55 protein-coding genes (2 of these 55 cut by a window edge) are annotated in these 56,035 nt (G+C 62.0%); 17 read left to right on the top strand and 38 right to left on the bottom strand.

Annotated elements, in window-relative coordinates:
• The 3 genes from KJQ12_RS03290 to KJQ12_RS03280 form a co-directional block, all read right to left on the bottom strand.
• Positions 1-58, bottom strand: partial view of a heavy metal translocating P-type ATPase gene (locus KJQ12_RS03290; protein WP_213483469.1) — the start only. The gene continues 2,105 nt to the left of window position 1, outside the view; the window shows 58 of its 2,163 coding nt (coding positions 1-58); the start codon lies at positions 56-58; its stop codon lies beyond the left edge, outside the window.
• 120 nt (positions 59-178) lie between these two features.
• Positions 179-1,411 (bottom strand): GNAT family N-acetyltransferase, encoded by a 1,233-nt coding sequence (locus tag KJQ12_RS03285; RefSeq protein WP_213483468.1) that lies wholly within the window; start codon positions 1,409-1,411, stop codon positions 179-181.
• A gap of 90 nt (positions 1,412-1,501) precedes the next feature.
• Positions 1,502-1,897, bottom strand: a complete 396-nt coding sequence (locus KJQ12_RS03280) for a winged helix-turn-helix transcriptional regulator (protein WP_213483467.1) — start codon at positions 1,895-1,897, stop codon at positions 1,502-1,504.
• 124 nt (positions 1,898-2,021) lie between these two features.
• Between KJQ12_RS03280 and KJQ12_RS03275 the strand changes: the two genes are divergently transcribed.
• Complete coding sequence (locus KJQ12_RS03275) at positions 2,022-3,032, top strand: zinc-dependent alcohol dehydrogenase family protein (protein WP_213483466.1); 1,011 nt, start codon at positions 2,022-2,024, stop codon at positions 3,030-3,032.
• 91 nt (positions 3,033-3,123) lie between these two features.
• On the opposite strand, the gene KJQ12_RS03270 is transcribed toward KJQ12_RS03275, so the two are convergent.
• The 6 genes from KJQ12_RS03270 to KJQ12_RS03245 all read right to left on the bottom strand — a co-directional run bounded on the left by KJQ12_RS03270 (position 3,124) and on the right by KJQ12_RS03245 (position 10,777).
• The gene (locus tag KJQ12_RS03270) at positions 3,124-4,170 is read right to left on the bottom strand and encodes a glycoside hydrolase family 88/105 protein (protein WP_041854312.1); all 1,047 of its coding nucleotides are present in this window, start codon (positions 4,168-4,170) and stop codon (positions 3,124-3,126) included.
• A 39-nt stretch (positions 4,171-4,209) separates the two neighbouring features.
• Entirely contained in the window at positions 4,210-5,049 is an 840-nt protein-coding gene (locus KJQ12_RS03265; protein ID WP_015254537.1) for a carbohydrate ABC transporter permease, read from the bottom strand.
• Between the two features lie 4 nt (positions 5,050-5,053).
• Complete coding sequence (locus KJQ12_RS03260; protein ID WP_015254538.1) at positions 5,054-5,956, bottom strand: carbohydrate ABC transporter permease; 903 nt, start codon at positions 5,954-5,956, stop codon at positions 5,054-5,056.
• Entirely contained in the window at positions 5,956-7,329 is a 1,374-nt protein-coding gene (locus KJQ12_RS03255; protein WP_213483465.1) for an ABC transporter substrate-binding protein, read from the bottom strand. Before KJQ12_RS03255 ends, KJQ12_RS03260 begins: the two co-directional genes overlap by 1 nt.
• 135 nt (positions 7,330-7,464) lie before the next feature.
• A complete protein-coding gene (locus tag KJQ12_RS19730) occupies positions 7,465-9,015 on the bottom strand; it encodes a response regulator transcription factor (protein ID WP_213483464.1) in 1,551 nt (516 codons plus the stop codon).
• On the bottom strand, positions 8,990-10,777 hold the full coding sequence (locus KJQ12_RS03245; protein WP_213483463.1) for a cache domain-containing sensor histidine kinase: 1,788 nt from the start codon (positions 10,775-10,777) through the stop codon (positions 8,990-8,992). Before KJQ12_RS03245 ends, KJQ12_RS19730 begins: the two co-directional genes overlap by 26 nt.
• Before the next feature lie 155 nt (positions 10,778-10,932).
• On the opposite strand from KJQ12_RS03245, the gene KJQ12_RS03240 reads away from it, so the two are divergent.
• From KJQ12_RS03240 to KJQ12_RS03225, 4 genes are read left to right on the top strand one after another with little or no spacing between them, the layout of a single operon-like run.
• Positions 10,933-12,438, top strand: coding sequence for a spore germination protein (locus tag KJQ12_RS03240; protein ID WP_244860392.1), 1,506 nt, complete (start codon positions 10,933-10,935; stop codon positions 12,436-12,438).
• Entirely contained in the window at positions 12,435-13,532 is a 1,098-nt protein-coding gene (locus KJQ12_RS03235) for a GerAB/ArcD/ProY family transporter (protein ID WP_213483461.1), read from the top strand. The genes KJQ12_RS03240 and KJQ12_RS03235 overlap by 4 nt, the downstream gene beginning before the upstream one ends.
• On the top strand, positions 13,519-14,748 hold the full coding sequence (locus KJQ12_RS03230) for a Ger(x)C family spore germination protein (RefSeq protein WP_213483460.1): 1,230 nt from the start codon (positions 13,519-13,521) through the stop codon (positions 14,746-14,748). The genes KJQ12_RS03235 and KJQ12_RS03230 overlap by 14 nt, the downstream gene beginning before the upstream one ends.
• A 13-nt stretch (positions 14,749-14,761) precedes the next feature.
• Positions 14,762-14,911 (top strand): hypothetical protein, encoded by a 150-nt coding sequence (locus tag KJQ12_RS03225; RefSeq protein ID WP_213483459.1) that lies wholly within the window; start codon positions 14,762-14,764, stop codon positions 14,909-14,911.
• On the opposite strand, the gene KJQ12_RS03220 is transcribed toward KJQ12_RS03225, so the two are convergent.
• From KJQ12_RS03220 to KJQ12_RS03210, 3 genes are read right to left on the bottom strand one after another with little or no spacing between them, the layout of a single operon-like run.
• The gene (locus tag KJQ12_RS03220; RefSeq protein WP_213483458.1) at positions 14,890-16,041 is read right to left on the bottom strand and encodes a glycosyl transferase; all 1,152 of its coding nucleotides are present in this window, start codon (positions 16,039-16,041) and stop codon (positions 14,890-14,892) included. The genes KJQ12_RS03225 and KJQ12_RS03220 overlap by 22 nt on opposite strands.
• 3 nt (positions 16,042-16,044) lie before the next feature.
• A complete protein-coding gene (locus tag KJQ12_RS03215) occupies positions 16,045-17,223 on the bottom strand; it encodes a glycosyltransferase family 4 protein (RefSeq protein ID WP_015254547.1) in 1,179 nt (392 codons plus the stop codon).
• Positions 17,220-18,263 (bottom strand): nucleotidyltransferase family protein, encoded by a 1,044-nt coding sequence (locus KJQ12_RS03210; protein WP_213483457.1) that lies wholly within the window; start codon positions 18,261-18,263, stop codon positions 17,220-17,222. Before KJQ12_RS03210 ends, KJQ12_RS03215 begins: the two co-directional genes overlap by 4 nt.
• Positions 18,264-18,678: 415 nt before the next feature.
• Between KJQ12_RS03210 and uraA the strand changes: the two genes are divergently transcribed.
• Complete coding sequence (uraA, locus tag KJQ12_RS03205) at positions 18,679-19,968, top strand: uracil permease (protein WP_213483456.1); 1,290 nt, start codon at positions 18,679-18,681, stop codon at positions 19,966-19,968.
• A gap of 51 nt (positions 19,969-20,019) precedes the next feature.
• Here the strand turns inward: uraA and KJQ12_RS03200 are convergent, their stop codons facing one another.
• From KJQ12_RS03200 to KJQ12_RS03150, 11 genes are all read right to left on the bottom strand, one after another.
• Positions 20,020-20,970, bottom strand: a complete 951-nt coding sequence (locus KJQ12_RS03200) for an aldo/keto reductase family protein (RefSeq protein ID WP_213483455.1) — start codon at positions 20,968-20,970, stop codon at positions 20,020-20,022.
• A 120-nt stretch (positions 20,971-21,090) separates the two neighbouring features.
• Positions 21,091-21,822, bottom strand: a complete 732-nt coding sequence (locus KJQ12_RS03195) for a glucosaminidase domain-containing protein (RefSeq protein WP_213483454.1) — start codon at positions 21,820-21,822, stop codon at positions 21,091-21,093.
• A 714-nt stretch (positions 21,823-22,536) separates the two neighbouring features.
• The gene (locus KJQ12_RS03190) at positions 22,537-23,346 is read right to left on the bottom strand and encodes a carbohydrate ABC transporter permease (protein WP_041854316.1); all 810 of its coding nucleotides are present in this window, start codon (positions 23,344-23,346) and stop codon (positions 22,537-22,539) included.
• Positions 23,347-23,464: 118 nt separating this feature from the next.
• Complete coding sequence (locus KJQ12_RS03185) at positions 23,465-24,340, bottom strand: carbohydrate ABC transporter permease (protein WP_015254553.1); 876 nt, start codon at positions 24,338-24,340, stop codon at positions 23,465-23,467.
• Positions 24,341-24,344: 4 nt separating this feature from the next.
• Complete coding sequence (locus tag KJQ12_RS03180; RefSeq protein WP_015254554.1) at positions 24,345-25,421, bottom strand: ABC transporter ATP-binding protein; 1,077 nt, start codon at positions 25,419-25,421, stop codon at positions 24,345-24,347.
• 13 nt (positions 25,422-25,434) lie between these two features.
• Positions 25,435-26,772: an ABC transporter substrate-binding protein gene (locus tag KJQ12_RS03175; RefSeq protein ID WP_213483453.1), complete on the bottom strand. Its 1,338-nt coding sequence runs from the start codon at positions 26,770-26,772 to the stop codon at positions 25,435-25,437.
• A gap of 38 nt (positions 26,773-26,810) precedes the next feature.
• Positions 26,811-27,650, bottom strand: a complete 840-nt coding sequence (locus KJQ12_RS03170; protein ID WP_213483452.1) for a metallophosphoesterase family protein — start codon at positions 27,648-27,650, stop codon at positions 26,811-26,813.
• Between the two features lie 168 nt (positions 27,651-27,818).
• A complete protein-coding gene (locus KJQ12_RS03165) occupies positions 27,819-28,463 on the bottom strand; it encodes a CAP domain-containing protein (protein WP_213483451.1) in 645 nt (214 codons plus the stop codon).
• A 109-nt stretch (positions 28,464-28,572) separates the two neighbouring features.
• Positions 28,573-29,745, bottom strand: coding sequence for a DUF418 domain-containing protein (locus tag KJQ12_RS03160; protein ID WP_213483450.1), 1,173 nt, complete (start codon positions 29,743-29,745; stop codon positions 28,573-28,575).
• A gap of 49 nt (positions 29,746-29,794) precedes the next feature.
• Positions 29,795-30,799 (bottom strand): LLM class flavin-dependent oxidoreductase, encoded by a 1,005-nt coding sequence (locus KJQ12_RS03155; protein WP_213483449.1) that lies wholly within the window; start codon positions 30,797-30,799, stop codon positions 29,795-29,797.
• Positions 30,800-30,910: 111 nt separating this feature from the next.
• Complete coding sequence (locus KJQ12_RS03150) at positions 30,911-31,996, bottom strand: branched-chain amino acid aminotransferase (protein WP_213483448.1); 1,086 nt, start codon at positions 31,994-31,996, stop codon at positions 30,911-30,913.
• Positions 31,997-32,158: 162 nt separating this feature from the next.
• Here KJQ12_RS03150 and KJQ12_RS03145 point away from each other — a divergent pair, with 162 nt between their 5' ends.
• The gene (locus tag KJQ12_RS03145) at positions 32,159-33,055 is read left to right on the top strand and encodes a LysR family transcriptional regulator (RefSeq protein WP_213483447.1); all 897 of its coding nucleotides are present in this window, start codon (positions 32,159-32,161) and stop codon (positions 33,053-33,055) included.
• Positions 33,056-33,058: 3 nt separating this feature from the next.
• On the opposite strand, the gene KJQ12_RS03140 is transcribed toward KJQ12_RS03145, so the two are convergent.
• Both KJQ12_RS03140 and KJQ12_RS03135 read right to left on the bottom strand, forming a co-directional pair.
• Positions 33,059-34,558: an alpha-L-arabinofuranosidase C-terminal domain-containing protein gene (locus KJQ12_RS03140; RefSeq protein WP_213483446.1), complete on the bottom strand. Its 1,500-nt coding sequence runs from the start codon at positions 34,556-34,558 to the stop codon at positions 33,059-33,061.
• Positions 34,559-34,667: 109 nt separating this feature from the next.
• Positions 34,668-35,105 (bottom strand): Hsp20/alpha crystallin family protein, encoded by a 438-nt coding sequence (locus KJQ12_RS03135; protein ID WP_213483445.1) that lies wholly within the window; start codon positions 35,103-35,105, stop codon positions 34,668-34,670.
• Positions 35,106-35,256: 151 nt separating this feature from the next.
• On the opposite strand from KJQ12_RS03135, the gene KJQ12_RS03130 reads away from it, so the two are divergent.
• Positions 35,257-36,156 carry a manganese catalase family protein gene (locus KJQ12_RS03130; RefSeq protein ID WP_213483444.1) on the top strand — a complete coding sequence of 300 codons (900 nt, stop codon included), beginning with the start codon at positions 35,257-35,259 and terminating at the stop codon, positions 36,154-36,156.
• 12 nt (positions 36,157-36,168) lie between these two features.
• On the opposite strand, the gene KJQ12_RS03125 is transcribed toward KJQ12_RS03130, so the two are convergent.
• Both KJQ12_RS03125 and KJQ12_RS03120 read right to left on the bottom strand, forming a co-directional pair.
• Complete coding sequence (locus KJQ12_RS03125; RefSeq protein WP_213483443.1) at positions 36,169-36,363, bottom strand: hypothetical protein; 195 nt, start codon at positions 36,361-36,363, stop codon at positions 36,169-36,171.
• Positions 36,364-36,482: 119 nt separating this feature from the next.
• Positions 36,483-37,415, bottom strand: a complete 933-nt coding sequence (locus tag KJQ12_RS03120) for a manganese-dependent inorganic pyrophosphatase (RefSeq protein ID WP_213483442.1) — start codon at positions 37,413-37,415, stop codon at positions 36,483-36,485.
• A 136-nt stretch (positions 37,416-37,551) separates the two neighbouring features.
• Between KJQ12_RS03120 and KJQ12_RS03115 the strand changes: the two genes are divergently transcribed.
• The 3 genes from KJQ12_RS03115 to KJQ12_RS03105 all read left to right on the top strand — a co-directional run bounded on the left by KJQ12_RS03115 (position 37,552) and on the right by KJQ12_RS03105 (position 39,935).
• Positions 37,552-37,815 (top strand): YkgJ family cysteine cluster protein, encoded by a 264-nt coding sequence (locus tag KJQ12_RS03115; RefSeq protein ID WP_213483441.1) that lies wholly within the window; start codon positions 37,552-37,554, stop codon positions 37,813-37,815.
• Positions 37,816-37,863: 48 nt separating this feature from the next.
• The gene (locus KJQ12_RS03110; RefSeq protein WP_213483440.1) at positions 37,864-38,874 is read left to right on the top strand and encodes an LLM class flavin-dependent oxidoreductase; all 1,011 of its coding nucleotides are present in this window, start codon (positions 37,864-37,866) and stop codon (positions 38,872-38,874) included.
• 98 nt (positions 38,875-38,972) lie between these two features.
• Positions 38,973-39,935 carry a diacylglycerol/lipid kinase family protein gene (locus KJQ12_RS03105; protein WP_213483439.1) on the top strand — a complete coding sequence of 321 codons (963 nt, stop codon included), beginning with the start codon at positions 38,973-38,975 and terminating at the stop codon, positions 39,933-39,935.
• A gap of 80 nt (positions 39,936-40,015) precedes the next feature.
• On the opposite strand, the gene KJQ12_RS03100 is transcribed toward KJQ12_RS03105, so the two are convergent.
• Complete coding sequence (locus KJQ12_RS03100; protein ID WP_015254569.1) at positions 40,016-41,035, bottom strand: Gfo/Idh/MocA family protein; 1,020 nt, start codon at positions 41,033-41,035, stop codon at positions 40,016-40,018.
• Between the two features lie 429 nt (positions 41,036-41,464).
• Between KJQ12_RS03100 and KJQ12_RS03095 the strand changes: the two genes are divergently transcribed.
• From KJQ12_RS03095 to KJQ12_RS03085, 3 genes are all read left to right on the top strand, one after another.
• Complete coding sequence (locus tag KJQ12_RS03095) at positions 41,465-42,250, top strand: SDR family NAD(P)-dependent oxidoreductase (RefSeq protein WP_213483438.1); 786 nt, start codon at positions 41,465-41,467, stop codon at positions 42,248-42,250.
• Positions 42,251-42,301: 51 nt separating this feature from the next.
• Positions 42,302-43,696: a mandelate racemase/muconate lactonizing enzyme family protein gene (locus tag KJQ12_RS03090; RefSeq protein WP_213483437.1), complete on the top strand. Its 1,395-nt coding sequence runs from the start codon at positions 42,302-42,304 to the stop codon at positions 43,694-43,696.
• Positions 43,697-43,818: 122 nt separating this feature from the next.
• Positions 43,819-44,724, top strand: a complete 906-nt coding sequence (locus KJQ12_RS03085; protein ID WP_015254572.1) for an RraA family protein — start codon at positions 43,819-43,821, stop codon at positions 44,722-44,724.
• A gap of 78 nt (positions 44,725-44,802) precedes the next feature.
• On the opposite strand, the gene KJQ12_RS03080 is transcribed toward KJQ12_RS03085, so the two are convergent.
• Positions 44,803-45,777 (bottom strand): aldo/keto reductase, encoded by a 975-nt coding sequence (locus tag KJQ12_RS03080; protein ID WP_015254573.1) that lies wholly within the window; start codon positions 45,775-45,777, stop codon positions 44,803-44,805.
• Positions 45,778-45,946: 169 nt separating this feature from the next.
• Here KJQ12_RS03080 and KJQ12_RS03075 point away from each other — a divergent pair, with 169 nt between their 5' ends.
• Complete coding sequence (locus tag KJQ12_RS03075; protein WP_213483436.1) at positions 45,947-46,534, top strand: P-loop nucleotide/nucleoside kinase family protein; 588 nt, start codon at positions 45,947-45,949, stop codon at positions 46,532-46,534.
• 213 nt (positions 46,535-46,747) lie between these two features.
• Positions 46,748-47,230, top strand: coding sequence for a C40 family peptidase (locus KJQ12_RS03070; RefSeq protein WP_213483435.1), 483 nt, complete (start codon positions 46,748-46,750; stop codon positions 47,228-47,230).
• An 8-nt stretch (positions 47,231-47,238) separates the two neighbouring features.
• Here KJQ12_RS03070 and KJQ12_RS03065 read toward each other — a convergent pair whose 3' ends face one another.
• From KJQ12_RS03065 to KJQ12_RS03035, 7 genes are all read right to left on the bottom strand, one after another.
• Positions 47,239-48,027, bottom strand: coding sequence for an alpha/beta hydrolase (locus KJQ12_RS03065; RefSeq protein ID WP_213483434.1), 789 nt, complete (start codon positions 48,025-48,027; stop codon positions 47,239-47,241).
• 14 nt (positions 48,028-48,041) lie between these two features.
• Entirely contained in the window at positions 48,042-49,193 is a 1,152-nt protein-coding gene (locus tag KJQ12_RS03060; RefSeq protein WP_213483433.1) for a glycerate kinase, read from the bottom strand.
• Between the two features lie 68 nt (positions 49,194-49,261).
• Entirely contained in the window at positions 49,262-50,275 is a 1,014-nt protein-coding gene (locus KJQ12_RS03055; RefSeq protein WP_213483432.1) for an SDR family oxidoreductase, read from the bottom strand.
• A gap of 37 nt (positions 50,276-50,312) precedes the next feature.
• On the bottom strand, positions 50,313-51,281 hold the full coding sequence (locus KJQ12_RS03050) for an aldo/keto reductase (protein WP_213483431.1): 969 nt from the start codon (positions 51,279-51,281) through the stop codon (positions 50,313-50,315).
• A 37-nt stretch (positions 51,282-51,318) separates the two neighbouring features.
• Entirely contained in the window at positions 51,319-52,236 is a 918-nt protein-coding gene (locus tag KJQ12_RS03045; protein ID WP_015254579.1) for an aldo/keto reductase, read from the bottom strand.
• A gap of 131 nt (positions 52,237-52,367) precedes the next feature.
• Positions 52,368-53,039 (bottom strand): SOS response-associated peptidase family protein, encoded by a 672-nt coding sequence (locus KJQ12_RS03040; RefSeq protein WP_213483430.1) that lies wholly within the window; start codon positions 53,037-53,039, stop codon positions 52,368-52,370.
• A 150-nt stretch (positions 53,040-53,189) separates the two neighbouring features.
• A complete protein-coding gene (locus KJQ12_RS03035; RefSeq protein WP_015254581.1) occupies positions 53,190-53,720 on the bottom strand; it encodes a hypothetical protein in 531 nt (176 codons plus the stop codon).
• A 187-nt stretch (positions 53,721-53,907) separates the two neighbouring features.
• Here KJQ12_RS03035 and KJQ12_RS03030 point away from each other — a divergent pair, with 187 nt between their 5' ends.
• On the top strand, positions 53,908-54,921 hold the full coding sequence (locus tag KJQ12_RS03030) for a YpdA family putative bacillithiol disulfide reductase (RefSeq protein WP_213483429.1): 1,014 nt from the start codon (positions 53,908-53,910) through the stop codon (positions 54,919-54,921).
• A gap of 23 nt (positions 54,922-54,944) precedes the next feature.
• Here the strand turns inward: KJQ12_RS03030 and KJQ12_RS03025 are convergent, their stop codons facing one another.
• The gene (locus KJQ12_RS03025; protein WP_213483428.1) at positions 54,945-55,910 is read right to left on the bottom strand and encodes an acetylxylan esterase; all 966 of its coding nucleotides are present in this window, start codon (positions 55,908-55,910) and stop codon (positions 54,945-54,947) included.
• 1 nt (position 55,911) lies between these two features.
• Positions 55,912-56,035 carry the 3' end of a hypothetical protein gene (locus tag KJQ12_RS03020; protein ID WP_015254584.1) on the bottom strand. Its footprint extends 407 nt past the window's final position, so the window shows 124 of its 531 coding nt (coding positions 408-531); its start codon lies off the right edge, out of view; its stop codon occupies positions 55,912-55,914.

Raw genomic sequence — 56,035 nt, 5'->3', positions numbered from 1 at the left:
ACCCTTCCACGCGGTAAACCTTCGTGATGCCGGACTCCGGCGCAGCATGTCGTGCCATGGCTATCCTCCGTGATATATGAACAAACTTTCATGTATAGGGTATGCATTAAATACTAAATCAGTTTCACACGTTCGTCCAATAAAAAAACCTCCACCCGAAGCGGAGGCATGAGTTAATCTAATCCAGCGTCTTCTCGAATATAAAAATGACTTCGGCGGCACCGTGTTTCCGGCGAAGTTCTTCCTTCCGTTCCGCCGCCTGTTCCGCAGCCTCCGCCCGGATATCCACCCGTTCCAGCTCCCGGCCTTCCGCATCTTTCGCAACCAGCTCGACCGGCCGGTAACCGTTCGCCTGATAGAACGACTCGACCCGCGGATCGTCGGCCGAGCCGACGCCGATCCGCCGGAATCCCCGCTCCGCGCAGACCCGCTCGAACGCGCGGAGCAGCCGAGATCCGATGCCCCGGCGCGCGTACGGCTTCCGGTGGTCGAGATTGACCGCGATGCCCTGCAGGTCGGCGGCATCCTCCCGCCGGCGGGACGGTTGCCCGTAGCAGACGCCCGCCAGGTCTTCGTCCGCGAAAGCGGCGAGATACATGCCCGGGACATCGGCCAGCCGGCGCTTCCAGTCTTCGGCGCTCTCCCGGTGCAGATAATCGCACTGGAACGGATGCACGATCGGCAGATCCGAAATCGCCGCCGGACGGATTTGGACCGTCAAATGAACCGGCGGATCGAACCGCAGCGGCTTGGCCTGCAGCCGGTCGAGCAGCAGCCGGAACGCATCCATCGGAATCCAGGCGTGCATCATGATCACTTCATTCGAGCCCGGCGCATCGTTCAGCCCCTTGCCCTGCTCCGGCGCATGCTCATCCATCCGTGCCAGCAGCTCCGGCAGCATCTCCCCGCCTTCCTGAAGCCGCCAGTCCCATGTATCGTAGGTGCATCCGACGTCGATCCGCTCAGGCCGGCCTTCTTGCTTCCACCATGGATAGGTCACACCCGGAAATCCCGGCTGCTCGAAGCCCATTCCGCACAGCAGCGATTGCAGTTCATCGCGTTTTATGTCTCCGCCGTCGTCCAGATACGGGAACCGGAACAGCTTCACCGGACGCGGCACGCCGGCTCGCGCGTAAATCCCGTCCAGCAACCGCTCCGTCCGCGCGATCTGTTCCCGCGCTTCCTCAAGCGACAGCTTCGAAAACGCCGGATGATCGTAGCTGTGATTGCCGAGAATATGGCCGTTTCGGACCGCATGGACCGCTTCTTCCGGATACCGTTCCAGCCGTTCGCCGAGGCAGAACCAGACCGCCCGGATGCCCCGCGCGTTCAGCTCGTCGACGCGCTGCCTGAAATCTTCGGTCGGCGCATCATCGATGGTCAGCCATGCCCGTTTCGCCGCGTCCGCCATATCGTTTCCGCCCCCGTCCGTCCAAAAATGAAACGCGCCGCAATTTCAACGCCAGTATACAACGGTCCGCCGAAACGGACAACGGCATGTTCACTCGGCGGCATCCCGCTGCCCGTACTTCCGGTCGTATTCCGCCCGCGCCGCTACCACCTCGGCGAAGTGCTCCGCGGCCCAGGTCCGGAACCCGCGGATATGCGGCATCAGCGAGCGTCCGAGATCCGTCAGCTCGTACTCGACGGCGGGCGGCACGGTCGGATGGACGATCCGCCGGATGAGTCCGTCCCGTTCCAGCCGGCGCAGCGTCTGCGTCAGCATTTTCTGCGTGATGTCCTGAATGCGCGCCTCGATCTGCCGATAGCGCTGCCTGCCGCCGTCGAGCGCGTGAAGCACCAACACGGTCCACTTGCTCTCCAGCAGCTCGAGCACCCGCCGGTACAGACATTCGCCCAGCGAAATGTCGCCGCCGGCCGCATCCGGTTTCTTCATGGATCCTCCACTCCCTTCCGCAGCGCACCTGAAGGTGCGCAACACACTTTAAAGTGCCTTCTTCCCAAAGAATAGAAGATCGGCTACGTTATGTCTATCCCGGTTGGAAGGAGTGGTGATCAACATGAAAGCTTATGAATTGCAAGGCTTCGGGCTGGACAACCTGCGCCTCGTCGAGCGCCCCGTTCCCGTCCCGGGACCGGGCGAAGCGCTCATCCGGATGCGGGCCGTCACGCTCAATCCGCGCGATCTCGGGGTGATTGACGGATTTTACTTTCCGGATCTCAAGTTTCCGGTCATTCCGGTGTCCGACGGCGTCGGAGAGATCGTCGAGCTCGGGCCGGGGGTTCAGCGGTTCCGCGTCGGCGACCGGGTCGCCGGCACGTTCGCCCAGGGCTGGATCCACGGCGATCCGCCGATCGGCTGGCATACCCGGAGCCTCGGCGCTCCGCTGGACGGCGTGCTCGCGGAGTACGTCGTCCTGCCGGAATCCGGCATCGTCCGCGTGCCCCCGCATCTGACGGACGCGGAGGCCGCCGCCCTGCCGATCGCCGGGCTGACCGCCTGGCAGGCGATCGCCGAAGTCGGGCGCGTGCGGGCCGGCGACGCGGTCGTCGTGCAGGGAACGGGCGGCGTCTCCGTCTTCGCCCTGCAATTCGCCAAGCTGCACGGCGCGCGCGTCTTCGTCGTCTCCGGCAGCCAGGCGAAGCTTGAACGAGCGCTTCAGCTCGGCGCCGACGCCGGCGTTCTCTACACGGAAGAGCCGGACTGGGACCGGAACGTCATCGAATGGACGGACGGCCGGGGCGCGGACCTCGTCGTCGACATCGGCGGAGCGGCGACGCTGAATCGGTCGGTGGCGGCCATCCGCCCGGGCGGCGCCGTCTGCCTGATCGGCATCATGTCCGGTTCCGCCGCGGAGGGGCTGCAGCTGGTGCCGACGTTCCTCAAGCGCGCGCGGCTGCAGGGCATCAACGTCGGCAGCCGGGAAATGTTCGAAGCGATGAATCGCGCCATCGCGGCGAACGGACTCCGGCCGGTCATCGACAGCGTTTATTCATTCGACCAGGCGATCGCTGCGTTTGCCAAGCTCGGCGAAGGCCGGCACTTCGGCAAGATCGCAATCGCATTCTGATTGCCGCGGCGTCAAACAAATAAAGGAAGCCCCGGACCTTGCCGGGAGCTTCCCCTGCGATGCCGCGGGACCGGATGCGGTCCCGCCGCGTTCACGCGAACACGCGCGACTTCGAACGGAGAAGGTCGGCGAGGAACACGAGCGCCAGTCCCTGGCCCCAGCCTTGTACCCGCTTGTGCGACACGCCTTTGTACCCTTCGGCGTCGAACATGACGGCCGTACCGGCGGAGACGCCGCGCACCGAGCCGTCCGGCGCGATCCGGCCGAGGATGCCTTCGATGGCCCGGTTGACCGCCTTGTTGTACAGCGATCCGCGCGACAAGAGCGCGGCGGCGATGCCCGCCGAACCCGACGTCTCCGTATAGGAGGTCGGATCGGTGAGCACCGTGTGCCACAGCCCGTCCTCACCCTGCAGCCGCACGAGCGCGCTGAGCAGATCGCGCAGCGAGCCGTCGATAATCATGTAGGCCGGGTCCGCCACATGGATGAGCGGCAGCGCCTTCGCCATCGTGAGCGCCGCCCATGCGTTGCCGCGGGCCCAGTAGACGCCGGACATATGGTTCCGGTTGATGTTGTCCCAGCCGTGATAGTACAGGTTCGTCGTCTCGTCCTGCAGCACGTCCTCATGGCCGTGGTACTGCCGGATCCCGTCGCGGAAATACGGCGCCCCTTCCCCTTCCGCGCCGATCAGGTGCCCGAAGCGGACGAGGAACAGCCCGGCCATCATCATCGTGTCGACCCACGCCTGCTCCGGGAACTGATACTCGACCGAATTGACCGTATGCTGGATGATGCCGTCTCCGAAGCGCGGCGCTTCATTCGCCAGATAGTCCGCAAGCTTGCGCGCCGCATCCAGATAGCGGCCGTCTTCCGTATATTGATAGAGCGAGATGAGCGCATGGCCGATCGACACGCCGTTCACGGACAGTTTCGGCAGTCCGTCTTCCAGCTGCTCGTCGACCCAGCTTTTCACCCGTTCGATATATTCGCTATTCCCCGTTGCTTCATACGCTTCGCAGACGCCGTAGAACGCGACGCCTCCCGGCCAATCCCAGTTGAAATCCATCCGGAACGTGCGGTCGACGACCCGGTCGATCGCTTCGCGAACCGCATCCTCGTCAAAAACAAGCGGCGGCATATCCTCCACTCCTTCCGTCATTGAAACGCAAAACGCCTCCTATCCTTTCAGTCCGCTCGTGCTGATCCCTTCGACGATCTGCCGCTGGAACAGGAAAAACACGATCAGCACCGGAATCAGGCTGACGACCGACATGGCGAACATGGCGCCCCAGTTCGAGATCGTCTCGGCATCGAGATACATCTTGAGCGCCATCGACACCGGATAACTGCTCGGCCGGTTCAGATAGAGCAGCGGCCCGAGCAGATCTTCCCACCGCCAATAGAACGAGAAGATGGCGGCCGTCGCCATCGCCGGCATGATGAGCGGCACGATGATCTGCCAGAACAGCCGGAATTTGCCGCAGCCATCGATCGTCGCCGCTTCGTCAAGCTCGGACGGGATCGACCGGATGAACTGGATCATCAGGAAGATGAAGAACGGCGCCCCGAAATAGGCCGGCACGACGATCGGCTTGATCGAATTGAGCCAGCCGAGCTTGGCGAACAGAATGTACTGCGGCACGAGAGCGACTTCGAACGGCAGCATGAGCGTCATCATCATGACGGCGAACCAGAACTTGTTGCCCTTGAATTTCAGCCGCGCGAAGCCGAAGGCGACCAGCGCCGACGACAGCACCGCGCCGATCGTCGCCAGCACGACAAGCACGAGCGAGTTCTTGATGAAAATGCCGAAATGCAGTCCGCCGATCCCTTTCCATCCGGTCACGTAATTGTCCCAGATCCACGGGTCGGGAATGAGCTTTCCCGCCGTTACGAAGATCAGCTCGCTCGGTTTGAACGAACTCATGAACAGCCAGATGACCGGGTACACCATGAGGAACGCGCCGCCCGCGGCCAGGAAATGGTAAGCGGCCCGCCTGAGTCTTTTACCGGTCATGGCTTCAGTCCTCCTTCGTCTCGTAGAACACCCAGTATTTCGACGTCGCGAACACCAAAGCCGTGAGCAGCGCGACGATGAGCAGCAGAATCCACGCCATCGCCGACGCATATCCCATGTCATAGAAGACGAACGCCTGGCGGAACAGGTAGAGCGAATAAAGCAGCGTGCCGTCGAGCGGACCGCCTTCCCCTTTCGAGATGATGTACGCCGGGATGAACGTCATGAACGCCGCGATCGTCTGCATGATCGTGTTGAACAGGATGACCGGCGTCAGCAGCGGCATCGTGATGCGGAAGAAGCGCTGCAGCGGATTCGCGCCGTCGACGGAAGCCGCTTCGTACAGGCTGGGCGGAATGTTCTTCAGCCCGGCCAGGAAGATCAGCATCGACGAACCGAACTGCCAGACCGACAGCGTGATGAGCATCCAGAGCGCGGCGGCCGGATCGGCGAACCAGCGGACGCTCTCCAGACCGATCAGATTGAGCGCCAGATTGATGATGCCTTCGTCGCCGTACAGGTTCCGCCACATGATCGAGACGGCGACGCTGCCCCCGATGATCGAGGGCAGATAGTACACCGTCCGGTACAGACCGACCGCCCGTGAAGCGCGGTTCAGCAGCAAGGCGATCAGGAGCGCGAACGTCAGCCTGAGCGGCACGCCGACGAAGACGTACAGGAATGTCACCCGGAGCGACCGCCAGAACTTCGGATCGCCCGCAAACATTCGCTCATATTGCTCAAAACCGACCCACGACGGCGCCGTGAACAGATCATAATCCGTGAACGACAGGTACAGCGATGCTGCGATCGGAAATGCGGTGAAGATCAGGAAGCCGAGCAGGAACGGGCTGATGAACGCGTACCCGGTCAGTTGATTTTTCCAGGCTGCGAACCGCATGGGCATCACTTGTTGCGGGCCAGGATGGCGTTCGCTTCTTCGCGGAACCGTTTGGCCGCGTCTTCAGGCGACAGCTTGCCGAAATCCATCGCTTCGGTGATCTCCTTGAACAGCGCGATGATTTCCGCCGCACCGTTCGGATCCGGCGGATCCATCGGCGAGCTGTTCTCCTGCGCCCAGGCCACGTAGTCGAATACTTTGATCAGCGCCGGATCGAGCGTCGGCTTCACCGCTTCGATCACCTGGCTGTTCACCGGCACGCCGCGGTCGCCCTTGATCAGCTTGTTCGCCTCGATGTCGTTCACCCAGAAATCGATGAACTTCGCCGCTTCTTCCTTATGCTTCGAGTTCTTCGAAATGGAGAAATACATCGACGGCTTCAGATACAGCCCCTGCTCGCGGTTCGGACCCGGCATGTGCGCCATTTCGAGCGGCCGGTTCGCCACCTGCTGCAGGCCGACGAACTGGTTCGTCCACTGCCAGACGCCGACCTGCTGCCCCTTGACGAGCAGATCGTCTTCAAGCCCCTTGATCTGCGCCTTCACGTCGGGCGTCGGCGTATCGCCGTCCGCGACGAGCTTCGCCAGCGGCGCGAAGAAATCGATGAAGAGCTGGTCGTCGTCGTAGCCGAGCGACGTGCCGTCCGGGCTGTACAGATGCTGGCCCTTCGTCCGCAGATAGTAGCCGAAGAACACTTCCGGACGGAAACCGCTGTCAAAATAGAGCCCGGCTTCTTTCGCCTTGCCCGCCAGCGCGTAGTAGTCATCCCAGGTCCAGTTCTCGTCCGGCTTCTCGATGCCCAGCTTCTTGAGCAGCTCGGGATCGTACTGGAACTGGATCGTGTTGACCCCGATGTTGAAGCCGTACAGCTGATCGCCCAGCTTGCCGCCGGAGATGGCGTTCTCGCTGATGTGGTCGGTGTTGATGATCGTGCCGAGGTACGGCGTCAGATCTTCGAGCTGCCCCTTGCCGCCGTATTGCGACAGATACGAGATGTCCATCTGGATGATGTCCGGAAGATCGTTTGCCGCAGCTTGCGGAGCCAGCTTCTTCCAGTAGTCGTCGAAGTTTGCGTATTCCGGCTCGATTTTCACATGCGGATATTTCTGTTGATACATCTCGATGACTTGCAGCGTATAGTCGTGGCGCGGCTGCGAACCCCACCAGGCCATCCGGAGCGTGACCGGTTCCGGATCTTTCGCGCCGCTGTCCGACTTGCCGGCCGAATTTCCCGGCGCATTGCCGGACGATCCGCCTTCCGAAGATTGCGCGTTGCCTCCGTTTCCGCCGCTTCCCCCGTCATTTCCGCCGCCCCCGCCGCATGCGGCGAGCGCCAGCGTGAGCAGGACGGTGAGCAGCAACATCCATCCGCGTCTCATGTTCTTTGCATCCCCTCTCGACTCGGTTATGGTGACTGCATTTTCATTATGGGATAAGGATGAACGGGCCCGGAATGCAAATTTCCGTGTGGAATGTTCAAAAATCAGAGACGCGGACAACCGCCCTCATGCCGTTCATACCGAACGCTTGTATTCGGAAGGCGTGAAGCCGGTATGGCGCTTGAACACCTGGCTGAAATATTGCGGATTGTCCCCGAATCCGATCCGGTCGGCGATTTCGTACACTTTCACGTCGTCCGCTTCCTTGATCATCTCGATCGCCTTCTCGATGCGGAGGCGGGTGACATACTGGGAGAACTTCTCCCCCGTCGCCTGGCGGAATAATTTGCCGAGATAGTCGGGATTCATGAACAGCACTTCGCGGGCCGCCCAGTGCAGCGACAGCTGCGGATTGCCGAGATGTTCGCGCACGCAGGCTTCCAGCTTCGCGACGATCTCGGAGTGGCGGGTGCGGTGCCGCTCGTAATTCGCCTCGCACACTTCACGGACCGCCTGTGCGATATGGTCGGTCATGCCCTGCAGCGTATCGAGCCGGTCGAACGCTTCGATCGCCTTCATGCGGCGGTCGAGCTCAGCGGGATCGCCCTGCCGCATGCAGCCGATGTAGAGCGGGATGAGGAGCGACTTCGCCACCGCGGCGGCGGGCCGCATCTTCGCCAGCGCTTCGAAGAAATCGCCGAGCATCCGCCGAGCCTCTTCCCAATGGCCGGACTTCACCAGCAGCCACAGCCGCTCCTCGTCGATCGCCGGCGGTTCGACTTCCGGCCCGGACGCCGCCAGCTCTTGCTTCGTGATGAGGCCGCCTTCGCCCAGATAGAACCGGTACGCGAGACACTCCTGCGCCTCGCGATACAGGCGGCGCGCCTCGGCCGCTTCGCCGGGCTCGCTGAGCGCGGCCGTCGCTTCCCGCCGGTAGAAACGCGCGAAGGTCTTGAGCACGGTGTCGACGCCGGCGGCCAGAAGGTCCGGCTCCGCCTCGCCGCTGACGAGCAGGATCACCTGCCGGCCGTCCGCCGTGCCGAGCAGCACGAGACTGCCCAGCAGCTCTTCCGCCATGTTCTTCAGCGCGAACAGCAGCTCGAATTCGGGCCCGCCTTCCGGCTCGAAGACGAGCAGCCGCACCCGGCCGCCGCCTTCCGGCAGCCCGGCCAGCCGCACGATGCGCTCCCAGTCGGATCGGCCGTACGTTTTGTTCGTGACCAGCTCCTGCAGCATCCGCTCGCGCGCGTGCGGCAGCACCTGCGCGAGCCGCTCCTCGGTCTGGCGGATGAACGCCTCCCGGCTGAGCCGTCTGTCAAGCTCGGCCACGGTCGACTTCAGCGCCTCTTCGATCGCCCGCTCGTTGCACGGCTTCGTCAGATAGTGCTTCACGCCGTAACGCATCGCCGTGCGCGCGTATTCGAAGTCGCCGAAGCCGGACAGCATGATGAACTCGATGTCCGGCTGCGTCTCCTTCACCGCCTCGACCAGCTGCAGCCCGTCCATGCCGGGCATCCGGATGTCGGTGATGATGATGTCCGGCTTCTCCCGCTCCGCCAGCGCCTTCGCGTCCAGCCCGTTGCGGGCCGTTCCGATCAGCCTCGCGCCGCAGGCTTCCCAGTCCATGATGGCGGAGATCCCTTCGAGAATAATGCGTTCGTCATCGACCAGCAGCACGCGGTACATGTTGGTTTCCGCCTCCTTCCCTTATCGGCAGACGCAGTCTGACCCGCGTCCCTTCCCCGCGCCGGCTCGCGATGTCGAGGCCGTACCCCTCGCCGAACAGGAGCCGGATCCGTTCGTCGATGTTGCGAAGCCCGACGCCCGAACCCTTCGGCTTGACCTCGCCCGACTTGAGGCGCATCAGAATCGACTCGTCCATGCCCGGCCCGTTGTCGCTCACCGTAAGCTCGATCAGGCCGTCCTTCTCTTCCGCCGTAATCGCGATGACGCAGGTGTCCGTCATTTTCTCGAGCGCGTAATTGACGGCGTTTTCGACGAGCGGCTGCAGCGACAGCTTCGGGATGAGCACCGGCATGAGCACATCCGGCACATCCAGCCGGAAATCCAGCCGCTCCTCGAATCGGATGCGCTGGATGTTGATGTAGTGCAGCACGATCCCCAGCTCCTGCGACAGCGGAATGAGCGGCTCCTTCAGGCTGATCGAGCTGCGCAGCAGGAAGCCGAGCGACTCCACCATGCTGGAGATATGCGGCTGGCGGGCCATTTTCGCCGACCAGTTGATCGTCTCCAGCGTGTTGTAGAGGAAGTGCGGATTGATCTGCGCCTGCAGCGCCTTGAATTCGGATTCCTTCACGGCAAGCTGCCTCGCGTAGCCTTCGCGGACAAGCTCGTCGATCCGCTGCAGCATGATGCGGAAGTTGCGGTGGAGCTGCCCGGTCTCGTCCATCGGCATGTCCCGCTGGTCCTCGTCGTCTTCGTAGGCGAAATTGCCCATCTGCACCCGCTTCATCTTCGCGCTCAGTTTCTCGATCGGACCGGTGATGCCGCGGGCGAACCGGAAGGCGAAGAAGACGGTGAGCAGGAACAGCAGCAAGTAGGCCAGCAGCGTCCAGTTCTTCACGTCGGCCAGCCGATGGAAAATGTCGTCGTACGGAATCAGCGTCACGTATGTCCATTCGGTGTAGGCGGAAGGCAGCTGGGTCAGAAAATAGCGGCGGCCGCCGAGCTCGATAATGTCATAGCCGTTCGACGCCGCGGCGGCGTATGCGCGCAGCAGCCGCTCTTCGCCTTCAAAACCCGCCGGTCCGAAGATCATCCGCTCCTTGCCGTAGATGAGGAGCGCCGCCTTGGCCGGCAGCGAGGCGCCCGCCACATCGGCGGTCAGCCGGTGCATGTCGATCCGGATCGCCAGAACGCCGAGACTTTCCAGGCTGAGCTGCTCGTACGAGCGGATGAGCCGGGCGGCGGCCAGCGCGCCGTCTTCCTCATCCGGTTCAATCCACGTGTTGCCGCCCTGTGTGAGCGAGGTTTCCCTCTCCAGCAGCCGGATCCGGCCGGCCGTATAGGATACGGGCGCCTTGCCCACCGAATATTCCCCGCCGTGCGCGTCGATCAGCTGCACCGAGCGGACGTGGTTGTCCAGCCCGCCCAGCAGGACGATCCGCTCCCGGATCTGGTACGACGCCAGGTAGCGGTCGTAATCGCTGCCGGCATCCTTGATCTTCCTGAGCTGTTCCTGGATGACTTCGTCGATCGCCATCCGGTACGACTGCTGCTGCACCTTGCGCAGCTCGTTCTCGATCGCCGCCGCCGTCTGGTTCAATGCGGCGGAGGACTGCTCGTAGATCTCGCGGTCGTAAACCTCGAACGCGTACTGCTGGACGACGACGATCAGAATGCCGAACGTCGCGATGACCGCGGAGATGAGCACAAGCAGCTTGTATTTGATGCGCAGGTTGCGGTAAAGCGTTTTCAAATCCGCCAATGCCATGCCGCCTCCTTGGGTCCGGGCGCGTTTGCCGTCATTGTAGCAGAAACCATTGTAACAGAAAAAAGCAAGATCACACAGCAATTACATATTTGCTCCATCGAAAGGCCAACACTAAAGTGACAGGCATCGCGGGAACTGGAGGGAATGGCATGACGACGCAGACGGATGGGAAGACGGAACTCTCGACCCGGCTTTCGGCCAATCTGGACCGGATCAAGCGGGACTTCGCCTACCCGTCCAACGAGGCGCTCATCATCCGCAATCTGGTTGTCGCGTCGTTGAAATGCGATGCCGCCGTGCTGTATCTGGAAGGCACGGCGGATGTCAACGAGATCGAAAAACGGATCATCGAGCCGCTCATCGAACGGACGAACACCTCCTTCAAGAACGGCAATCCGCTCGACGCCGTGCGGCTGGAGATCGTCACGCACCGCACCGGCAAGACGGCATGCACCTTCGATGCGATCAACGAAGGATTGCTGAACGGATGGACGATCGTCCTGGTCGAAGGCGTAAACCAGGCCCTGAAGTTCGAAACGCGCGGTTTCGAAACGCGCCAGGTGTCGGAGCCGATCGTCGAACACGTCATCCGCGGGCCGAAAGAAGCGTTCACCGAATCGGCGGCCATCAACCGTTCGCTCGTCCGCAAATATTTGCGGGACCGCCATCTGGTTGCGGAGACGCTCACCGTCGGCGACCGTTCGGTGAGCGAAGTGACGATCATGTATGTGAAGGATCTGGCGGACCCGAACATCGTGGATTCCATCAAACAGCGTATCCGGGCGGTCCGGACGGACGCCGTCCTGACCCTGCCGATGCTTGAACAATATCTCGACGATCATCCGTATTCGCTCGTGCCGAGTTCGCTCAACACGGAGCGTCCGGACCGGGCGTCCGCTTTCCTGCTTGAAGGCCATGTCATTCTGCTCATGGAGAACTCGCCGGCGGCCCTGGTTTTGCCGATCACAATCTGGTCCTTGTTGCACTCGGCGGAAGATCATTACATGCGCTGGGCGTACAGCAACTTCATGCGCATCATCCGGCTTTTGGCCCTGTTCGTCGCCGTCATGACGCCGTCCGTGTATATCGCGGTCGCGACGTTCCATGAAGAAATGATTCCGACCGACCTGCTCCTCGCCATCGCGGCGACAAGAGAAAAAGTCCCGTTCCCCGCCCTGCTCGAAGTGCTGCTGATGGAATTCGCGTTCGAACTGGTGCGGGAAGCGGCGATTCGCGTGCCGACCGTCATCGGTCCGACGATCGGCATCGTCGGCGCTCTCATTCTCGGCCAAGCCGCCGTCGAGGCGAACATCATCAGCCCGATTCTTGTCGTCATCGTGGCGATGACCGGCATTTCATCGTTCACCATACCGGAGCCCAGCCTGAACTTCGCTGTCCGGATCACGCGTTTCATTCTGCTCTTCGTGGGCTCGTTTCTGGGCTTTTTCGGCATTGCGCTCGTCATCGCCTGTTTGCTGGCCTATCTGACCACGTACTCCAGCTATGGCGTGCCGTTTCTGTCGCCGCTGACGCCGCATTACCGTTCGTCGGCCGACATGATTCTGCGGATGCCGGTGCACAAGGAGCGGATGCGCCCGCTTAATCTCAATCCGCAGGATTCCGTGCGGAGACCGGAGAGGATCAAGAAACGATGAACACATCCATGCAAGAGAAAGTCGGCGGCCGCGAATTTACGTCCATCTTCCTGATCGCGGTCGGGATGAAGCTGTCGGACATCACGACGACGATTCTGTTCGAATCGGGACAGACGGCCGGATGGATGATTCCGCTGCTCTCCCTTGCTTTCATGCTGGTCGCATACGTCGTGCTCATGTCCGTGCTGAAACGCCGGGCCGGACAAGGCCTGCCGGAGATCGTGTTCACCGTCGGCGGCAAGTTCGGCGGGGGGCTGATCTGTCTCCTGCTGTTCGCCGCCGCCCTGCTCATGACGGCGGTGACCAGCCGGGGATATGTTGACATCATCAATGTCATGGTCTACCAACAGTCACCGCTCTACGCGCTGTACCTCATGCTGATGGCGGCGGCATTCTACGTTGCATCCCGCGGGTTCGCGGCGATCGCGAGAATCTCCTGGGTGCTGATTTTCCTGATTGAAGGGGCGATCTTCCTGCTGATCGCCATCATGTGGCAGGACATTGACTGGATGCGCCTTTATCCGTGGGCGGGACCGGGCGTGTTGGCAATCGTGCGAACCGGATTCATGCACAGCGCGATGTTCGGCGAGATCATTCTGGCCACCGCGCTTGTGCCGCAGGTCACGACGTTCAAGGCGTTCCGGATCGGATCGGCCGTCGGGTTCATCGTCTCCAGCTTGAAAATCTCATTCCTGATGGCCGTCTACCTCTCCGTGTTCGATTATCCGGAGATCATCCATATCGCCTATCCATTCCAGCAGCTCACGAAGAACACGTCGTTCGGCAGGGTGTTCACGCACGCGGAATCCCTCTTTATCGGCTTCTGGCTCGTCATTTCCGTGATCTATTTCGCGTTCTATATTTACCTGCTCGCCTATCTTTTCGGCCATGCGCTGCGCATGAACCGGTTTCAGAATCTGCAGTTGCCGATGGCCGGGCTGGTCGTCTTCATCGGACTCATTCCCGGCAATACCGAGCAAGTCCGGAGCTACTGGGAACTGCTCATCAGTTACAGCACGGTTCTGTACGGCGCGCTGCCTTTCGTCATCTGGCTGCTGGACTGGAACTGGAGGAGACGCCATGCGAAAACTTAAGCTTGCGCTGATTCTGCCATTGTTTCTCGTCGCCGGATGCTGGGATCATCTCGAACTCGAAGAGCAAGCGTTCGTCGTCGTCGTCGGGCTCGACAAAGGGCCGGGGAACACGGTCGAGGTGACGTTCCAGATCGCGAACCCGCAGATCGGTTCCAGCGATATCGGCACGGCGGAAGGCGAGCCGCCCAGCGACACGGTCCGCTTCACGTCGCCGGACATCCTGTCCGCGAAGGAACTGGCCAATTCCGTCGTCACCCGGACGATCAACTTCGCGCATCTGAAGACGATGATCGTTCACGAGGCGCTTGCGCGAGACGAGGCGTTCCCCCACATTGCGGGCGCCGCGATCCGCGATCCGGAGCTGCGGCGCGAAGTGGCGCTGATCGTGAGCCGGGAGAAGGCGTACGACTTCATCCAGAAGAACCGCCCGCGCCTCGAGACGCGGCCGCACAAATATTTCGAACTGATGCAGCAGCGCTGGCAGGAGACGGGATTTGTGCCGTTCTCGACATTCAACCAATATTTGCAGCAGCAGGTCGTCGACTCGATGTTTCTCGCCATCTATGCGACGGCCGATCCGAAAAATTACCGCGTCTCGCGCAAAGACGACTATCTGGCCGGCGAGGTGCCGAAACATTCGGGCGATCCGGTCCAGATGATGGGGGCGGCCGTCTTTCGGAACGGCCGCATGATCGGCACGCTGACCGGGCAGCAGATGCGCTGGGCGCAAATGCTGCGCCACAAGTCGAACATCGACGCGTTCATTACGTCGTTCCCCGACCCGCTGGATGAACGGGCGATGGTCACCGTGCGGCTGTTCAAGAACGGCGGGACGAAGGTCCGGCTGAATCTCGCCAAAGAAAGACCGGACATCCACGTGACGATTCCGCTGCGCGCCCAGATTCTCTCGTTCACCAGTCTGCAGCCGTACGCGACGGATACGGAGAAGCAGATACTGCTTGAACGGCATTTGAAGGAAGAGATCGAGCAAGAGGCGCTTGACGTCATCCGGCTGTCCCAGCGCAAATTCCAGGGGGATCTGTTCGAGTGGGAATTGATCGCGCGAAAGCAATTCATGACCATGCCGGCCTATCAGGCCTACGGTTGGGCCAGACATTACAGGAAGGCGAATGTGAAGGTCAAGGTTGATCTGCGGATCGAAAACTTCGGCAAACAGCGGACGCCGTACAGTGAAACGGTCAAAGGGGGTGACTGAACTGGGGGGCTTGATGTTCCTCATCGCGCTCGGCCTGACCGGCTATTCGCTCGCGCAGGCCTGGCGGAGCTGGCGCGGCGGCAATGCGGCAGCCGGACTCGGCATCGCGCTGCTGTCCGGCTGCTTCCTGCCGCTCGCCATCTATCTGATGCTTCGCGACTGAACCGCGCTGCCGCATTGCCCGTTCTCCGCGCCGCCCAACCGCCGGACGACCGCTTCCGTGAGCAGATACGCGATGGTGGATTCGGCGCCGCGGTTCGCGTTCGGCCCGTCGGGCGTGAGCCCGTCGCAGCAAGAGCCGTCCGCGGGGTCGGCGATCGCCGCGCCGCAGTCGTTCCGGCCGTGGAACCACGCCCGGCATGCGAGCGCGGTCTCCCGGTACTCCCGTTCCCCCGTCACCCGGTATCCGGCTTCGGCGGCCAGCGCGAGCTTGAACGCTTCAATCGGCTGTTGATCCCATCGGGCCGTGCCTTCCCTCGTTCCCCATCCCCGGTTGCCGATCGGACGGATCGCCCCTGACGGCGCCGCCATCCGCTCGGCCAGGAAGCGGAACGTGTCGCGGGCGGCGGCCAGCGCGTCGCCCCAGCCGAATGCGGCATGGGCTTCGAACAGCGCCCAGGGCAGCAGTCCGTTGCTGTACGTCATGACCGGCTCGAACCAGTGCCATCCCGGTCCCGCCTCGCGGCGGTATTTGTCCAGAAGCCGGCTCTTCAGTTCGGCGGCCAGCGACCGCACCCGCTCTCCGGCGAACGGCAGAGGCGCATCGTCCCGCCGCTCGGATGCGCCGCCGCTGCGCTCCAGCAAGGCGCAGGCCGCAAGCGCATAGGCCCAGCCGCGCGGCATGGTCATCGTACGGGCCGCGGGAAACGCATGCGCCAGCAGATCGGGCACCGCCGGCGCGAGCCGCTTGCCGAACGGAACGGAGATCGTCCGGGCGAGCGCCCAGATCGTCCGTCCGAGGCAATCGTCCGATGGATATTCCGATTCGGGCCGGCGCTCGTAATCATAATTGTTGTGGAACCGGCCGTCCGGCTTGCGGGCCCAGTACAGGAAACCGGCGTATCGTTCCGCCAGTTCCGGCAGCCCCTCCGCTTCGGCCAGTCCGGCATCCAGATCGATCCACTCGATGCACGCCCACAGCGCCCGCGCGTTGTCGTCCGTCGTATAGCCTTCCGCACGCCGCGGAATTCGCCCGATGGCATGTTCGAGGAGACCGGTGTCGTCGGTCAGCCGCCTCAGATGCCGGAATCGGATCTGCTGTGTCGGCTTCTCCATCGTCAGATTCGCCGTCATGGGTCAACCCTCCGCCGTCGAGGCCGTCACGTCCGCGACGCGGCTCTCGCGCCGGAACAGCTCCAGATGCGCGCGTCCGACGACCGGCCAGTGCATTTCCGCGCCGATCCGGGCGATCCGCCGTTCGATCCGTTCGAGCGTTTCGGCCGAACCGAGCAGCTCCGCCAGCGCTTCGGCCCAGGCGTCGGCATCGGAAGCCGGCACGAGGAGCTCCGGGCAATCCGCCAGCAGATCCCGCGCATAGACATACGGCGTGCTCAGCACCGGCCGGCCGAGTCCGACGGCGTAAGCCAGCGTGCCGGATGTGATCTGCTGCATGCCCGGATACGGGGTGACGTACACGTCGCAGGCAGTCAGAATTTCGGCCAGTTCGTTCTCATCCATGTAACGGTCGATCATGAGCAGATGGCGTTCGACGCCGAGTTCGGCGGCAAGGGCGCGCAGCTCGCCGCGATAGGATTCGCCTTCAAGTTTCAGCACTTCCGGGTGCGTCTGCCCGACGATGGCATACAGCACGTCGGGCGCGCGGCCGGCGAGCTTCGGCAGCGCCCGGATGACGGTTTCGAGCCCCTTGCCTCTGCCCAGGAGGCCGAAGCTCATGACGACTTTGCGGTCGTTCCAGCCGAGCCGTTCCCTGAGCTTGCGGCGGGCGTCCCGAGGAGGCTGCGGCGTGCCGTGCGGAATATATGTTATGCGTTCGCGGGGCACGCCGAACGCTTCGGCGACGTAGCGGACGGCCGTTCGGGTCATGACGATGATCCGGTCGCTCAATTCCGCGATGCGCTGTTGCACGGCGCGGTACGGTTCTTCAGGCCGTTCGAACACGGTGTGGAACGTCGTGACGACCGGGATGTCCATTCGCTTCAGCGATTCCAGCAAGTCCAGCACGTACTCGCCGGCTTCGCCGCCGAAGATCCCGAATTCATGCTGAAGCGAGACGAGATCGGCGCCGAACGCTCTGATCCGCTCCGCCGCCCGGCGGTATTCGGACCGTTCGTCTTTCGGCAGCGGGTGGACGCCTCTCCCGTATGTATGCTCATCCGGGATGTTCGTGAGGGCGATCACGAGGTCGCTTCCCTTCCCTCCGGAAGCCGCGTTCACGGCTTGCCGGAGATGATGGGTGTAGGTCGCAATGCCGCATCGTCTCGGTACATAGGTGCCAATATAAGCGATCCTCGTCATATCGTCTCGGCCTCCGGAATGACGTTTACGACGGCTTCATGCAGCAGGTGCCGCGGGTCGATCTTGAGCCCGCTGCCGACAATGCAGCGGTTCAGCTGCGCCGCTTCGGCCGCCGTGCAGCGGTCCCACAGGATGGAATGGGTAACCCGTGCGCCGCGTCCGATGACGCAGTCGTCGCCGATCACGGCATAGGGTCCGACGACGGCGCGCTCGCCGATCGTCACCCGGCTGCCGACGAGCACTGGCGGCACGAGCATCGCGCCCTGTGCGATTTCGGTATCTTCGCCGATCCGGATGCCGCGCCCGAGCTCTCTGCCCGGAAGTTCGAGCTCAAGCTTTCCGTCGAGCAGATCCCAGTGGATGCGGCGGTACCGATCGCTGGTGCCCATGTCCATCCAGTATCCGCTGACATCGGCTCCCTGCACGCGATGCCCGGCCGCGATGAGCGACGGGAACGTTTCACGCTCGATCGACACTTCACGCCCCGCGGGGATAGCTTGCAGGACATCGCGCTCCATGATGTAGATGCCGGCATTGATACGGTTCGACGGCGCCTCGCCCCGCGGAGGCTTCTCCACGAAGCGGACGATCCGCCCGTCTGCCGACTGTTCGACGACGCCGAACTGCGACGGGTCCGCCACTTCGACCAGGCCGATCGTCACCATCGCGCCGCTTCGCTCATGCGTTTCGACCAGCGCGCGGATGTCCGCGCGGTGCACGATGTCGGCATTGATGACGACGAAGCGGCTGCCGAGCAGCGCTTCGGCATTTTTCACGGCGCCGGCCGTTCCGAGCGGCACCGGTTCGTGCGTATAGCGGATGTCGACGCCAAGCTTTCGGCCGTCGCCGAAATAATCGATGATCCGTTCCGGATAATGCTTGACGGCGATCACAATTTCGCGGATTCCCTGTTCCTTGAGTCCGGCAATCAGATGTTCGAGCCAGGGCCGATTGCCGACCGGTGCCATCGGTTTCGGAAGCCGCTCGGTGAGCGGTCTCATGCGTGTACCGAAACCTCCAGCGAGCAACAATGCCTTCATGCTTCCAATCCCTCCCGACACGCTTGGTATTTTTGGGAAAAAAGAAGAACGCCCGCTGATCCAAATGTTTTCCCGCGGCTGACAGCCCGACGATACGAGCGTCCCGGGAAGAAACGGTTCAGATTAGGGAACGTTCATGGAGATGAGTGTTGTTAGCACTCGATTGCATTGACTGCTAATATCAGGGTAAAACGGCTGTTGCAATCCGATCAAGCGGGATATGCGCCCGGTATGGCGATTTCTGGCTGCTGACGGGGGTTGTATCTCCTTTTTTCTTCCATTTTCTCAAGAAAGGACCGCTGTCCTCCCGGCATTCAGAAGCCGTTTTCATTTTACGTCTGGCATGTGCTAATGGCGGATGGTATAATGAGTCGGTTTGGTTTTTCGACAAATTCTTCAAGACTGGAGGACACCCATGCAACCTGCCTTGCAAGTCCATGAACGGCCCGGCTTCGGTCCGGGTGTGCTGCTCAGCCTGCAGCATCTGTTCGCCATGTTCGGCTCCACCGTGCTCGTGCCGATCATCTTCGGCGTCGACCCCGCGACGGTGCTGCTGATGAACGGGATCGGCACGCTGCTCTACCTGCTGATCTGCAAGGGGCGGATACCGGCCTACCTCGGGTCCAGCTTCGCCTTCATTTCGCCCGTAACGTTCCTCTTGCTCGAGCGGGGCGCCGGCTACTCCGAGGTGCTCGGCGGGTTTGTCGTCGTCGGCGCGATCTTCACGGCGGTGGCGCTGCTGATCGGACGCATCGGCACGAAATGGCTTGATGTCGTGTTTCCCCCGGCCGCCATGGGCGCGATCGTCGCGGTCATCGGACTTGAATTGATTCCGGTCGCCGCGCGCATGGCCGAATGGATCGCGCCGGACGGAGCGGATGCGTCATGGTCGCCCGATCCGAAGAAGATGCTCGTCTCCGTCGTCACGCTGCTTGTCATTCTGCTCGGATCCGTGCTGTTCAAAGGTTTCCTGCGGATCATCCCGATTCTTGTCGGCTTCATCGTCGGCTATCTGGTCGCCTGGTCACAGGGACTTGTCGAATTTGACACCGTCAGCCAGGCGTCGGCGTTCGCCATCCCCGAGTTCACGACGCCGCGCTTCGAATGGTCGGTCATCCTGATCATCGCGCCCGCGGCGCTGGTCGTCATCGCCGAGCATATCGGCCACCTCATCGTGACGGGCAACATGGTCGGCAAGGATCTGTCCCGGGATCCGGGTCTGCACCGCTCGCTGCTCGGCAACGGCTTGTCGACGATGCTGTCCGGCTTCGTCGGATCGACGCCGAACACGACCTACGGCGAGAACATCGGCGTCATGGCGATCACGCGCGTCTATTCCGTCTGGGTGATCGGCGGCGCGGCCGTCATCGCCATCGTCATGTCGTTCTTCGGCAAGCTGTCGGCGCTGATCGCCTCGATTCCCGAAGCCGTCATCGGCGGCGCTTCCCTCATGCTGTTCGGCGTCATCGCGTCCGCCGGCATCCGGATGCTGGTGGAGACGAAAGTCAACTACGCCAAGCCGTCGAACATCGTGCTGACGACCGTCGTCCTCGTCCTCGGCATCAGCGGCGCGACGTTCAAATGGGGCCATCTCGAGCTGAAGGGCATGGCGCTCGCGACGGTCGCCGCCATTCTGCTGTCGCTCCTGTTCAAGGCGTTCGAATTGATCGGCTGGCTCAAGGAAGACAAGGCGGATTCCCATTAAAAAATGAAACAGGCATGCGGCCGTTGGAAACGGCTGCGTGCCTGTCCTTTTTTATTCGCTGAGGATGGCCTCGATCCGGTCGAGCGCTTCCTGCGGGAGCACGACGCCCGACGCCTTCGCGTTCTCTTCGAGCTGCGACGGCTTCGTCGCGCCGACCAGCGCGCTGGCGACGATGTCCTGGCGCAGCACCCAGGCGAGCGCAAGCGTGCCGAGCGACAGGCCGAGCTCCTTCGCCACCGCGTCAAGCTGGTCGACCTTCCGCAGATGCGCTTCCGTCAGGAAGTTTTTGATCCACATGTTCGTCTTCGGATCGGCGGCGCGGCTGTCCTTCGGCAGTTCGCTGCCGAGCCGGTATTTGCCCGTCAGCACGCCTTGCGCAAGCGGCGAATAGACGACCTGCGCCACGCCGTACTTCCCGCTGACCGGAATGACCTCCGCCTCGATTTTCCGGTAGAACATGTTGTATTGCGGCTGGTTGACGACGATCCGGTCAAGCAGATACTTGTCCGCGATCCGCATCGCTTCCTCGATCTGCGCCGCCGACCATTCGCTGACGCCGGCATAGAGCACTTTGCCCTGGCGGATCAGGTCGTCGATCGTGCGCAGCGTCTCTTCGACCGGCGTTTCCGGATCGTAGCGGTGGCAGTACAGGATGTCGACGTAATCCTGTTTCAGCCGCTTCAGGCTGGCGTGCACCTGCTCGAACACATGCTTGCGGGACAGCCCGCGGTCATTCGGCCCGTCGCCCATCGGGAAGAACGCCTTCGTCGCAAGCACGTACGATTCGCGCGGGTACCGCGGCAGAATGTTGCCCAGGAGCTTCTCCGCTTCGCCCCGTTCGTAGACGTTCGCCGTGTCGATGAAGTTGATGCCGAGCTCGAACGCTTTTTCAATCAGCTGTTCGCCGATGTTGCCGTCGACCGTATGGCCGTATGTCATCCAGCTGCCGAAGCTGATTTCGCTCACCTTCAGCCCCGATCTGCCCAATTTCCGGTATTTCATCTTGCCGCACCCCTCTGCTCTGCCATGAATTCATGTAAACACGCGTTCATATTACCACATCCCGATAAAGCTGTCCAACTTCCCCCGTCATTGCGGAAATCCGGCATTACCGCCTGTCGGTCACACCGCTTTGCTCAATTTGCGATGATCGCGCTTCATGATCGACACGACGAGGGACGCCCATTTCGGGTTGGCGGGACAATATTTCTTCCCCACTTTCTCGATCGTCGAATAGCCTTTGGCGATGTAGCTTTTCGCGATGAGCGATCCGAATTTGTAGACGCTGTCGCTCTTCGTTTCGAAGCTGTACGCTTTCTTGCTGCTTCCGCCGGTCGCGTTCAGCCCGAACAGGTTGTTCTTCTCGCGCGCCAGCTTGCTCTTCCCGTTGCCGCTTTCCAGCTTCATGACGGCGATCGTGAACAGGGCGTTGATGCCGTGTTCGATTTCGATTTCAAGGATCGCTTTTTCCAGTCCGTGCCCTTCAAGCGCCGTTCCTTCCAGCAGTTTCGCGATGTCTTGCTCCGTCATGCCGGAGGAAGACTTCACTTTTTTGGTCAGCGGCGCGGGACCGGCGCTGTCGTCGGACGGTTCGGGCTTGTAGATCGCATGCTCGGCGCGGACGGACGGCGATGCCGACGCGATGGCCACTTCGCGGGCGGCGTTCTTCACCTGCTCGGGCTCCGGGTCGGCAGGCTCCGCATACGCGCCGTGGATGTAGGTGCCGTCTTCGAGCGCCAGCCAGCCGTTCTCCGTCTTGCCGACGACCTTCACCCGATCGCCTTGTTTGAGCAGATCCCGGATCGGCGAATGTTTGTCGGGCTCGGCGCGCACGTTCAAATAATACGCGGTCACGACGTACGAAACCGGCTGATCTTGCGGGGGTTCGGACGGCTGCGGGATTTGCGGCGATGGCGCGGACTCCGGCTCCGTGAAAGATTCCGGCGTCCGGCCGGAATCCGTTTCTGCCGCGATCTCCGGTTGGGGCGAAGGTTTCGGATCGTGTGAAGCTGCCGTATCATGAAGGGCTGTGGTTTCATTATCGCGCACGGCGGAAGAAGGTGCCGGGGCGACGGCTTGTGGCGAAGCGTCAAGCCATCCATATTGCACAACCGGTTCGCTGACCGGCGGTACGGGCAACGTTTCATGCACGGCGCCCTGGAGTTCCCGGGCAAACGCCCGCGATTGGTACGCGGCGCCGTTATCCGCACCGGGAGCGTCGGGCCAGGCGGCGGTCACGCCCAATGCGGCGACAAGCGCTATCCATACGATTCGGAACAAACGGCCGGCTGCGGCTGACATTCCCATCACCTCTCGGTCCGAATTGCGGCCGCTTCGGCGGATGGCCGGGCGGCCGTCAGGCCTTGACCATGATGTTCGATGTCCAAATGCACTTCCCATTGTATCCGTTGTCCGCCGAGAAGCTTGTCATAACGCCGCGCGCCGTTTCGGTGAACCTTTGTCGAAATGAAATGGACCGCCGCGCATGGGCGGCGGTCCCGCTTTCCGGTCTGTCTAACCTTGGCCGACCGTCGTGCCGAATGAAGCGGTATTCATGTGAAACGCCGTTCATTTGACGCCGCTGTATACGAACGCCCGGATGATCTGGCGCTGCGCCGCGAAGAACGCGAGCAGCACCGGAACGGCCAGCATGACGTTGGCGGCCATCAGCACGTTCCAGGTCGCCGTCCCTTCCGTCTCGCGGATCTTCGCGATGCCGAGCGGCAGCGTGCGCGCCGATTCGTTCGTCGTCATGACGAGCGGCCAGAAATAATCGTTCCAGTGCGTAATGAAGCTGAACAGCGCGAAGGTGACGAGCACGGGTCTGGCGAGCGGCGCCATGATGCGCAGCATGATCTTCCATTCCGGCGCGTTGTCCAGACGGGCCGCCTCGATCAGTTCCTCGGCCGTCTGCATGAACGATTGGCGCAGCAGGAAAATGCCGAAGGCGCTGGAGGCGAAAGGCAGAATGAGCGCCAGATGCGTATTGAGCAGCTTCCAGTCGCTCAGCATCAGGTACACCGGCAGGAAGATGAGCTGCGCCGGGATCATGAGCGTCGCCATGACGAGCCCGAACAGCAGCCCCTTGCCCGGGAACCGGAACCGGGCGAAGGCGTAGGCGGCCGGAATGATCGTCAGCATCTGCAGGATCAGGATGCCGACGGAGACGATGAAGCTGTTCAACAGATAAGTGAGAAACGGGCCCGAGTTCCATGCAACGGCGTAGTTGCTCCAGACCGGCTCGGCCGGAATCCATTCCGGAGGGAAAATCATCGTCTCGGGCAGCGTCTTCAGCGAAGTCGAGAGCATCCAGGCGAACGGCAGCGCGAAGGCGCAGACGAGCAGCAGCATGCAGGCCCGGTTCGCCGCGAACAGCATCGCTTCCAGGACGGCGCGGATGCGGCGTACGGCGAGCGGCCGCCGCACGCCGGCCGCCTGGCCGATGGCCGATCTTCTTCCGGCGTCATTCATGGACATGCGGATTCCCCTCCCGGCGTTAGCGGTAATGGACGCGGCGCGACAGCAAACGGAAATAGATCAACGTCAGCGTGCCGACGATGATGAGCAGGATGACGCCCGCCGCCGAAGCGTATCCGATCTTGAAGAACCGGAATCCGTATTCGTAAATGTAGTAAACCAGCGTGTTCGTCGAATTGATCGGTCCTCCCTGCGTCATGATCGCGATCGTCTCGAACACCTGAAACGAGCCGATCAGGTTGATGATGACGAGGAAAAACAGCGTCGGCGACAGCATCGGCAGGATGAGACGCCGGAACGTCGTCCAAGGCTTCGACCGGTCGAGCGCCGCCGCTTCGAGCAGCTCCGGCGGGATGCTCTGCAGGCCGGCGATGAAGACGAGCGTATTGTAACCGAGGCTCTTCCATACCGCGACGATGACGAGCGACACCAGCGCCGTGCCGGGATCGTTCAGCCACTTGAGCGGACTGATGCCGAACAGGTGGAGCAGGCCGTTCAGCAACCCGTATTCGGGGTCCATCAGCCAGCTCCACAGGAGCGAGATCGAGACGAGCGAGATAATGTGCGGCGAGAAGATCGCGCCCTGCACGAAGGCGTGAAACGCGCTTTTCCGGTTCAACCAGATCGCGAGCGGCAGCGCGGTGCCGGTCGCCAGCAGCACCGTCATGACCGTGTAGAGCGCCGAATTCCGCAGCACCTGGAGGAAGGTGTCGTCCGCCAGCATCTCCCGGTAATTGTTCAGCCCGACGTAGGTTTTCACCGGACTGATGAAGTTCCACTCATGAAAGCTGAGATGGATCATGTATCCGATCGGATACAGATAGAACAGGGAGAACACGACGAGCGCGGGCGCGACCATCGCATAGGGGCGCAGCCGGTTCAGGATGGACGGCATGCCGTCACACCCCCGCCGCCGCTAGCTGCGGCCGGACCGCTCGCAGCCTGCGCAGCCGGTTGCCGTCCCGGTCGAAGAAGTACAACCGCTCGAAAGGCACGACGGCCAGGGCGAAGTCGCCGCCGACATACGGGTTCAGAAACGACTTCACGAAGAACGATCCGGCTTCGCAGCGCAGCTTGTACACCTGCTCGGCGCCGAGGCTTTCCCGGGTTGCGATTTGGCCTGCGATCACCAGGCCTTCCCGCGTAAGTTCCGCCGTCTCGGGCGAGAGCAAGGCGTGTTCGGGGCGAAAGCCCACGAATTCGGCGTGCCCCTCCCCTTCCGTCCGGAGGCCCGGCAGGCGGGACGCAGGCAGCACGTTCATCGGCGGCGTACCGATGAACTGGGCGGTGAACAGGTTGTCCGGATCTTCGTAGAGCACCATCGGCGGGGCCGCTTGCATCACCTCGCCCTTGTTCATCACGACGATCCGGTCGCCCATCGACATCGCTTCCACCTGGTCGTGCGTGACGTAGACGAAGGTGGTGCCCAGCCGCTTGTGCAGCTCGATCAGCTCGGTGCGCATCTGGCCGCGCAGCTTCGCGTCCAGATTCGAGAGCGGCTCGTCGAGAATGAACACCTTCGGATTTTTCACCATCGCGCGTGCGAGGGCGACGCGCTGCCGCTGTCCGCCGGACAGGCTCTGCGGCTTCTTGTCGAGGTACGGCGTCAGGCCGGCGATCTCGCAGATGTCGCGTATGAGCCGTTCGCGCTCCCGCTTGGGCACCCCGCGGTTCTTCAGGCCGAATTCAATGTTGCCGCGGACGGTCATGTTCGGATAGAGCGCGTAATTCTGGAACACCATCGCCACGTCGCGCTTGCCGGGTTCCGTGTCATTGACGAGCTCTCCGTCAATCCGGATGTCGCCGGACGTCTGCCGCTCGAGTCCGGCGATCATGCGCAGCGTCGTCGATTTGCCGCAGCCCGACGGGCCGACCAGCACCGTGAACGAGCCTTCGCGGATCGTCAGATTCAGATTCGGAATGACGGTCTCCCCTTTGAATCGCTTCACGACGTCGATCAGTTCGATGCGGGCCATGGTCTCCTCCTTGTCATTTCGCGAGCAGTTTGTCCGCTTTCGCGGCTGCTTCGTCCATCGCTTCCTGCGGCGACACTTTCGGATTGAGAATCGCTTTCTCGATGGCGTTCTTGATGAGCATCACGATCTCCGGATACGCGTTCTCCATCGGCCGCGGATTGGCGTACGCGAGCTGATCGACCGCGACTTTGTATTGCGGATATTCGGCGAAATGCGCCTTCAGCTCGTCGGTTTCGAGCGCCGACAGCCGGGTCGGCAGATAGCCGACATGCTTGTGCTGGTAGATCGTGCTTTCCGTCGTCGTCATGAATTTGATGAATTCCCACGCCGCTTCCTTCTCTTCGTCCGTCAGCTTCGACGTGATGACGAGCTGGCAGCCGCCCGTCGGGACGCCGTAGTCGCGGTTCGCCGGCATGAAGGACGTCGACATCTCGAAGCCGTTGCCTTCCGCGATCTCGATGGCGGCCGACACGCCAGCCGTCGAAGCGAAGCGCAGGGCCGAGATCTGGTTCGCCCAGTCTTTGTCCGCCGCGGCGCCCGCATCGTCGCCGACCGGAATCTTGATCAGGCCTTCTTCGGCGAGACGCTTCCAGAACGCGACCGGTTCGACGCCTTCGGGCGAGTTGAACAGCGCCTTCTTGCCGTCTTCGGACAGAATCCGGCCGCCGCTCTGGAAGACGAGCGCTTCATAGAACCAGATATCGACCGGCACGGTCATGGCGTACTTGCCTTTCTCCTTCAGCACGCGGGCATATTGCTCCAATTCCTCCCAGTTGCGCGGTCCTTCGGGATCGAGCCCGGCTTCCTTCAGCATCGTCACGTTCTTGTACATGATCGGCGTGCTGCGCATGAACGGCAGGCCGTACAGTTTGGCGTCGACATAAGCGTTGCCCATCAGCCCCGGATTGAAATCGTCGAGCTTGAGCGCTTCCGCGTCCCTCTCCGCGTACGGGGTCAGTTCAAGCAGCATGCCGGAACGGGCGAACATTCCGGTCGACGCGATCTCGAGGTCGGTGACCGCGGGCGCGTTGCCCGCCGCGAACGCCGCCTGCACCTTGGCGTGCAGGTCATCGTAGTTGCCCTGATGTTCGGCGATCACTTCGATCCGGTCCTGCGACTCGTTGAACCTGCGAACCAGCTCCTGCTTCGCTTCCTCGATCTTGTCGCCGAACGCGTACCAATAGCGGATGACGATCTTGTCCTTGTCGTTATCCGCGGCGCCTCCTTGGCTTTTCGCTCCGGAAGCCTGCGTACCGCCGGCGCTGCCTTCTCCGCTTCCGCCGCCGCCGCAGGCCGCGAGCACAACCGTCAACGAAACCGCCAGCAAGACGGCCATCCATCTCCGGTTCATTTCTCCACCCTCCCATCCGGGTCATCATGTCCTTCCGCTCAAAGGCTCGGAGCCGGCGCGATCCCGACGCGGGCCGTCCGGTCCGCCTCACCGCCGCGGGCGTCTTCGCGGGGCGCGAAATGCGGCATGTACCGATGCAGAAACCGCGCATCCGCGATGAGCGAATCGTCATCGAGATCGACCGCGTCGATGCGGATCTCGTCCGCTTCCACCGTGACAAGCCGGAACGAAGGCACATCGAGACAGGCGGCGAGCTGCACGAACGTCCAGTTGTCTTCCCGGACGATCGACTCGGCGTGCGTATGCCCGTTGAAATAGACACCGACGCCGCGCTTCATGCCGAGGATGGCGCGGATGTCGATCTCGGGCACAATGGAGCCTTTCGGTTCCGTCGACCTCGCCGTCGTATTGTAAACCGGGTGATGCGCGAACACGAGCAGCGGCCTTGTGCCGGACGCCCGGACGACCGATTCCAGCCACGCGAGCTGCGCTTCATCAACATGGCCGCTCCAGTCCCGCCGATCCTGTTCCCGCGCCGTATCGAGGAACGCGAGCACGGCCTCGCCGGTCTCGACCGCGTGGTAGCGCTGACCGCCGTTTGCGCGCAATACGAAATCGCGCGGCATGGCGTACAGGTCGTGATTGCCGAGCACATGGACGAACCGCCTGTCCCTCCGGCGAATCAGGCTGAACACGCCTTCCAGCTCGGCCGGCGTGCCGAAATTCGTCAGGTCGCCGAGCGAGATGTGCCAGTCGGCTTCGATGTCCAGAAACTTCCCGAGCAGCGAACCGTAGAACCGGTCCCGCGCGTCGCGCCAGCCGGGGATCGACCCGTCGACGTTGTGATAATGCAGATCGCCCATCAGCACCAGTCGCATGTTTTCCTCTCCTCCCGCTTGGTTGGTCATATCCGGATATGCCCTATCGTAACGGGGAAATGTCGCCGCAGCGTCAACGGGATGAGAAGATTTTGTAAAGGCGAAAAAAAAAACGGCCGATCGGAAGGAATCCCGATCAGCCGTCGTGTGTGTCCAGCCGTTTTCGGTTCAACGCGGCTTGATGAACATCTGGGTCCAGTAGTGGCCGTAGCTGCCGCCCGACGCGTAGCCAACGCCGATCTCGGTGTAGCTTGCGCTCAGAATGTTGCTGCGGTGACCCGGGCTGTTCATCCAGCTGTTCATGACCGCCTGTGCGGTTTTCTGGCCCGCTGCGATATTCTCGGCGGCGGCGCTGTAGCGGATGCCGAACGCCTTCATCATATCGAACGGACTGCCGTAAGTCGGCGAGTTGTGGGAGAAATATCTTCTGTCCCGCATGTCCTCGCTCTTGTAACGGGCGACGCGCGACAGTTCCCAGTTCAGCTTGAGCGGCTTCAGCCCGTTCTTGGCCCGCTGCTGGTTGACGAGCTCGACGACCTGCGCCTCAATCGACTTGACGCCGCTCAGAAGCGGCACGGTCACCTTGTCCCCGGGGTAGATCCAGTGCGGATCCTTGATCTGCGGGTTTGCGGCGATGATTTCGCTCAGGCCGACCTGATATTTCAGCGAGATGATCCACAGGGTGTCTCCCGGCTTGACCGTGTAAACGTCGGTGTCCGCGGGCTGTGCATGGACGGCGGCCGGCGCGGCGGCCAAGGCGCCAAGCGCGGTCAGGACGATGGACAGCACCGATGCGATCAGTCTTTTCATCATGGAAAAACGCTCCTTGCAGTCGCAGTTTTTCCATATGGTGCCGCAGATCGGTGCGAATTATGCTTCAAAGACGAAGGCCGCTCCCCCACGGGAACGGCCCGATTGCACGTTATATGGCGGTTCCGGTTGTTCCGGCGCCGGCCGACCGCGCAGGCTGCCGGCGCAGGGCGGGAACGCGCAGCCAGGTGCAGATGCGCCACACCCATTCAAACGGCCCCATCCGGTACCGCTTCAGCCACCAGACGCTCCAGACCGTCTGCAGGGCGAGCAGCACCGCAGACCAGAGGAGCGTGGCCCAAAGCGGCAATTCGCCCGCCTCGATCCGCAGCGCCTGCACCAGCGCCGCTGTGAGGATCGTCTGGGTCAGGTAGTTGGTGAACGCCATCCGGCCGACGGCGGCCAGCGGCCGGAACCGTTCGGCGCGTTCCCCGCCCGTAAGACGCATCAGCGTCGCGACATAGAAGACGGCCAGCGCCTTGCCGCTAAGGAACACATACAAGTAGTGCTTATCAAATTGATACACCGGATCATGCGCATAGTCCCATGCCATCGGCGCGGCGGCCAGCAGTCCGACGGCCAGAGCCGTCCATTGGACGCTGGCGATCCTGCGGGCGCTTGCGGCGCCGGGCCGGAACCAGCCGCGCCTGCCGGCATACAAGCCGAGCAGGAACAGGCCCAGCACTTCCAGACCGTAGATCGGCAGGTTCATCGCGTTTTCCGTGTACAAAAATCTGAGCCGTTCGGCCATGTCCGGCAAACCGGCTGCGAATGTCGGATCGAGGCTCCGGTCGGCGGGGATGGCCAGCATCGTCAATCCGAGCAGCACGTGAACGAAGACGGCGACGCCGAGCAGCGACCACGCCCAACCCGCCACCGTCGTGTCCGTCCTGCGGATGAACGGAAGCAGGAAGAAGCCGAGCAGCGCGTAAGTCAGCAGGATATCGCCGAACCAGAGCAGGATCGCATGCGCGGCGCCGAACAACAGGAGCGCGCCGAAGCGCCGGGCGGCCGCCGGTCCGGGCGCAAGCCCGCGGCGCTGCGCCGATTGCAGAAACAGATGGAACGATACGCCGAACAGAAAAGCGAAAATCGTGTAAAATTTCGACTGCACGAACATGTCGTACAGCACCCGGATCAGCGCGTCGCTTCCTTCGAAGCCGGAGCGGAAATAGACGCCGTTGCCAGCCATTTCGGGCACGTTGACGAGACAGATGCCGAATACGGCAAAACCGCGGATGATGTCAATGAGTTCGATTCGTTCGGATGAATGGCGTTCGTTCAACGACCGGTACTCCTTCCATTGCAGCGATTTTTCGGTTGCCATATCGACATCATACATTTATTCCCATCGTTTCCGCAAGCAGTTCGTACGATCTCAGGCGGGCGTCAAAATCATGCAGCATCGTCAGCACGATCAGCTCGTCCGCCCCGTATTCCCGGCAAAACCGTTCGATATCGCGTCTCACTTTGTCCGGTCCGCCCACGATCATGCGCGTCCGGTTGGCCCGTATGCGCTCCCGGTCTTCCTCGCTGTACGGATAGGCATCCGCCTCCTCGGGCGTCAAATACGGCCGCGCGAATTCGCCTTTGTCGATGAGCAGCATGCGCAGATCGACCGGCGCAGCCAGCCGCTCCGCCTCCTCGTCCGTCTCGGCGCAGATCACGACCGTGCAGACGGCGGTCCTTGGCTTGTCGCCGAGCGGGCCCGGGCGGAAGCGGTCGCGGTAGTTCCGGATGGCGTCATGGCCGGGAATGCCTTTGAAGAAATGGGCGTATGCGAACGATGCGCCGAGCTGCGATGCCAGCTCCGCGCTCTGCGTTCCCGAACCGAGCAGCCAGATTTCCGGTACGGTCGGTATCGACGGGCGCGCCCGGACGCCGGCATACGGATGATCCGCGGGCAGATCGTCCCGCAGAAAACCGGCCAGGTCGAGCAGCCGCCGCTCGAACGACGCATCGCTGCCGGCGCCGTATTGAAGCGCGGCCGCGGAGGGCGGCTTGCCGCCGGACGAGCGTCCGATGCCGAGGTCGACCCTGCCGGGAAACATCGCCTCCAGCACGCGGAATTGTTCCGCAATTTTGTATGGACTGTAATGCTGCAGCAGCACCGCCGCCGATCCGACGCGGATGCGCCGGGTTCGCGCCAGCACGGCGGCCATCACGATTTCCGGCGCGCTTCCGGCCAGCCCGTCCGTATCGTGATGTTCCGACACCCAGAACCGGGCATAACCGAGCCTGTCCGCCGCCTCCGCCAATGCGAGGGTATTCCGCATCGCTTCGTAAGGCGTCATGCCGGAGACGAGGGCCGATTGGTCGAAAACGCTGAGGGTTACCATAGCATCGTCATCTCCCCGTTTGTGTAAACACGCGTTCATCTTATAAGCGGAAGAAGCAGGCTGTCAACCGGCGAATTTCATCCGCCTGCCCCGCCTGCCTCATCCAATCCGTTATTGAAGGACATCCATCATCCAGCCGAACGGATCTTCAATGCGCCCGTACTGGATGCCGGTGAGCGTCTCGTACAGCTTCGACGCGAGCGGTCCGATCTCCCCGCCGTTCACCGCAAGCTTACGGCCGCCCAGGACCAGTTCGCCGATCGGCGAGATGACCGCCGCGGTCCCCGTGCCGAACGCCTCCTCAAGCCGTCCGTCCCGATGCGCTTCCTCGATCTCGTCGATCGAGATGCGGCGTTCCTCCGCTTTCACGCCCCATTGCTGCAGCAGCCGAAGCACCGAATTCCGCGTGATGCCGTCGAGGATGCTGCCGCCGAGCTCCGGTGTGACGACGGTGCCGTCAATCTTGAAGAAAACATTCATGCTGCCGACTTCCTCGACATACCGCCGGTGGACGCCGTCGAGCCACAGCACCTGGGAGCTGCCGTACTTTTTGGCCTCTTGCTGCGCCCGGAGGCTGGCGGCGTAGTTGCCGCCGGTCTTCGCATCGCCGACGCCGCCGGGCACGGCGCGGACGTCACGCGTTTCGACCATGATGCTGACGGGCTTCAGGCCTTCCGCATAATAGGCGCCGACCGGCGACATGATGATCAGGAACAGATATGTGGACGACGGCGCAACCCCGACATGCGGTTCCGTGGCAATGATGAACGGCCGGATGTAGAGCGATGTGCCCGCCTCGCCCGGCACCCAGCCGCTGTCTGTCTCGACCAGCTTCCGGATTGCTTCCAGCGCGAGTTGTTCGTCGACGGGCGGAATGCTGAGGCGGACGCACGAACGGTTCAGCCGCTTGATGTTCATCTCCGGCCGGAACAGCCGGATGCGCCCGTCCGCCGAACGGAACGCTTTCAGACCTTCGAACACGGTCTGGGCGTAGTGCAACACCATCGCCGACGGATCGAGGGCAATCGGCTGGTACGGCACGATGCGCGGACTGTGCCAGCCGCGTCCTTCCTCGTAATCCATAACGAACATGTGGTCCGTGAAATGTCTGCCGAAGCCGAGCCGGTCGGCCGGCGGTTTCGGCTTCGCCTCACGCGCCGGGATCAGCTCGATGACGGGCATGGTGCCGCTTCTCATCTTTCCATCCGCTCCTTTGAGGGGGCAAACGCTTACAATGCCTGCATGCCGGCTCTGCCCCGCAATTCTTATTGTCATCTTATCAACGATTCGACTATATTGAAAATATCGGTTTTGTCGATTTTGCATACCGATTAGGTATGGTTAATGGAGAGGATCCGGATGGATATTCGCCAGCTTCGCTATTTCCTGGCCGTCGCGGAAGAAGGCCAAGTCACGCGTGCCGCAAGGAAACTGAACATGGAACAGCCGCCGCTCAGCCGGCAGCTCCGCATGATGGAGGAAGAGCTCGGCGTCGACCTGTTCGACCGTTCCGGCAGGCGGATGACGCTGACGCCGGCCGGCGAACGGCTGCGCAGCCGGGCTGAACAGCTGCTGCGCTTGTTCGGGGAAATCGTGACGGAAGTGAAGGAACTTCACGAAGGCATTACCGGCACGCTTTCGATCGGCGCCGTCGTATCCTGCGTCTCCCTGCTGCCGCCGCGCATCAAGCAATTCCGGGAAACTTACCCCGGCGTCACCTTCAAAATAACGGAAGGCGATCACGAACTGCTCGGCGACCGCCTGTCCAGGCGCGCCGTCGAACTCGTCGTCGCCCGCCTCCCCTTCGAAGCGCCGGATGTGGATCACGGCTACGAAATTTTTCCCCTTCCTTCCGAACCGTTCGAAGCCGTCATTCCGGAAGACTGGCTGCCCCATCCCGCCCCCGGCGGGATCCGGATGCGCGAACTTGCCGAATGGCCGTTCCTGACGCTGCGCACCGACCGGACGAAAGCGATGCACGAGCGCATTGTCTCCGAATGCCGGAGGCACGGATTCGAACCGCGTATCATCGCCGAATGTTCGAGCGTTGCCGTCATTTCCTCGCTGCTGTCGGCCGGTCTCGGCGTCGCGCTGCTGCCGCGGTCCGTGCTTGCGGCCTTTCCGCCGGCGGGTACGAAGACGATCCGGCTTGCCGATTCGTCGCTTTCGTCCGAGGTCGGCATTCTCTGGCTGAAAGACCGCTACCTCTCCCGCAGCGCCCGCCTGTTCATCGACAGCTTCCGCGAAGGGGGTTAAGGCTCAATCCCGGATCGCCGATCGGTGTTTGAGCAGCGTGATCGAACGAGGCGGAAAAACATACCCGCCGTCCGCGTCATGCCGCGCATCCGTCTTCACCGTACATGTTACCTGATCATCCAGGCCGAATCCGTTCACCGTCTCCCACGAGGGGCAGGTCAATTCAATCGCCTCGGCGATTTCCGGAACATCCGCTCCGGTGAACGATACGACCGCCTTTGCGGGCCGCGACGGATCGCGGTTGACGACGGCAAGCACGATCTCTTCCCGACCGTCGTGATACGTTGCGGACACGTCCAGACACGGAACGGCGGACGGCTTTCCTTCCCCGTCCGTCAACATCGCGGAATCCGTTTCGCAAGACAGCTTCCAGTTTCCGCTGTGTTCCCGGTACAATTTCAGCGGATGATAGATCGTCTGAAGGAACGAACCCTGCTCGTTCGTGAAGATCGGCGCCAGAATGTTGACCATCTGGGCGAATGTCGCCATTGTAACCGCGCCGCTTTGGCGCTGCATGACATTCAGCATGCTGGCGACCAGCAGCGCGTCTCTCCAGTTGTAGACGGTCTCCATGTCCCTGACGTAATCGTCCGAGTTCCCGATCTGCCAGATCCCCCACTCGTCCAGTGCAATCCGGATTTCCCGCTGTCTCGGCGGAAAGCGGTACCAGCGGTCGAAGTTTTCGACCCTGGCCGGATATTCGGCGAGAAGTTCCCGGGTTTCGGCAATCCGCTTTTCGAGTTTTGCCGCATGGCTGAAATATTCGGCGCCATCGCCGTTTAACGAACTCGCATAATAATGCAGCGACAGGTAGTCGCAGACCGGATGAAGTTCATCCAGAACGGCCTTGTTCCACTCCGGCTTGTCCCCCGGCAGCACGAGCTTGATCGAACGGTCGGCCAGCTTCATGTGTTTGGCGAACTCCCACGCGGCCTTGACGTACTCCTTCGGATCGTGAAGATATCCGATGTCCGGAACGGCCGCTTCTTCGTTGCCCAGTCCCCAATATTTCACGTTGTGCGGCTCTTCGAATCCGTGGCTTCTGCGCAGGTTGGCGTAGTACGTATCGCCCGTCCCGTTGCAATACTCCACCCAATCGGCCGCCTCTTCCGGCGTCCCCGTCGTCATGTTCACGACGAGGAACGGCTCTGCCCCGATCTTCCGGCAGTATTGAATGAATTCGTTCGTGCCGAACGCGTGGTCGATGACGCCGCCCCAGATCCGATTGGCCTGGCGCTTGCGCTCTTCCTTCGGCCCGACGCCGTCCATCCAATGGTAGATCTTGACCACGGTGCCGCCGGGAAAACGCAGCAGCGGCGGATTCAGCCCCTTCACTTTCTCCAGCACGTCCAGGCGGAATCCGTCGGCATCGGAAAGCGGTGAATCCGGATCATGGATGCCGCCGTTGATGCATCTTCCGAGAAACTCGATAAACTGCCCGTAAAGAAAAGGATGAATGGCGTTCTGCTTCTTCGTCACGTCCACACGGATGCGGGATGGCATGCGGCACACTCCTTGGCTTCAGATGGTGATGCTCCACCCGCCCATCATAACAGAAAAACCGGCCGGACATCGAGTCCGGCCGGCACGGTTTGGCTCATGCAGTCCCGGTTCAATGGAATTGCACGTCGATCCGTCTGCGTTGGTCGCCCTTCATTTTCGGCATATGAATCTCGAGGATGCCGTTGCGATAGGAAGCGGAGATTCCTTCCGAAGCGACGGGCACGGGCAGCGACACCGAACGCGTGAACTTGCCGATGAACCGCTCGCGGCGATGGTACTGCTCCTCTTTGACTTGCTCCGACGATTTTAGTCTTCCGGAGATCGTCAACGTCTGCTGATCGACCGAGATCTCGACATCCTCCTTGCTCTCCAGCCCCGGGACCTCGCATTGGGCGACAAGCTCATGCTCCGTCTCGTAGAGATCGATACGGCCATAGCCCGCACTTTCCAGGAACCGTCCGGCAAACGGCCAGTCATCGAAGAATCGGTCCACATTTCTGCGCAGCGCGTCAATCTGGCGAATCGGATCATACGGAATGAGCGGCACCGCTATCGCTCCTTTTGATGTGGAATCAGAATGGATTTGCGGTTAATTTGTCCCGTTGCTGCCCGGAATATGCATGCGCATAACGGACAATCCGTCATTCATACACATGTGGTTCAGAGGGCAAATTACGACAAAACAAGGAGGGATCCGCATGTTCAAACGAATAGACAGGCTCGCCATTGAACTTCCGGTTCCGGCACACCCGGATCCGAACGGGGCAAGCGCGGTCCAGGAATTGCTCGGAGGCAAGTTCGGCGAAATGTCGACGCTCAATAACTACCTCTTTCAATCATTCAATTTTCGCAACAAGTCGAAACTTCGTCCGTTCTATGATCTCGTGGCAAGCATTACCGCGGAAGAATTCGGTCATGTGGAACTGGTGGCGAACACAATCAACCTGATGTTGACCGGGACGACGAGCTACAGCGACCCGGATGCGGCGCCGCTCGAACCGGCCAAGCACTTGCGCATGTCGCTGCACTTCATCGACGGCGCACAATCCTCGCTGCCCGTCGATTCGATGGGCCGGCCGTGGAACGGCACCTATGTCGTCTCCAGCGGCAACCTGATCTTCGACCTGCTCCACAACTACTATCTGGAAATCGGCGCCCGCACGCACAAAATGCGGGTGTATGAGAAGACCGACCATCCGACGGCACGCGCGATGATCGGCTATCTGCTCGTGCGCGGCGGGGTTCACATCCTGGCTTATGCGAAGGCGATTTCGATCATCACCGGAGTCGACGTGACCAAAATCATCCCCGTTCCGCGGCTGGACAACAAGGTGTTTGACGCGGCGCGGGTCTGGGAAGAACGCGGCGAGCACCGCCGGCTCTATACGTTCAGCGACAACGACTATCAGCAGATCGCCCGGATCTGGCGCGGCACGCATCCGCTCGACGGCGGCAAGCTGGAGGCGTTCTCCGGCGTTCCGGGCTACGGCGGCCCTGTTCCCGATCTCGAGGAAGTGCCGGAATGTTTCGCGCCGGGACTCTCCCCCGAAGATCTCGAGGAGATTGCGCGGCGGCTGTCGCAGGAAGCCGGGATGTAACGGAAGCTCCGGTCAGCGCGCCTTGTCTTCCTCCCGTCCGCCGAAGGCAATCTGGATGATCGCCAGCACGCCCGTCTCGACGATGGCGGCGAGCAGCGCGATGGAAAGCCAGTTGTCCGTGCCGAGGAAATAATACAGCAGCAGGTGGAACACCAGGAGCACGGCGAAAGCGGCAATGAGGTTGACGCGGGAAATCCATCTGAGCATGGGGGCATTCCTCCTTGATTCACGCTCATTGTGTCCCTGCCGCAACCAGATTATACCTTCACCGGAAACGACAAAAATCCCGCGGTCCATCCGCGGGATTTCAACGTTCATATTCGATCTCATTTTCCGGCCAGCGTCTCCGTCAGCACCGGCACGATTTGCGATTTGCGCGAGACGACGCCCTTCAGCACGGCCCGGTTGTTCTCCAGCTTGACGCCGTATGCCTGTTCGACGGCAGCCGCCTGTTTGCCGAGCGCGATGCCGACCGAATCGTTGTTCAGAATGTCCGTCACGACGAACAGGAACAGGTCAAGGCCCTTTGCGTCGATGATTGCGCGGATTTTGTCCTCCGCTTCAGCCTGACGCGACAGGACATCGTTGACGTCGACGGCGTTGACCTGCGCGATCTCGACCTTCGCGCTGCCCATCTGGAATTCCTTCGCGTCGAGCGACAACAGTTCGTCGATCGTCTTCTTGCTCAGATCGGCGCCGGCTTTCAGCATGGCGAGCCCGTACTCTTCCGCGTTCACTCCGGCGATTTCCGCCAGTTCGCGGGCGGCCGCCACGTCTTCCGGCGTGCAGGTCGGCGACTTGAACAGCAGCGAATCGGAAATGATGGCCGACAGCATCAGGCCGGCGATGCGCGGCTCGACGGACACGCCGTTCTCCTTGTACAGCTTGTTCAGGATCGTCGCCGTGCAGCCGACCGGCTCCGCGCGATAATAGAGCGGACCGGCCGTCTCGAAATTCGCGATCCGGTGATGGTCGATGACCTCCGCAACGCGCACCTGATCGATGTCCGCGGCGCTCTGCTGCCGTTCGTTGTGGTCGACGAGGATGACCGTTTTCGTCTCATCGGCCACCTTCTCGACGAGCCGCGGCGCTTCCGTCTTGAAATAATCCAGCGCATACTGCGTCTCCGCGTTCACGGCGCCGAGGCGCACCGCTTCGACCTGCTGTCCCAGCTTCTTCTTCAGTTCGGCGTACGCGATGGCCGAGCAGATCGAGTCGGTATCCGGATTGCGATGCCCGAATATGAGTACCTTATCCATGTTTCCTGCTCCTTATTGTAGGATTTTGCCTCCGTAAGTATAACGCACCCGGACGTGTAGCCGCAAGCGTGTTCGACAGCGCCGCCGCGGTGTAGTATCGTAAGAAATAACACCATACCATCCCGGAGGTGCCCGCATGGAATGCCGCGTCGGCTGCGCAGCTTGCTGCATCGTCATCTCCATCTCGTCGCCGATTCCCGGAATGCCGCACGGCAAGCCGGCCGGCGTTCCCTGCATTCACCTGACCCCCGACCGGCGCTGCGCGCTGTTCGGGCATCCCGATCGGCCGGAGGTGTGCCGCGCCTTCGCGCCTTCCGAAGAGCATTGCGGCCGGACGAACGAAGAAGCGTTCCGGCTGCTGGAATCGCTCGAGCAGGCGACGCGTCCCTCCGGCAAGTAGACCGGAAGCAGGCATTGGAAACCGCATTACGGAACGGAGCGATGAAAGATGATCAAACTCGGCATACTGGATCAGTCGCAGGTCGGCGAAGGCAAGACGTCGGCGGAAGCGCTAAGGGAGACGACGAGGCTCGCCATCGAAGCGGAACGGATGGGCTACAGCAGGTTCTGGATGTCGGAACATCACGGCAGCCGGTCGCTGGCCCATTCCAGCCCGGAAATCATGATTGCGCATGTGGCGGCGGCCACGCGCTCGATCCGGGTCGGCTCGGGAGGCGTCATGCTGCCCCATTACAGCGCCTATAAAGTGGCGGAAAACTTTCGCCTGCTCGAAGCGCTCCATCCGGGCCGGATCGACCTCGGCCTGGGCCGCGCGCCCGGCGGACGGCCGCTGTCCACGCGCGCGCTCCATGAGGGCAAGACGTATCATTACGACCAGTATCCGCAGCAGGTGCTCGACCTGATCGACTATTTCCAGGAGACGACGGAGGATCACCGCTTTCCCGGCCTCTTCGCCTCCCCGTCGGTCGACACGCATCCCGAGATTTGGCTGCTGGGCTCCAGCGACGAGAGCGCGCGCATCGCCGCGCAGCTCGGCACCGCGTACGGGTTCGCCCAGTTTTTCGGCACGCCGGGCGGCGCGGAGGCGATCCGCTGGTACAAAGAACATTTCCGGCCGCAGCGGCTCGGTTCCGAACCGAGGGCGCTGGCGGCGGTGCTCGCGATCTGCGCCGAGACGGAGGAAGAAGCGAATGACCTGGCGCTCAGCACCGACCTTTACTTCCTCGGCATCGAGCGGGGGTTCGAACTGCCTTATCTGCCCACCGTCGAAACGGCTCGGAATTATCCGTACACCGAGTTCGACCTGGAGCTGATTCGCCGCGCCAGAAGCCGGCGCATCATCGGAACGCCCGGGCAGGTACGCGAGGCGCTGGAACGGCTCGCGGAGGAGTATGCGGCGGACGAACTGCTGATTGTCAGCCCGATCCATGATTTCGCCAAGCGCCTCGCCTCCTTCCGTCTCATCGCGGAAGCGTTCGGACTGGCCGCGAAGGCCTGAGCGCGGAACGGAATGCCGTCGGCGGCGGCAGGAATTTCAATTCATGATGTTGAAGATTAACCCCATAAAACATTAAGTTCATGAAATGGATGAACGCGATGACCACCATGCTCCACTTCATCATTAATCCCGCCGCCGGCAACGGGAAATCGCTGCGCGTCTGGAGGCGGATCCGGCCGCTGCTGGAACGAAGCGGCGTCCGGCATGCCGTCCATCTGACGGCATTGCCCGGGGAAACCGCCGAAATCTGCCGGCAGTTGGCGGAAAACAGCGTCGCGGTTCGGGACGATCGGCCGTTTCGCGACATCGTCGTCGTGGTCGGCGGCGACGGGACGCTGCGGGAAGCCTCGCTCGGTCTGCTCAAGGCCTGTCCCGATGCTGAGGCCGCCCGCCTGCCGGCGCTCTCGTTCATTCCGGCCGGCTCCGGCAACGATTTTGCGCGCGGCCACGGCATTCCGTTAAATCCCATGAAAGCGCTGTCCAACCTGCTGGATGCGCTGCGCGAAGGCCGAAGCCGTCGCATTGATATCATTCGGTCCCAGGGCGGCGGAGTGGCGCTCAGCTCATACGGCGCGGGACTCGACGCGGCGGTGGCTGCCGCCGTCAACCGTTCCACGCTCAAGCGGCTGCTCGGCCGGGTTCGGCTCGGCCGTCTCGCCTACGTGTTGCTGCTCGTCCGGGTACTCGCCGCCTATCGGCCTGTCGATGTGGTGCTTGAGGTGGACGGCAAGCGGCATCCTTTGACAGCCGTCTGGCTTGCATCCGTATCGAACATTCCGTCCTACGGCGGCGGCATGCGGATCAACCCGGATGCTTCGCCCGATGACGGCCTGCTCGATGTCTGCGTCGTGCAGGGCATCACCCGGATGAAACTGATCACGGCTTTTCCCCGCGTATACTCGGGAAGCCATACATCCATCGCCGGCGTCTCGTTCTTCCGCGGCCGGCGCATCCGGCTCGAATCGTCGTCGCCGCTCTCCGTCCATGCCGACGGCGAAGAAGTCGGCGCTGCGCCGTTCGACATTCACGCCCACCGAAGCGCGGTCGAAATCATCGTCTGACATGCCATAACGAAAGCCAGGCTCCGGCACAACCGGCCGCCTGGCTTTTCCTTTTGCTTCCTTTTAAATAGCCGCTTGGATTACAGCTTGACCGTGCGGCCGGTCGCCTGCGACTCGAACGCCGCGAGGATGACGTTCAGCGACTTCAGCCCTTCTTCGCCGGAAATGCGCGGCGGCGTGTTCGTGACGAGGCAGTTCACGAACTCGTCGATGATGCCGCTCGTCGTCTGCTTCTCGTTCGTCGCGATTTCGCCGACGTTGTAGCGCTGCGTCGTGCCGTCCCGCAGTTCGACGATCACCTGGTCAACCGGGTCGGTGCCGATCTTCATGACGCCGTTCTCGCACCAGAGCACCGTGCTGTTGTCTTCGCCGCGATAATACGTCCAGCTTGCGACGAGCGTGCCGATGGCGCCGCTCTTCATGCGCAGGATGCACGTCGCGTTGTCGTCCACCTCGGTGCCTTCTTTGTGCAGCGTCGAAATGAACGCCGACACCTCGGCCACTTCGTCGCCGAGCAGATGCCGGATCAGGTCCGACTTGTGCACGCCGAGGTCGCCCATGGCGCCCATGATCGCCTGCGGCTTGTCGAAAAACCAGCTGTTGCGGCCGTCGACACTCCAACCTTCCGGACCCGGATGGCCGAAGGACGTGCGGAATGTCAGCACCTTGCCGAGGACGCCGGATTCGAGAATTTCCTTCGCCTTGACATGCGGCGGCATCAGACGCTGGTTGTGGGCGACCATCAGGAAGACGTTGTTCTTGCGCGCGGCTTCGATCATCGCCTCGCCTTCTTCTTTGCTGCCCGCCATCGGCTTTTCGACGAGCACGTGAGCGCCGGCTTCAGCCGCAGCGATCGACGCGGGCGCGTGCAAATGGTTGGGCAGGCAGATGCTGACCGCGTCCGGCTTCTCGGCCGCAAGCAGCTCCTTGTAATCCGCGTAAGCCCGCGCGCCGTATTTCTGCGCGTATTCCTGGGCCCGTTCAATGACGATGTCACAGAAGGCCACGAGCTCGACGTTCTCGTTCGCGGCGTATTCGGGGATGTGACGATGTTTGGCAATCGATCCGCAGCCGATGACTGCGACCTTGATTTTGGACATGTCCGACACTCCTTGTTCCTGCTGGATTGCAACCGATATCATCTTAACGTTTTTCCGACTGTCAGGCTAGCGGCGATCTTGTCTTATATGCTTACGATTTTGTCATGACCGCTTCCCTTATGCAACTCATCGTCCCCGCCCTCCCCCCTTCGGCCGCCTCAATGGACTCCAGTTCGCAAAGCTGCCTCCTGCGAAGAATGGTCCCGTTCCGCGAAGGGAATAATGGCTGTGACCCGCGGAAAATTAAAGGAATGGCGCGAATCGCAGCACGATTTGTTGCATATTTCTCAGATTTCTTGTCGCTCATACAGAAAAGATCAAATACGTCCACTTCATGGTCAAGATTGTCTCCTTGACGCTTATAACCGGTTATGTAACATTGGTGGTGTAACCGCTATCGCAGCCCATTCGCACGGAAGGTGGGGATACATGAGACTGAGAGAGAAGAACGTCTTCCTGACCGAAGCCGACAGTTCCGCGGGAAGGGCCATCTTTCGCCGGCTGGCCGCCGAAGGCGCTTCGTTCATCCTGAACAGCGCATCGAACGGCGCCGCGATCCGGGAAGAGCTGGACCGCATCCGCGCATCCGGCTGCAAGGTCATGGTCGTGAACCTCGACCTGTGCAGCAGAGACGACGTGGATCGCATGCTCGAGACCGCGTCGCGCGAGATCGGCGAAGTGGACATCCTGGTTCACAACAACGATCTGACCGAACCGGGAACGATTGAACACGGCAGCGAAGACTGGTTCCGGCGTCTGATCCATTACAACGCCAAATCAGCCTTCATCTGCACCCAGGCTGTCGGCGGACGAATGGCCGGACGGCGCCGCGGCAAGATCGTCTTCGTCAGCTCGATCCATGCCGAGAAGCCGACCGGATCGTCGTTTCCGTACAGCGCCTCGAAAGGCGCCGTGAAGATGTTGACGCGCGAAGCCGCGCTGCGGCTCGGCCGAAGCGGCGTCTCGGTCAATTCGATCGAGTTCGGCCCCGTGGAAGGCGATGACGAACGTTTCCGGAGCGATCTGTCGCTGCTGTACGAGCATTACCGCTACAAAGTGCCGAACGCGGTGCTCGGCACCCACGACGATCTGGCCGAAACGGTTCTATTCCTCGCCTCTGACGATTCCCGTTACATCAACGGTGCGGACATCCGTGTGGATGGCGGATTTCTGATGCATTATCTTGACGGCAAAATGAAACGGACGGCCGAATGACCGTCTGATTCGCCGCAATCCATTTTCCAGACGAGAAGGAGCAACGGATTTATGGCCAATAAGAAAGAAACCTACGAAAGCACACTTGCCCACGTCAACACATTCTCCAGCCCGTCGGAACTGCGCATTACGGACATCCGGTTCGCGGACATCGTCGGCGCGCCGATGCATTGCAGCCTGATCAAAGTGTACACGAACCAGGGCCTCGTCGGCTTCGGGGAAGTGCGCGACGGCGCGGACAAAGTGTACGCCCAAATGCTCAAACCCCGCCTGCTCGGCGAAAATCCGTGCAACATCGACAAGCTGTTCCGCCGCATCAAGCAGTTCGGCGGCCATGCGCGCCAGGGCGGCGGCGTCAGCGGCATCGAGATCGCGCTGTGGGACCTCGCCGGCAAAGCGTACGGCATCCCGATCTACCAGATGCTCGGCGGCAAGTTCCGCGATAAGATCCGGATGTACTGCGACACCGACGTTGAAGGCAAAGACACCGGCACCGCCATGGGCAAAGCGCTCAAGAAGCGGATGGAGAAAGGGTTCACCTTCCTCAAGATGGACCTTGGCATCGGCCAGATCATCGATGAGCCGGGCACGCTGAGCGCGCCGCTCGGATTCCTCGAGGAATGGCGCGCCGCGAACCGCGAATATTGGCAAGCGCGCCGCAACCCGAACGTTTCGGTCGAAGAGCTGCGCAGGCTGAAAAACCGTCAATACGAATACAACAATATCGCCCATCCGTTCACGGGCATCCATGTGACCGAGAAAGGACTCGACATGCTCGAGCAGTACGTGGCGGAAGTGCGGGCCGAGATCGGCTATGAAGTCCCGCTCGCAATCGACCACTTCGGCCATATCGGCGTCGAGGACTGCATCAAGCTCGGCCGGCGGATCGACAAGTACAACCTGGCCTGGATGGAAGACATGATTCCGTGGCAGTACACGAATCAATGGAAGCGTCTGGCGTCCGCCGTCTCCACCCCGCTCTGCACGGGCGAAGACATTTATCTGAAGGAAAACTTCAAGCCGCTGCTCGAATCCGGCGCCGTCTCGATCATCCACCCGGACGTCCTGACGACGGGCGGCATTCTCGAGACGAAGAAGATCGGCGACATGGCGCAGGACTACGGCGTTGCCATGGCGATCCACATGGCGGAAAGCCCGATCGCCTGCCTCGCGGCCGTGCATGTCGCCGCCGCCACGGAGAACTTCCTGGCGCTGGAGTTCCACTCGGTCGACGTGCCTTGGTGGGACGACATCATCATCGCGCCGAAGCTGCCGAAGCCGCTCGTGCAGAACGGTTTCATCCATGTACCGGATGCGCCGGGCCTCGGCATCGAAGAGCTGAACGACGAAGTCATCGCCCAGCATCTGCATCCGGAAGTGCCGGGCCTGTGGGAACCGACCGACGAATGGAACCATTATGTCGGCAACGACCGGCTCTGGAGCTGACCGCCTGAAAGGGGCCGTAACGGAATCCGGGAGCGGCCCCTTCCCTATTAAGCTTAGTCGCCGCTGCGGCGGCATGGTTCAACGGCTGTACCGACTACGAATACGGAGAGGTGCCAACCGACATGAAATTCGACAATCCCGAAGACATCATTCAGCTTACCCCGCTGTGGAAAGGCGAGCGTTTCCCGAACGGCCGCCCGAAAGTGCCGGACAACATCCTCGAGCGGATGCGCAAAATTACGCTTGAGGAAGCCTGGGCGCCGCTCTGGATGAACGGCTACAAATTCCAGTTCGAAGGCGACTTCAAAATCGTCCACCCGGACAAGATCATGGTCGGCCGCGCGGTGACGGCCGTCATGGTGCCGCTGCGTCCCGACCTGCATGAGACGCTGCTGAATTACGGCCACGAGCAGGAAGGCCGGCGCGGCTTCTTCAATCAATGGGTCATCGACCAGCTTGTCGAGGACGACGTCGTCGTCGTCGACATGTTCGACAAAGTGTTCCAGGGCACCTACATCGGCGGCAACCTCGGCACCGCCATCGCGACGCGGACAAAACGCGGCGGCGCGGTCATCTGGGGCGGCATCCGCGACCTGCAGCAGGTCGTCAACATCGAGGGCATCAATGTCTACTACCGCGGCATCGACCCGACTCCGATCGGCGATGTCACGATGGTCGGCATGAACGTGCCGACGCGGATCGGCAAGGCGATCTGCATGCCGGGCGACGTCGTCGTCGGCACGCCGGCCGGCGTCATCTTCGTGCCGCCGCACCTGGCCGAGGAGACGGTCGTCCGCGCCGAGAAATCGCAGGTGCGCGACATTTTCGGCTTCGTCCGGCTGCGCGAGAAGGTGTACACGACCGCGCAGATCGACTCCGAATGGTCGTTCGAAATGTGGGAAGATTTCATGCGCTGGTTCGAAAGCGACCCGGCTGCCGCCGAATACCGCCATCTGAACTGGGACAAGGAGCTGGAGCAAGCGCGCGCCCGCCGCGACGAAGGGCCGTCCAGCAGCGTGCGCATGTAACCCCCGAACACCCCGCATATCACCAAGAAAGGCATGCCTCAAGGCATGCCTTTTCTGATGGATGCGAGCGGATCAGAATTACCACGCGTATGCTTCCGGCGCCGAGCCGCCAGGACCCGGGAAAATCTCGTCGATTTCGCGCAGCACATCCTCCGTCAGCTCCAGCTCGACGACGCGCAGCGCGCTGTTCAATTGCTCGACCGTCCGCGGCCCGATGATCGGCGCGGTCATCGCGGGATGCGCCAGCGTCCAGGCAAGCGCCACCACCGCTTCGGATTCGCCGAGCTCGCGGCACAGCTTCGAGAACCGTTCGAGCTGCGGGCGCAGCTTCTCGATCTTGTCCATATGGTTCGCGGAGCGCGAGCCTTGCGGCGGATTGAAATTGCCGGCGAGCACGCCGCCGTCGAGCGGGCTCCACGCGATGACGCCGATGCCGTACTCCTGCGCGGCCGGCAGCACCTCAAGCTCCGGCAGACGGCACAGCAGGCTGTATTTGTGCTGCTCCGACACGAGGCCGAGGAAACCGCGCTTCTGCGCCTCGTACTGCGCCTTGACGAGGTCGCGGGCCGCGAAGTTGCTCGCCCCGACATAGCCGATCTTGCCCTGCAAGATCGCCGTCTCGAACGCGCCGTACAGTTCGTCCCATGTGACATTGCGGTCGACGTGGTGCATTTGGTACAGCTCGATGTGGTCCGTCCGGAGCCGGCGGAGAGAGTCCTCGAGATGGCGGCGGATTTTGTAGGCCGACAGCCCGCGCTCGTCGTTCGGGTTGTTCGGCTCCTCCATACTCTGGTACACCTTCGTCGCCAGCACGACGCGTTCGCGCCTGCCGCCGCCTTGCGCGAACCAGCGGCCGATGATTTCCTCGGTCACGCCCCGGTTTCCGGGACCGCCGTACACGTTCGCGGTATCGAAGAAGTTGATGCCGGCATCGAGCGCCGCGTCCATGATGCGGAATGCTTCCTTCTCGTCCGTCGTCGGTCCGAAATTCATCGTCCCGAGACAGAGTCGGCTCACTTTCAGCCCGGATTTGCCAAGGGTGGTGTACTTCATGTCATCCTTCCTCCTTGCAGTATATATTCCATGTCCGTGTTCCCGCCCCGCCGGAAACAGGATGGAACCGGACACGTTTCCATGCTTTACCCTGCCCTGATGTTTTGATATGCTGGGTCAGGACTTGCTATAACGACTTCATTTGCAATTCATCCGGAGGGAATTGTGCTTGCAGAAACTCGTCTTCTTCGTAGGTGTCGCCGGTACCGGCAAGACGACCATCGCCCGCAAGCTGGCTGAACGGATGCCGGCGGCGTTTCTGGACCGCGATACGGTGGGCGGCCGTTTCGTCGAGCATGCGCTCGTGCAGAACGGCCTGGACCCGAATGACCGCGATTCCGAATACTACAAAAGACATCTTCGCGACCTCGAGTACGATACGACGCGCGACATCTGCATTGACAATCTGGTAGCCGGCCAGAACGTCTTCATGATCTCCCCTTTTACATCCGAACTGAAAAATCCGGACTGGATCGAGGATGTCCTCCGTTCCGCCGGGAAGACGCGCGCCGAGGTCGATGTGAAGATCATCGTCGTTACGCTGGAGAACATGGAGATGCAGAAGGAACGAATCATCGCCCGCCGGACGGAGCGCGACCGCTGGAAGCTGGACCATTGGGAAGCGTTCGCGGCGCGGGCCAGGTTCGTGCCCGACATCCGCTGGGATCTGCCCGACGGAGCCGTCAAAATCTTTGACAACAGCCCGCCGCTCACCGAAGAGCGGGTTGATGAGCTGTACCGGTTCATCCGGGCTTGACCGGAATCGACAAGCTGCCGCGCCGATCGCGGCGGCTTGTCAATTTTTTCGCGCTTCACCATGAGAAAATTCTAACGCGAATCTCATAATGCGCATCCATCCCTCCTTGACCGGGAATTGCCTTTTTCATGGCCGCGAAAGGCTTTCCGGGTGCTGTGGTAAAGTAAGAAACAGCGGCCGGTCGGCCAATCGACAAGGAGGGACAACAGGTTCATGCGTCAAGGTGTCATCAAGAGAAGCCTCGCCGTCATGCTTTTGGCGGCTGTCGGTTACGGAGCAGCCGGCGCTGCGCTGGCGGACCCCGCATCCGCCGCGACCGAACAATCGAAACAATTGATCGAGGTCGGCAAGGAATACATCGGCACCCCTTACCGGATGGGCGGGCTGATCAAGAATGGCGAGCCCGTCGCCTTCGACTGCTCCCTGTTCACCAAGCACGTGTACGCCGCGCTCGGCGTCGAATTGCCGCGCACGTCGAAAGCGCAGGCGAAAGCCGGCGAGAAAGTGGAGCGCGGCAACATCAGCCAGGGCGATCTGCTGTTCTTCCGCACGAACGGCAAATCGATCAGCCACGTCGCGATCTACGTCGGCGACGGCAAAATGATCCATGCATCATCGAATCACGGCGTGACGATCTCGGACATGAATTCCTCGTACTGGAAGAAGCGTTTCGTCACGGCGCGCCGCGTCCTGTGACGGACCGGTCAGGCACGCTCCAGCGGCAGCCATTCGAGCACCCGCTGGATGTGCCTGTCCCAATATCCCCACTCATGCTCCCCTTCGTCGTAAACGACGGTCAGGTCATAATTCGTCTTCTTGCACGCTTCGGTAAAATTCAGATTGTCCTGATACAGGAAATCGCTGGTGCCGCAACACTGGTACAGCTTCGGCTTCAGCGCGTCCGCATGGCCGGTCTGCTCCAGCAGCCAGAGCAGATCGTGCTCCGTGCCGGCGATTTCCAGTTCCGGGCCGAAGATCTGCTCGAACATCGGGCGGAGGCTCGAATCGAACGGCCGGTTCAAATGGTTTGCCATGTCCAGCGCGCCGGACAAGCTGGCGGCGGCGGCGAACATTTCCGGCTTGCGAAGCGCCCACTTGAAGGCGCCGTAACCGCCCATCGACAGCCCGGCGACGAAATTGTCCTCGCGCCGGTCCGAGAGCGGGAAGAACGAGCGCGCCAGCTGCGGCAGCTCCTCGGTCAGGAAGGTCCAGTACTTCCCGCCGCTGTGCATGTCGGTATAGAAACTGCGGTGCACCTGCGGCATGACGACGGCCAGCCCGTAAGGCGCCGCATAACGTTCGATCGAGGTGCGGCGCAGCCAGATCGAGTCGTCGTCGCTCAGGCCGTGCAGCAAATACAGCGTCTTGTGGCGTCCGGAGGACGCTTCCCCCTTCATGCCGATCTGCTTTGTCGTCTGCTGCGGGAGGATCACCGTCATCGTCGTGCTCAGGCCGAGCACTTCGGAGAAGAAATGACATTGAATAAGGGCCATCTCGATACCGTCTCCTATCCCGTGTTGTGATGTCTTGATGCAGCGGCGATCAGCCGGAACACGCTCGCCGCGCGTTCCTCCGCCCACTGCTCGGCTGAAGCCATCGCTTCTTCCGGCGGGCACGGGCCGGGCGCCAGCGGGAATGCCGCCGTCAGCCCGAGGCGTTCCGGCAGCCCGGGGTCCGGTTCGACGCTTCCGCACAGGGCGATGACCGGAACGCCTGCCTTCCGCGCCGCCTCGCATACCCGGCTGATCAATTTACCCGATGCCGTCTGGCTGTCCAGCCGGCCTTCGCCGGTTATGATCCACGAAGCGCCGCGGATCTTGTCCGCGAATCCGGCAGCTTCCATGACGAGCTCGGCTCCGGGCCGCATCTCGGCGTTCAGGAAAGCGATCAGCGCCGCGCCCGCGCCGCCCGCCGCGCCGGCTCCAGGCATGTCACGCACCTGGATGCCCGTGAATTGCGCGGCGATGGCCGCATAGCGCTCCAACGCGGCATCCAGTTCCCGAACCGCCGCGTCGTCGGCGCCTTTCTGCGGTCCGAACACGGCCGAAGCGCCGGCCGGTCCTGCAAGCGGATTCCTGACGTCGCAGGCGGCGACGAACCGGCTCTCCCGGATGCGCGGATCGAAGGACGATCCGACGATGGCCGCGAGCCGGGCCAGCGCGGCGCCGCCGCGTTCCAGCTCGCGTCCGTCTTCGTCCAGCAGCCGCATGCCGAGCGCCTGCAGCAGCCCCGCGCCGCCGTCATTCGTCGCGCTTCCGCCCAGCCCGACGATGAACGAACGAATGCCGGCATCAAGCGCCGCTTTGATGAGCAGCCCGGTGCCGTACGTCGTGGCGCGGCGAGGATCGCGCTCCCCGGCGGCCAGCCGCGTCAGTCCCGACGCCTCCGCCAGCTCGATGACAGCCGTCTTGCCGTCGCCGAGCACGCCGTAGCGGCCTTCGATCGGTCTTCCGAGCGGATCGACCGTCGGGACGAAGCGGATCTCTCCGCCGGTTGCCGCCACCAGGTTCTCCATCGTCCCTTCCCCGCCGTCCGCGAGCGGCAGCTTGACGATTTCGGCGTCCGGCAGCACCGACCGGATGCCGCTTTCCATCGCGTCGCACAATCGGGCGGCGGCTGCCGACCCTTTGAACGAGTCGGGTGCCAGTACGATTTTCATGCTGGAGCCTCCTGTCATGCCGCATGAGCGATGCAACAAGCATGGCTGAAACGGCCTGAGGGCCGGCGTCATCCGCCGGCCGCAGTCCGGGCGCGCTCATGCGCCTCGATCAGCCTGTCGCATCGCGCGTTCCACTCTTCGTCCACCGCGCAACGCTCGGGCGCAGCTTCGAACCAGGCGATCGTCTTCCGGATGCCTTCGGCGAACGGCACCTTCGGCTTGAAATCCGGCACGAGCGCGCGGATCTTCGAATTGTCGAATACGGCGCTCACCGCCTTGTCGCCGAGCAGCCCGCCTTCCATATCCGGCCAATGCGAGATGATGAAATCCGAGGCGATATGGACGAGCTTCGGCTCGATGCCGGCCGCCCGGCCGATGGCCTCATAGATCTGGTTCCACGTCAGCACTTCGTCGGACGTGATGTGGTACGCTTCCCCGATCGCTTCCGGCCGGCCGAGCAAGCCGGCGAATCCGACGGCGAAGTCCGTGTTGTGCGTCATCGTCCAGAGCGACGTGCCGTCGCCGTGCACGATGACCGGCTTGCCGCGCCGCATCCGGTCGACGATCGACCACGGCTTCTCCCAGCTGTTGATCGCGGCCGGAATCATCGTGTCGCCGTATGTGTACGACGGGCGGACGATCGTCACCGGGAACCCGCTGGCCTTGTGCTCGTCCATCAGCAGCTTCTCGCAGGCGATCTTGTCCCGCGAATACTGCCAATACGGGTTCTCGAGCGGCGTCGATTCCGTGATGATATAATGCCGGAGCGGCTTCTGGTAAGCCGACGCGGAGCTGATGAAGACGTATTGTTTCGTCCTGTCCCTGAACAGCTCGATATCCGCCCTGGCTTGATCCGGCGTAAAGACGATCCAGTCGACGACGGCATCCCATTCGTGGCCGCGCAGCGCTTCCGCTGCCGATGCGGCATCCCGGATGTCGCCTTCGATGACTTTCGCCCCTTCCGGGACAAAATCCTGCCGTCTGCCGCGATTGAACAAATACAACTCGTGGCCTTGCGAGATGACAAGCCGGGACACCGCCTGGCTGATCAAGCCCGTGCCGCCGATGAACAGCAGTTTCATGCCGGTCAGCTCCTTCCATTCAGGCCTTCCGCGGCGCTCATCGGTAGAAATTGCGTACCCAGCGGTGCGGCTTCACCTTCGCAATCTTGCCCGCCGGCAGCCCCTTGCCGTCGCCGACGGCCATGTTCCGCTCGACGTTGCGGACCGTCCGCATGCCCGGAATGACGGTCGAGACGGCCGGATGGCTCAGCACATAGCGCAGCGCTGCCTCCGGCATGTCTTCGAGGCCGATGCCGAGATCGGATGCGATGCGCTGCACGCGTTCGTACACTTCCTTCTTGCGGTCGCCGGCAAAATAAGACGCGCGGAAATCGCCTTCCGGGAACGTCGTCTCCGGCGTTATGCGCCCCGTCAGGCCGCCTTCATCGAGGGCGACGCGGACGATGACGCCCACGTTGTGCTTCTGGCAGGCCGGCAGCAGCTGATCTTCCGGGCTCTGGTCGAACATGTTGTAGATGACTTGCACGGTGTCGACAACGCCGGTCTCGATCAGTTTGAGCGCGTTGTTCGGCTCATGGTCGTTGATCGAGATGCCGAAATGGCGGATTTTGCCCTGATCTTTCAACTTCTGCACCGCTTCCAGCCAGTCGCCTTCGCCGACCCATTCGTCCGACCAGACATGGAACTGCTGCACGTCGATCGTGTCCAGACCGAGGTTGGCCAGGCTCCGCTCCGTGCAGGCGATGACATGATCCGCCGGAAACGCCTCGGACACCGGGGTGCCCAGACGAGCCGGCCATATCCGGTTCTTCGGCGGGATTTTCGTGGCGACATACACGGTCTCGTTTCGGCCGCGGACAACTTCGCCGACGAGCTTCTCGCTGTGGCCGGCGCCGTACTCGAGCGCGGTGTCGATGAAATTGCAGCCGAGATCGATCGCCCGGTTCAGCGCGCGGATCGATTCTCCATCATCCGCGCCGACCCAGCCTGTATTGCCGATCCCCCAGGCGCCGAATCCGACTTCGGATACTTGCAGTCCGGTTCTTCCCAATGCGCGGTAGAACATGCCGCTTCCCCCCTAAATTCAAATCAGGCATCAAAAATCAGCGCTGGTACGTATCCTTCGGTCCCATGCCGACGGCGTCCAGGCGCCGCTTCGCTTCCTCATACACATCGGCCGGCAGCGGTCCCTTCTCGGCCGCGCGCACGTTCTCGTGGAGATGCTCCGGACGCAGCGTGCCGACGATCGTCGTAGACAGATGCGGATTGCTGAGCGTGAAGCGCAGCATGAATGCGGTGCGGCTCTCGCCTTCGTCAAGCAGCTCGTCCAGCTTCGCCTGCTCCCAATACGCCCACCGGTTCACCGGACCGCGTCCCGCCCCGGGTTCGCCCTGTCCGACGCCGCCGCGGATGATGATGCCCGCGCCGGTCGCCGCCGCCTGGGCGATGATGTCCTCGTGTTCCCGCTCGATCGCCGAGTACGGGATCTGGAACGTGTCGAATTCGCCGGACGCGATGAACGGCTGGATGTTCGGCATGTAGGAAGAAATGCCGATCCACCGCGCCTTGCCGGCTTTCTGGATCTCTTTCAGCGTCTCGACCAGCTCGCCTTCTTCCGCCTGCTGCGGCGTCGGGCCGTGCAGCTGCAGCAAATCGACATAGTCGGTCCGCATCCGCTTCAGGCTGGTGTCGATGTTGTGCAACAGGTTCTCGCGCGTCCATACGTGCGGCGTCTCGTCGTGATCGCCGCAGTTGACGAGCGTGCAGCCGCATTTCGTCGCCAGGATGTATTCGCTGCGGCGCTTGCTGATAAACCGCCCGATGTACTCCTCGCTCATCCCGTAGTCATAGGACGTGTCGATGAACGTGATGCCGGCATCCAGCACCGCGTTCAAAATGGTTTCCGCCTGTTCGTCCGTCACCGCTCTGCCGCTCCATACCCGCCGCCCGCGAATTTCCATGGCGCCGTAGCCCAGTTTGGTCACCTTGAGACCCGTTCTTCCGAGAATCGCCGTTTCCATCCGTTTCTCCTTTCGCTGCCCGCCAATCGCTGAATTTTCAAAATTCGTGACATCGTTTCCATTATAGCGGAAAACGCGTGTTTACAACAGGACTGAAACGGATGTAAGTTGGTAAACCCGAGTTTAGCGGGTCAAGCCTGAACTGTGCGTTCGAGCCGCCGGACGTCCGTATGGACGACCCAGCGCGCTTCATCGGGCACATCGAAGAAACCCGGCCATGCGCTGCTCACTTTCCGGTCGGGATTGAGCCATTCTTCCGCCTCCGCATCCCCGAGCAGCAGCGGCATGCGGGAACGGACGTCTCCATGTCCCCCGCGGCTGTCTGTCGTCACGATGGTGAACGCGCGATGCAGTTTGCCGCTTCCGTTCACAAACTCTTCGTACAGTCCCGCCATGCCGAACAGACCGCCTTCCTTCGGCATCATCCGTACGATGTGGCACAGCCGTCCGTCCTCCCTGAGCGTGGCCAGCGCCGTCCCGGGCACGATGCATCGCTGTTTCCGGACCAGCCGTTCGAATATCGGCTTGTCCAGCACGCCGTGCAGGTCGGCATGCACGGAATCTTTCGCCCAGAACGGGAACAATCCCCAGCGGGCATCCACCAGCCTCCGCTCGCGGCGCCGGCCGACGATGATCGGAACGGGATCGGTCGGCTCCACCGCTTCTTGCGGTTCATATTCCGCCGTAATCTTCACAATTTCGAATCGGTCGCGGATTTCATCCAGGCTGCTCGTGAGCGCAAACACTTCGCGCACCTCCGGCTTCAGGCTGCGCCGAAGCCGCCATCTGCGTTTTGTCATCATGCCGGTTCGCTCCATTCCTTCGGGATATTCGAACCTAGCATGTCCCAAAACGCACCCGATTATTTCCAATGCGCGCACAAAACGGAACGCAAAAAAGCCCTGAACCTCCTCCGGTTCAAGGCGACGGTCGATCCTGCAATGCGCCGGCTGTCACAGATCCCGGCTGGTCTCCCAGTCCAACTCCGTCCCGACTTCCACCGCATATTCAAAATCTTCGATATCAAAAACCTGCACGGGCACTTCCGCTTCGATGATGCGGTCCTGCAGTTCGAGCTGGTCGGTCAGCAGCGGCACCTGGTATTTCATGGCCGTCAAGATCTGCTCCGTCTCGATCGGGTCGAACGTCTCGCCGTATTGCGCGTTGTCGATGGCGTGGATCACGATGAATGAGACGTTGTCATTCAAGAGGAGCGGCGAGCTTTCCCGCCAGGGCACCTGCAGGGCGCGCTCGATTTTCTTCTTGTTGAGCGGCTCGGCGAAAAATTCGATCAGTTCGCCGATTTTCTGCTTGACGTGACGGTCGTCATCGGGATCGTCCATGACAGGCTCCGGCCCTTCTTTCATATCGTACAGTTCCATGATGGTTGAATAAGGGATGATATAGTCGACAGGCCGGGACGGTACAAGCAGCTGCCCGTAAGTCGCCACCATTACGGCCTCGATGACAAAGCGCCGACGCATGGATGAATCCTCCTTAACGTTGTCGATCACTGCCGGGTCGTCAGCAGGATTGAGCGGCATGCGTTTCGCCCCTATTATACACGATTCGCTCATTTGTACATAGGTCGATTCGTTGATCCCCGCCGCCTTGCGCATTACAATGAGACTATCAGCGCCGCGGCATGCGGCACGGGAGGTTTTCGTCATCATGCAAGCACAGGAAATTCACAGGGAAAACATCATCATCATCGGCGCCGGACCGTGCGGTCTCGCTGCCGCTGTCGAACTCAAGAAGATCGGGCTGAATCCGCTCGTCATCGAGAAACAGAACGTCGTCCATTCGATCTCGCGGTACCCGGTCTACCTCGAGTTTTTCAGCTCGCCGGAGAATCTGGAGATCGATGACATTCCGTTCACGACGGCCGGACCGAAGCCGACGCGGCTTGAGGCGCTGCATTATTATCGCACGGTTGCGCTTCGCAGAGGCGTCCGCATCCATACGTTCACGACCGTCGAACGGCTGTCCGCGAAGCCCGAAGGCGGTTTTGCGCTCGAGGCGCGCCGCCGGGCGACGCGCCCGGTCCGCTACGAGGCGGATATCGTCATCGTGGCGACCGGATACTTCGATCATCCGAACCTGCTGGACGTTCCCGGCGAAGATTTGCCGAAAGTGACGCATTTCTTCACCGAAGCCCATCCGTACACGAATACGGACGTCGTCATCGTCGGCGGCGCCAATTCCGCGGTGGATGCCGCGCTCGAGCTCGAACGGGTCGGCGCGCGCGTCACCGTCGTTCACCGCGGCGAGACGCTCGCGCGCGGCGTGAAGCCGTGGGTGCTGCCGGTCTTCATGGCCAAGGTTGACAAAGGCGCCGTCAAGCTCATGCTCCGTTCGAAAGTCGCCGCGATCGCGGAAGAAACGATCGACATCGAGACGCCGGACGGGATCGTGACGCTGCCGAACGACTTCGTGCTGGCGATGACCGGCTTCCACCCCGACCGCCGCTTCCTGTCCGAAGCCGGCGTCGTCATCGAGCCGGAAGGCTGGCCGCGCTACGACGACGAGACGATGGAGACGAATGTGCCGGGCCTCTATCTTGCCGGCGTCGTCGCTTCCCGCAACGAAGCGAACGAGATTTTCATCGAATCCGGCCGCTTCCACGGGCGCAAGATCGCCGCGCATCTGCTGGCGACCGGGCGGATTGCAGGCGTCCCCCGCTGATCCGCGCGGCGGCCGTTCCATCGTCAGGTGAGCGCCGGCACATGCCGCTTCAGGAAAGCGTAGACGGTCCGTCCGTGTCCCGCAGCCGTGAAGTGTCCCGCGAACGGGAACGGCACGATCGTCTTCTGTTCCGACGCAATGCCGTTGTAAGCGGCGTAGATCGTCTCCGGCCAGCACACCATGTCCTTCAGCCCGGCGGAGACGAGGATCGGATAGCGGATGCGGTCCGCACAGTTGACGGCGTCGAAATAGCTGAGCGTGGCGAGCACCCGTTCGAGATGCTCCGGATGCCGGTTCACGAACTCGGCCGCCTCCGAGAGCGAGCCCGTCGAATTGAAAATGCCGAAATCCATCTGGCACATGTTCGGAATGTCGGCCACCGCGGCCGCAATGCGCGGATGGAACGCCGCGGCAAGCAGCGTCAGCCCGCCGCCCTGGCTGACCCCCATCATCGCGATCCGGCCGGGATCGACTTCGGGCTGGGCGGCCGCCCAATCGACGGCCTGCAGCGTATCCAGCACGATCGCCTTGTAATAGCAGGTGTCCTTGTCCAGGATGCCCTGGGTGATCCAGCCTTTCACCGCGCCGTAGTCGGTGCCCGCCCGGTTGCCCGTCTCGCCGCCCTGTCCGCGCACATCAAACGCCATGACGGCGTAGCCGCGCAGCAGCCAGGCGGCATACTGCTCCGGATCACCCTTCGAACCGGTGTAGCCGTGCGCGATGACAAGGCAAGGATACGGCGCGCTGGCGGGCGGCGGCGGCAGCAGGAACCAGGCGCGGACCGGCGTGCCGCCCCACCCGTCCAGCTTGACCCGGTACGCCCGGACGCCGGGAAGCTCCGGATCGGCCTCGGTTCTTGCCCCCTTGCCGCCGAGTTCCGCGCGGATGTCCATCATCGACGACCAGAACGCCTCGTAGTCGTCCCGCGCCGTCCGCACCGGCTGTATGGCGGCCAGCGATTCCATCTTCCGCCGAATATAGTCCGTCAAATCAGCCGTCCCGCCTTTCTTCGGCTCCGGGTTCCGGCGAGCGGCCGGTATCGTGCAGGAAGGTATGAATCCGCTGCATCCGGATCACTTCGTTCGGTTCCAATCCGGTGCGGAAATAGGCGTAC

The organism is Thermobacillus xylanilyticus, from assembly GCF_907165215.1.
In the GTDB taxonomy this organism is placed as follows: Bacteria; Bacillota; Bacilli; order Paenibacillales; family Paenibacillaceae; genus Thermobacillus; species Thermobacillus xylanilyticus.
Note: the sequence above shows the minus strand (reverse complement) of the source record. Positions and strands in the feature narration are given on the sequence as shown.

What these genes read in the sequence shown, in the direction of transcription:
- KJQ12_RS03070 (WP_213483435.1), top strand. Translation starts at nt 46,748, where the DNA reads ATGCGTCAAGGTGTCATCAAGAGAAGCCTCGCCGTCATGCTTTTGGCG.
- KJQ12_RS03170 (WP_213483452.1), bottom strand. Translation starts at nt 27,650, where the DNA reads ATGCGACTGGTGCTGATGGGCGATCTGCATTATCACAACGTCGACGGG.
- KJQ12_RS03275 (WP_213483466.1), top strand. Translation starts at nt 2,022, where the DNA reads ATGAAAGCTTATGAATTGCAAGGCTTCGGGCTGGACAACCTGCGCCTC.
- KJQ12_RS03150 (WP_213483448.1), bottom strand. Translation starts at nt 31,996, where the DNA reads ATGAGAAGCGGCACCATGCCCGTCATCGAGCTGATCCCGGCGCGTGAG.
- KJQ12_RS03055 (WP_213483432.1), bottom strand. Translation starts at nt 50,275, where the DNA reads ATGAAACTGCTGTTCATCGGCGGCACGGGCTTGATCAGCCAGGCGGTG.
- KJQ12_RS03240 (WP_244860392.1), top strand. Translation starts at nt 10,933, where the DNA reads ATGACGACGCAGACGGATGGGAAGACGGAACTCTCGACCCGGCTTTCG.
- KJQ12_RS03090 (WP_213483437.1), top strand. Translation starts at nt 42,302, where the DNA reads ATGGCCAATAAGAAAGAAACCTACGAAAGCACACTTGCCCACGTCAAC.
- KJQ12_RS03140 (WP_213483446.1), bottom strand. Translation starts at nt 34,558, where the DNA reads ATGCCATCCCGCATCCGTGTGGACGTGACGAAGAAGCAGAACGCCATT.
- KJQ12_RS03220 (WP_213483458.1), bottom strand. Translation starts at nt 16,041, where the DNA reads ATGACGGCGAATCTGACGATGGAGAAGCCGACACAGCAGATCCGATTC.
- KJQ12_RS03200 (WP_213483455.1), bottom strand. Translation starts at nt 20,970, where the DNA reads ATGAAATACCGGAAATTGGGCAGATCGGGGCTGAAGGTGAGCGAAATC.
- KJQ12_RS03035 (WP_015254581.1), bottom strand. Translation starts at nt 53,720, where the DNA reads ATGCGTCGGCGCTTTGTCATCGAGGCCGTAATGGTGGCGACTTACGGG.
- KJQ12_RS03185 (WP_015254553.1), bottom strand. Translation starts at nt 24,340, where the DNA reads ATGCCGTCCATCCTGAACCGGCTGCGCCCCTATGCGATGGTCGCGCCC.
- KJQ12_RS03270 (WP_041854312.1), bottom strand. Translation starts at nt 4,170, where the DNA reads ATGCCGCCGCTTGTTTTTGACGAGGATGCGGTTCGCGAAGCGATCGAC.
- KJQ12_RS03045 (WP_015254579.1), bottom strand. Translation starts at nt 52,236, where the DNA reads ATGGAAACGGCGATTCTCGGAAGAACGGGTCTCAAGGTGACCAAACTG.
- KJQ12_RS03085 (WP_015254572.1), top strand. Translation starts at nt 43,819, where the DNA reads ATGAAATTCGACAATCCCGAAGACATCATTCAGCTTACCCCGCTGTGG.
- KJQ12_RS03260 (WP_015254538.1), bottom strand. Translation starts at nt 5,956, where the DNA reads ATGCCCATGCGGTTCGCAGCCTGGAAAAATCAACTGACCGGGTACGCG.
- KJQ12_RS03125 (WP_213483443.1), bottom strand. Translation starts at nt 36,363, where the DNA reads ATGCTCAGATGGATTTCCCGCGTCAACCTCATTGCCGCTTTCGCCGTG.
- KJQ12_RS03110 (WP_213483440.1), top strand. Translation starts at nt 37,864, where the DNA reads ATGATCAAACTCGGCATACTGGATCAGTCGCAGGTCGGCGAAGGCAAG.
- KJQ12_RS03115 (WP_213483441.1), top strand. Translation starts at nt 37,552, where the DNA reads ATGGAATGCCGCGTCGGCTGCGCAGCTTGCTGCATCGTCATCTCCATC.
- KJQ12_RS03080 (WP_015254573.1), bottom strand. Translation starts at nt 45,777, where the DNA reads ATGAAGTACACCACCCTTGGCAAATCCGGGCTGAAAGTGAGCCGACTC.
- uraA (WP_213483456.1), top strand. Translation starts at nt 18,679, where the DNA reads ATGCAACCTGCCTTGCAAGTCCATGAACGGCCCGGCTTCGGTCCGGGT.
- KJQ12_RS03040 (WP_213483430.1), bottom strand. Translation starts at nt 53,039, where the DNA reads ATGATGACAAAACGCAGATGGCGGCTTCGGCGCAGCCTGAAGCCGGAG.
- KJQ12_RS03255 (WP_213483465.1), bottom strand. Translation starts at nt 7,329, where the DNA reads ATGAGACGCGGATGGATGTTGCTGCTCACCGTCCTGCTCACGCTGGCG.
- KJQ12_RS03230 (WP_213483460.1), top strand. Translation starts at nt 13,519, where the DNA reads ATGCGAAAACTTAAGCTTGCGCTGATTCTGCCATTGTTTCTCGTCGCC.
- KJQ12_RS03145 (WP_213483447.1), top strand. Translation starts at nt 32,159, where the DNA reads ATGGATATTCGCCAGCTTCGCTATTTCCTGGCCGTCGCGGAAGAAGGC.
- KJQ12_RS03030 (WP_213483429.1), top strand. Translation starts at nt 53,908, where the DNA reads ATGCAAGCACAGGAAATTCACAGGGAAAACATCATCATCATCGGCGCC.
- KJQ12_RS03280 (WP_213483467.1), bottom strand. Translation starts at nt 1,897, where the DNA reads ATGAAGAAACCGGATGCGGCCGGCGGCGACATTTCGCTGGGCGAATGT.
- KJQ12_RS03225 (WP_213483459.1), top strand. Translation starts at nt 14,762, where the DNA reads ATGTTCCTCATCGCGCTCGGCCTGACCGGCTATTCGCTCGCGCAGGCC.
- KJQ12_RS03060 (WP_213483433.1), bottom strand. Translation starts at nt 49,193, where the DNA reads ATGAAAATCGTACTGGCACCCGACTCGTTCAAAGGGTCGGCAGCCGCC.
- KJQ12_RS03285 (WP_213483468.1), bottom strand. Translation starts at nt 1,411, where the DNA reads ATGGCGGACGCGGCGAAACGGGCATGGCTGACCATCGATGATGCGCCG.
- KJQ12_RS03235 (WP_213483461.1), top strand. Translation starts at nt 12,435, where the DNA reads ATGAACACATCCATGCAAGAGAAAGTCGGCGGCCGCGAATTTACGTCC.
- KJQ12_RS03175 (WP_213483453.1), bottom strand. Translation starts at nt 26,772, where the DNA reads ATGAACCGGAGATGGATGGCCGTCTTGCTGGCGGTTTCGTTGACGGTT.
- KJQ12_RS03130 (WP_213483444.1), top strand. Translation starts at nt 35,257, where the DNA reads ATGTTCAAACGAATAGACAGGCTCGCCATTGAACTTCCGGTTCCGGCA.
- KJQ12_RS03120 (WP_213483442.1), bottom strand. Translation starts at nt 37,415, where the DNA reads ATGGATAAGGTACTCATATTCGGGCATCGCAATCCGGATACCGACTCG.
- KJQ12_RS03190 (WP_041854316.1), bottom strand. Translation starts at nt 23,346, where the DNA reads ATGCTGTTCGCGGCGAACCGGGCCTGCATGCTGCTGCTCGTCTGCGCC.
- KJQ12_RS03180 (WP_015254554.1), bottom strand. Translation starts at nt 25,421, where the DNA reads ATGGCCCGCATCGAACTGATCGACGTCGTGAAGCGATTCAAAGGGGAG.
- KJQ12_RS03155 (WP_213483449.1), bottom strand. Translation starts at nt 30,799, where the DNA reads ATGGTAACCCTCAGCGTTTTCGACCAATCGGCCCTCGTCTCCGGCATG.
- KJQ12_RS03100 (WP_015254569.1), bottom strand. Translation starts at nt 41,035, where the DNA reads ATGTCCAAAATCAAGGTCGCAGTCATCGGCTGCGGATCGATTGCCAAA.
- KJQ12_RS03210 (WP_213483457.1), bottom strand. Translation starts at nt 18,263, where the DNA reads ATGAAGGCATTGTTGCTCGCTGGAGGTTTCGGTACACGCATGAGACCG.
- KJQ12_RS03105 (WP_213483439.1), top strand. Translation starts at nt 38,973, where the DNA reads ATGACCACCATGCTCCACTTCATCATTAATCCCGCCGCCGGCAACGGG.
- KJQ12_RS19730 (WP_213483464.1), bottom strand. Translation starts at nt 9,015, where the DNA reads ATGTACCGCGTGCTGCTGGTCGATGACGAACGCATTATTCTCGAAGGG.
- KJQ12_RS03095 (WP_213483438.1), top strand. Translation starts at nt 41,465, where the DNA reads ATGAGACTGAGAGAGAAGAACGTCTTCCTGACCGAAGCCGACAGTTCC.
- KJQ12_RS03065 (WP_213483434.1), bottom strand. Translation starts at nt 48,027, where the DNA reads ATGGCCCTTATTCAATGTCATTTCTTCTCCGAAGTGCTCGGCCTGAGC.
- KJQ12_RS03265 (WP_015254537.1), bottom strand. Translation starts at nt 5,049, where the DNA reads ATGACCGGTAAAAGACTCAGGCGGGCCGCTTACCATTTCCTGGCCGCG.
- KJQ12_RS03050 (WP_213483431.1), bottom strand. Translation starts at nt 51,281, where the DNA reads ATGTTCTACCGCGCATTGGGAAGAACCGGACTGCAAGTATCCGAAGTC.
- KJQ12_RS03215 (WP_015254547.1), bottom strand. Translation starts at nt 17,223, where the DNA reads ATGACGAGGATCGCTTATATTGGCACCTATGTACCGAGACGATGCGGC.
- KJQ12_RS03165 (WP_213483451.1), bottom strand. Translation starts at nt 28,463, where the DNA reads ATGATGAAAAGACTGATCGCATCGGTGCTGTCCATCGTCCTGACCGCG.